50 protein-coding genes, 1 other RNA gene and 1 pseudogene (2 of these 52 running past the window's edge) are annotated in these 57671 nt (G+C 53.6%); 22 read left to right on the forward strand and 30 right to left on the reverse strand.

Features of this window, described 5'->3' with window-relative positions:
• The 6 genes from JFU37_RS21355 to JFU37_RS21380 all read left to right on the forward strand — a co-directional run.
• Window positions 1–2038: the 3' portion of a heavy metal translocating P-type ATPase gene (locus tag JFU37_RS21355; protein ID WP_201118342.1), read on the forward strand. The gene continues 413 nt to the left of window position 1, outside the view; only the last 2038 of its 2451 coding nucleotides appear in the window; its start codon lies beyond the left edge, outside the window; the stop codon is at window positions 2036–2038.
• 22 nt (window positions 2039–2060) lie between these two features.
• Window positions 2061–2279, forward strand: coding sequence for a cbb3-type cytochrome oxidase assembly protein CcoS (ccoS, locus tag JFU37_RS21360; RefSeq protein WP_201118352.1), 219 nt, complete (start codon window positions 2061–2063; stop codon window positions 2277–2279).
• On the forward strand, window positions 2272–2955 hold the full coding sequence (locus tag JFU37_RS21365; protein ID WP_201118354.1) for a sulfite exporter TauE/SafE family protein: 684 nt from the start codon (window positions 2272–2274) through the stop codon (window positions 2953–2955). Before ccoS ends, JFU37_RS21365 begins: the two co-directional genes overlap by 8 nt.
• Before the next feature lie 180 nt (window positions 2956–3135).
• Window positions 3136–4518, forward strand: coding sequence for an oxygen-independent coproporphyrinogen III oxidase (hemN, locus tag JFU37_RS21370; protein WP_201119495.1), 1383 nt, complete (start codon window positions 3136–3138; stop codon window positions 4516–4518).
• Between the two features lie 92 nt (window positions 4519–4610).
• Window positions 4611–5345 carry a fumarate/nitrate reduction transcriptional regulator Fnr gene (fnr, locus tag JFU37_RS21375; protein ID WP_201118357.1) on the forward strand — a complete coding sequence of 245 codons (735 nt, stop codon included), beginning with the start codon at window positions 4611–4613 and terminating at the stop codon, window positions 5343–5345.
• 79 nt (window positions 5346–5424) lie between these two features.
• Window positions 5425–5973, forward strand: a complete 549-nt coding sequence (locus JFU37_RS21380) for an adenine phosphoribosyltransferase (protein WP_201118359.1) — start codon at window positions 5425–5427, stop codon at window positions 5971–5973.
• A 137-nt stretch (window positions 5974–6110) separates the two neighbouring features.
• Here JFU37_RS21380 and JFU37_RS21385 read toward each other — a convergent pair whose 3' ends face one another.
• The 5 genes from JFU37_RS21385 to dnaX all read right to left on the reverse strand — a co-directional run bounded on the left by JFU37_RS21385 (window position 6111) and on the right by dnaX (window position 12145).
• Window positions 6111–7259, reverse strand: coding sequence for an acyl-CoA dehydrogenase family protein (locus JFU37_RS21385; protein ID WP_201118361.1), 1149 nt, complete (start codon window positions 7257–7259; stop codon window positions 6111–6113).
• 182 nt (window positions 7260–7441) lie between these two features.
• On the reverse strand, window positions 7442–8044 hold the full coding sequence (gene recR / locus JFU37_RS21390) for a recombination mediator RecR (protein ID WP_149417183.1): 603 nt from the start codon (window positions 8042–8044) through the stop codon (window positions 7442–7444).
• A 65-nt stretch (window positions 8045–8109) separates the two neighbouring features.
• Window positions 8110–9144 carry an NADP-dependent oxidoreductase gene (locus JFU37_RS21395; protein WP_201118363.1) on the reverse strand — a complete coding sequence of 345 codons (1035 nt, stop codon included), beginning with the start codon at window positions 9142–9144 and terminating at the stop codon, window positions 8110–8112.
• Between the two features lie 504 nt (window positions 9145–9648).
• Entirely contained in the window at window positions 9649–9987 is a 339-nt protein-coding gene (locus JFU37_RS21400) for a YbaB/EbfC family nucleoid-associated protein (protein ID WP_007905413.1), read from the reverse strand.
• Window positions 9988–10054: 67 nt separating this feature from the next.
• A complete protein-coding gene (dnaX, locus tag JFU37_RS21405) occupies window positions 10055–12145 on the reverse strand; it encodes a DNA polymerase III subunit gamma/tau (RefSeq protein ID WP_201118365.1) in 2091 nt (696 codons plus the stop codon).
• Window positions 12146–12289: 144 nt separating this feature from the next.
• Between dnaX and JFU37_RS21410 the strand changes: the two genes are divergently transcribed.
• Entirely contained in the window at window positions 12290–13039 is a 750-nt protein-coding gene (locus JFU37_RS21410) for a substrate-binding periplasmic protein (protein ID WP_201118367.1), read from the forward strand.
• Window positions 13040–13528: 489 nt separating this feature from the next.
• Complete coding sequence (locus tag JFU37_RS21415; RefSeq protein ID WP_201118369.1) at window positions 13529–14854, forward strand: site-specific integrase; 1326 nt, start codon at window positions 13529–13531, stop codon at window positions 14852–14854.
• A gap of 26 nt (window positions 14855–14880) precedes the next feature.
• On the opposite strand, the gene JFU37_RS21420 is transcribed toward JFU37_RS21415, so the two are convergent.
• On the reverse strand, window positions 14881–15612 hold the full coding sequence (locus tag JFU37_RS21420) for a hypothetical protein (protein WP_201118372.1): 732 nt from the start codon (window positions 15610–15612) through the stop codon (window positions 14881–14883).
• A 417-nt stretch (window positions 15613–16029) separates the two neighbouring features.
• Here JFU37_RS21420 and JFU37_RS21425 point away from each other — a divergent pair, with 417 nt between their 5' ends.
• From JFU37_RS21425 to JFU37_RS21445, 5 genes are all read left to right on the forward strand, one after another.
• A complete protein-coding gene (locus tag JFU37_RS21425) occupies window positions 16030–16593 on the forward strand; it encodes a recombinase family protein (protein WP_201118374.1) in 564 nt (187 codons plus the stop codon).
• A gap of 217 nt (window positions 16594–16810) precedes the next feature.
• Entirely contained in the window at window positions 16811–17911 is a 1101-nt protein-coding gene (locus JFU37_RS30765; protein WP_242485791.1) for an N-acetylmuramoyl-L-alanine amidase, read from the forward strand.
• A gap of 32 nt (window positions 17912–17943) precedes the next feature.
• Complete coding sequence (locus JFU37_RS21435; protein WP_201118376.1) at window positions 17944–18384, forward strand: KilA-N domain-containing protein; 441 nt, start codon at window positions 17944–17946, stop codon at window positions 18382–18384.
• Window positions 18385–18738: 354 nt separating this feature from the next.
• On the forward strand, window positions 18739–20121 hold the full coding sequence (locus JFU37_RS21440) for an ATP-binding protein (RefSeq protein ID WP_201118378.1): 1383 nt from the start codon (window positions 18739–18741) through the stop codon (window positions 20119–20121).
• A gap of 686 nt (window positions 20122–20807) precedes the next feature.
• Window positions 20808–21263, forward strand: coding sequence for a hypothetical protein (locus JFU37_RS21445; protein WP_201118380.1), 456 nt, complete (start codon window positions 20808–20810; stop codon window positions 21261–21263).
• A gap of 141 nt (window positions 21264–21404) precedes the next feature.
• Here JFU37_RS21445 and JFU37_RS21450 read toward each other — a convergent pair whose 3' ends face one another.
• From JFU37_RS21450 to JFU37_RS21460, 3 genes are all read right to left on the reverse strand, one after another.
• A complete protein-coding gene (locus JFU37_RS21450) occupies window positions 21405–21614 on the reverse strand; it encodes a hypothetical protein (RefSeq protein ID WP_201118383.1) in 210 nt (69 codons plus the stop codon).
• 131 nt (window positions 21615–21745) lie between these two features.
• Window positions 21746–23155 (reverse strand): AAA family ATPase, encoded by a 1410-nt coding sequence (locus tag JFU37_RS30770; RefSeq protein ID WP_201118384.1) that lies wholly within the window; start codon window positions 23153–23155, stop codon window positions 21746–21748.
• Window positions 23152–24327, reverse strand: coding sequence for a DUF262 domain-containing protein (locus tag JFU37_RS21460; protein ID WP_201118386.1), 1176 nt, complete (start codon window positions 24325–24327; stop codon window positions 23152–23154). The genes JFU37_RS30770 and JFU37_RS21460 overlap by 4 nt, the downstream gene beginning before the upstream one ends.
• A gap of 635 nt (window positions 24328–24962) precedes the next feature.
• On the opposite strand from JFU37_RS21460, the gene JFU37_RS21465 reads away from it, so the two are divergent.
• From JFU37_RS21465 to JFU37_RS21495, 7 genes are all read left to right on the forward strand, one after another.
• Complete coding sequence (locus JFU37_RS21465) at window positions 24963–25253, forward strand: hypothetical protein (RefSeq protein ID WP_201118388.1); 291 nt, start codon at window positions 24963–24965, stop codon at window positions 25251–25253.
• A gap of 501 nt (window positions 25254–25754) precedes the next feature.
• Window positions 25755–26195 (forward strand): hypothetical protein, encoded by a 441-nt coding sequence (locus JFU37_RS21470; RefSeq protein WP_201118389.1) that lies wholly within the window; start codon window positions 25755–25757, stop codon window positions 26193–26195.
• 49 nt (window positions 26196–26244) lie between these two features.
• The gene (locus JFU37_RS21475) at window positions 26245–26565 is read left to right on the forward strand and encodes a hypothetical protein (RefSeq protein WP_201118391.1); all 321 of its coding nucleotides are present in this window, start codon (window positions 26245–26247) and stop codon (window positions 26563–26565) included.
• A gap of 15 nt (window positions 26566–26580) precedes the next feature.
• Window positions 26581–27213: a virion core protein, T7 gp14 family gene (locus JFU37_RS21480; protein ID WP_201118393.1), complete on the forward strand. Its 633-nt coding sequence runs from the start codon at window positions 26581–26583 to the stop codon at window positions 27211–27213.
• Between the two features lie 162 nt (window positions 27214–27375).
• Window positions 27376–31218 (forward strand): transglycosylase SLT domain-containing protein, encoded by a 3843-nt coding sequence (locus JFU37_RS21485; RefSeq protein WP_201118411.1) that lies wholly within the window; start codon window positions 27376–27378, stop codon window positions 31216–31218.
• A 28-nt stretch (window positions 31219–31246) separates the two neighbouring features.
• Entirely contained in the window at window positions 31247–31843 is a 597-nt protein-coding gene (locus tag JFU37_RS21490; protein WP_201118413.1) for an HNH endonuclease signature motif containing protein, read from the forward strand.
• 397 nt (window positions 31844–32240) lie between these two features.
• Window positions 32241–32891 (forward strand): hypothetical protein, encoded by a 651-nt coding sequence (locus tag JFU37_RS21495; protein ID WP_201118415.1) that lies wholly within the window; start codon window positions 32241–32243, stop codon window positions 32889–32891.
• Between the two features lie 162 nt (window positions 32892–33053).
• On the opposite strand, the gene ffs is transcribed toward JFU37_RS21495, so the two are convergent.
• The 3 genes from ffs to JFU37_RS21510 form a co-directional block, all read right to left on the reverse strand.
• Window positions 33054–33150, reverse strand: an RNA gene (gene ffs / locus JFU37_RS21500) — signal recognition particle sRNA small type.
• A gap of 200 nt (window positions 33151–33350) precedes the next feature.
• Window positions 33351–34202 (reverse strand): urea carboxylase-associated family protein, encoded by an 852-nt coding sequence (locus JFU37_RS21505; protein ID WP_201118417.1) that lies wholly within the window; start codon window positions 34200–34202, stop codon window positions 33351–33353.
• A gap of 15 nt (window positions 34203–34217) precedes the next feature.
• On the reverse strand, window positions 34218–34871 hold the full coding sequence (locus JFU37_RS21510) for a GntR family transcriptional regulator (RefSeq protein ID WP_201118419.1): 654 nt from the start codon (window positions 34869–34871) through the stop codon (window positions 34218–34220).
• Between the two features lie 176 nt (window positions 34872–35047).
• Here JFU37_RS21510 and JFU37_RS21515 point away from each other — a divergent pair, with 176 nt between their 5' ends.
• Window positions 35048–35605: a TetR/AcrR family transcriptional regulator gene (locus JFU37_RS21515; protein ID WP_201118420.1), complete on the forward strand. Its 558-nt coding sequence runs from the start codon at window positions 35048–35050 to the stop codon at window positions 35603–35605.
• On the opposite strand, the gene fabF is transcribed toward JFU37_RS21515, so the two are convergent.
• The 4 genes from fabF to JFU37_RS21535 form a co-directional block, all read right to left on the reverse strand.
• Window positions 35602–36876 carry a beta-ketoacyl-ACP synthase II gene (fabF, locus tag JFU37_RS21520; RefSeq protein WP_201118425.1) on the reverse strand — a complete coding sequence of 425 codons (1275 nt, stop codon included), beginning with the start codon at window positions 36874–36876 and terminating at the stop codon, window positions 35602–35604. The genes JFU37_RS21515 and fabF overlap by 4 nt on opposite strands.
• 32 nt (window positions 36877–36908) lie before the next feature.
• Complete coding sequence (locus JFU37_RS21525; RefSeq protein ID WP_201118428.1) at window positions 36909–37703, reverse strand: SDR family NAD(P)-dependent oxidoreductase; 795 nt, start codon at window positions 37701–37703, stop codon at window positions 36909–36911.
• A 265-nt stretch (window positions 37704–37968) separates the two neighbouring features.
• Window positions 37969–38304 (reverse strand): ComEA family DNA-binding protein, encoded by a 336-nt coding sequence (locus tag JFU37_RS21530; RefSeq protein WP_201118431.1) that lies wholly within the window; start codon window positions 38302–38304, stop codon window positions 37969–37971.
• A gap of 112 nt (window positions 38305–38416) precedes the next feature.
• Window positions 38417–40411: a polysaccharide biosynthesis protein gene (locus tag JFU37_RS21535; protein WP_201118434.1), complete on the reverse strand. Its 1995-nt coding sequence runs from the start codon at window positions 40409–40411 to the stop codon at window positions 38417–38419.
• A gap of 112 nt (window positions 40412–40523) precedes the next feature.
• Here JFU37_RS21535 and tnpC point away from each other — a divergent pair.
• A pseudogene (gene tnpC / locus JFU37_RS21540) lies at window positions 40524–41267 on the forward strand (IS66 family transposase); the annotation flags it as partial.
• Window positions 41268–42222: 955 nt separating this feature from the next.
• Here the strand turns inward: tnpC and JFU37_RS21545 are convergent.
• From JFU37_RS21545 to rfbA, 14 genes are all read right to left on the reverse strand, one after another.
• The gene (locus JFU37_RS21545; protein ID WP_201118437.1) at window positions 42223–44229 is read right to left on the reverse strand and encodes a polysaccharide biosynthesis protein; all 2007 of its coding nucleotides are present in this window, start codon (window positions 44227–44229) and stop codon (window positions 42223–42225) included.
• Between the two features lie 179 nt (window positions 44230–44408).
• Entirely contained in the window at window positions 44409–45002 is a 594-nt protein-coding gene (locus JFU37_RS21550) for a sugar transferase (RefSeq protein ID WP_201118439.1), read from the reverse strand.
• Window positions 44995–46158 (reverse strand): DegT/DnrJ/EryC1/StrS family aminotransferase, encoded by a 1164-nt coding sequence (locus JFU37_RS21555; protein ID WP_201118441.1) that lies wholly within the window; start codon window positions 46156–46158, stop codon window positions 44995–44997. The genes JFU37_RS21550 and JFU37_RS21555 overlap by 8 nt, the downstream gene beginning before the upstream one ends.
• Complete coding sequence (locus tag JFU37_RS21560; RefSeq protein ID WP_201118443.1) at window positions 46151–46792, reverse strand: GNAT family N-acetyltransferase; 642 nt, start codon at window positions 46790–46792, stop codon at window positions 46151–46153. Before JFU37_RS21560 ends, JFU37_RS21555 begins: the two co-directional genes overlap by 8 nt.
• The gene (locus JFU37_RS21565) at window positions 46789–48021 is read right to left on the reverse strand and encodes a glycosyltransferase family 4 protein (protein WP_201118444.1); all 1233 of its coding nucleotides are present in this window, start codon (window positions 48019–48021) and stop codon (window positions 46789–46791) included. The genes JFU37_RS21560 and JFU37_RS21565 overlap by 4 nt, the downstream gene beginning before the upstream one ends.
• A 14-nt stretch (window positions 48022–48035) precedes the next feature.
• Entirely contained in the window at window positions 48036–49442 is a 1407-nt protein-coding gene (locus JFU37_RS21570; protein WP_201118446.1) for a mannose-1-phosphate guanylyltransferase/mannose-6-phosphate isomerase, read from the reverse strand.
• A complete protein-coding gene (locus JFU37_RS21575) occupies window positions 49439–50491 on the reverse strand; it encodes an EpsG family protein (RefSeq protein WP_201118447.1) in 1053 nt (350 codons plus the stop codon). Before JFU37_RS21575 ends, JFU37_RS21570 begins: the two co-directional genes overlap by 4 nt.
• Window positions 50492–50632: 141 nt before the next feature.
• Window positions 50633–51607: a GDP-L-fucose synthase gene (fcl, locus tag JFU37_RS21580; RefSeq protein ID WP_274609951.1), complete on the reverse strand. Its 975-nt coding sequence runs from the start codon at window positions 51605–51607 to the stop codon at window positions 50633–50635.
• Window position 51608: 1 nt separating this feature from the next.
• The gene (gene gmd / locus JFU37_RS21585; RefSeq protein ID WP_201118449.1) at window positions 51609–52730 is read right to left on the reverse strand and encodes a GDP-mannose 4,6-dehydratase; all 1122 of its coding nucleotides are present in this window, start codon (window positions 52728–52730) and stop codon (window positions 51609–51611) included.
• Window positions 52731–52748: 18 nt separating this feature from the next.
• Complete coding sequence (locus JFU37_RS21590; protein ID WP_201118451.1) at window positions 52749–54026, reverse strand: glycosyltransferase; 1278 nt, start codon at window positions 54024–54026, stop codon at window positions 52749–52751.
• 53 nt (window positions 54027–54079) lie between these two features.
• A complete protein-coding gene (locus JFU37_RS21595) occupies window positions 54080–55330 on the reverse strand; it encodes an O-antigen translocase (RefSeq protein ID WP_201118454.1) in 1251 nt (416 codons plus the stop codon).
• Window positions 55327–56466: a dTDP-4-amino-4,6-dideoxygalactose transaminase gene (gene rffA / locus JFU37_RS21600; RefSeq protein ID WP_201118456.1), complete on the reverse strand. Its 1140-nt coding sequence runs from the start codon at window positions 56464–56466 to the stop codon at window positions 55327–55329. The genes JFU37_RS21595 and rffA overlap by 4 nt, the downstream gene beginning before the upstream one ends.
• Window positions 56453–57025 (reverse strand): acyltransferase, encoded by a 573-nt coding sequence (locus JFU37_RS21605; RefSeq protein WP_201118458.1) that lies wholly within the window; start codon window positions 57023–57025, stop codon window positions 56453–56455. Before JFU37_RS21605 ends, rffA begins: the two co-directional genes overlap by 14 nt.
• A 65-nt stretch (window positions 57026–57090) precedes the next feature.
• Window positions 57091–57671, reverse strand: partial view of a glucose-1-phosphate thymidylyltransferase RfbA gene (gene rfbA / locus JFU37_RS21610; protein WP_201118473.1) — the 3' portion only. It continues 301 nt past the right edge of the window; 581 of the gene's 882 nt are visible here — the last part of the coding sequence; the start codon falls outside the window, past its right edge — the gene reads right to left on this strand; it ends in the stop codon at window positions 57091–57093.

Below are 57671 nucleotides of genomic sequence, written 5' to 3' on the forward strand. Positions count from 1 at the left end.
TGACGCGCAATTGCCGTTGAGCCAGGTCCTCAGCGAATTGCGCCACATCGGTTACGCCGCCCACCCGTACCACGCTGACCGCGCCAGTGAACAACTGGCCAGCGAAAACCGCCTGGCCCTGCGCCAACTCGGCGTGGCCGGGCTGCTGTGGTTCCAGGCGATGATGGCAACCATGGCCACCTGGCCGGAATTCAACATCGACCTCAGCCCCGAACTGCATACCATCCTGCGCTGGGTTGCGCTGTTCCTGACCACGCCGATTGTGTTCTACAGCTGCGCGCCATTCTTCAAGGGCGCCATGCGCGACCTGCGCACCCGGCACCTGACCATGGACGTTTCGGTATCGTTGGCCATCGGCAGTGCCTACCTTGCCGGGATCTGGACGTCGATCACCGGCGCAGGCGAACTGTATTTCGATGCTGTCGGCATGTTCGCGCTGTTCCTGCTGGCCGGGCGTTATCTCGAACGCCGCGCCCGGGAGCGTACCGCTGCGGCCACCGCCCAGCTTGTCAATCTATTGCCCGCCTCGTGCCTGCGACTGAGCAATGACGGCCAGAGCGAGCGGATCCTGCTCAGCGAACTGCGCGTGGGCGATCAAGTGCTGGTGCATCCCGGTGCGATCCTCCCGGCTGACGGCAAGATCCTCGACGGTCAGTCGAGTGTCGACGAGTCCCTGCTGACCGGCGAATACCTGCCGCAACCACGAACCCGGGGCGATGCGGTGACGGCCGGCACACTCAACGTCGAAGGCGCGCTGACCGTGGAAGTCCTGGCGCTGGGACAGGACACCCGACTGTCCGCGATCGTCCGCCTGCTGGATCGTGCCCAGGCCGAGAAGCCGCGACTGGCAGAAATCGCCGACCGTGCCGCGCAGTGGTTTCTGCTGCTGTCGCTGATCGCCGCTGCCGTCATTGGCCTGGTCTGGTGGGAACTGGATTCGTCGCGCGCCTTTTGGATTGTCCTGGCGATGTTGGTTGCGACGTGCCCTTGTGCGTTGTCCCTCGCCACGCCAACCGCCCTCACCGCCGCCACTGGCACCCTGCACAAACTGGGGCTTTTGCTGACTCGCGGTCATGTGCTGGAGGGCTTGAACCAGATTGATACAGTGATTTTCGACAAGACCGGCACGCTGACCGAAGGTCGCCTGGCGCTGCGATCGATCCGTCCTCTCGGCGCACTCGATAGCGATCAATGCCTGAGCCTGGCCGCCGCCCTGGAAAACCGTTCCGAACACCCAATCGCCCGTGCCTTTGGCCGTGCGCCGCTGGCCGCTGAAGAAGTCCACAGCACGCCGGGCCTGGGCCTCGAAGGGTTGGTCGGCGAGCAACGCCTGCGCATCGGCCAGCCGGGGTTTGTCTGCGAACTCAGTGGCGCGGCGATGCCATCTGTGCCGGACGAAGCCGGCCAATGGCTGCTGCTCGGCGACAGCCAGGGGCCACTGGCGTGGTTTGTCCTTGACGACCGTTTGCGCGCTGACGCCCCCGCGCTATTGGAGGCATGCAAGGCTCGCGGCTGGCGCACGCTGTTGCTGTCGGGCGACAGCTCGCCGATGGTAGCCAGTGTCGCCGCGGAGCTGGGCATCGACGAGGCCCGGGGCGGCTTGCGTCCGGACGATAAATTGCAGGTCCTGCAACAGCTGCACAAGGAAGGTCGTAAAGTGTTGATGCTCGGTGACGGGGTCAACGACGTGCCGGTACTGGCCGCCGCCGACATCAGCGTCGCCATGGGCTCGGCCACCGATCTGGCGAAAACCAGTGCCGATGCGGTGCTGCTGTCGAACCGTCTCGACGCGCTGGTGCAAGCCTTCAGCCTCGCACGGCGCACCCGTCGGGTAATCATCGAGAACCTGCTGTGGGCCGGGCTGTACAATGGCCTCATGCTGCCGTTCGCCGCCCTCGGCTGGATCACCCCGGTGTGGGCTGCGGTCGGCATGTCCATCAGTTCGTTGACCGTGGTGCTGAACGCCTTGCGCCTGACTCGCCTGCCGAGCGCGCCTGCCGCCAGCACCACGCCCGTAACCCGTCCGCTGCCGGCTTGAGCCGCGCGGGCATGGAGTCCAGATGCCAGCTCTCTACGTGATGATCCCGGCCGCGCTGCTGATCGTGGCCATCGCCGTCTACATTTTCTTCTGGGCAGTCGACAGCGGTCAGTACGACGACCTCGACGGCCCGGCCCACAGCATTCTGTTCGACGACCAGGACCCGAACCACACAGCCGCCGTCGACGAAGCCAGCGGCCATCCGGTCAAACCGGACGACAAGGCCCCACCCCATGCTTGAGTTGGCGCCACTGCTGGTGTCTGCGGTGATCCTTGGCCTGCTCGGTGGCGGTCATTGCCTGGGCATGTGCGGCGGATTGATGGGCGCGCTGACCCTGGCGATTCCCAAGGAACAACGCAGCCGACGCTTTCGATTGCTGCTGGCCTACAACCTCGGGCGAATTCTCAGCTATGCGACCGCGGGCCTGCTGATCGGGCTGGCCGGTTGGGCCGTGGCGAACAGCCCGGCGGCGATGTTCATGCGGGTCATCGCCGGGTTGCTGTTGATGACCATGGGCCTGTACCTGGCCGGCTGGTGGAGCGGACTGACCCGCATCGAAAGCCTCGGTCGCGGCCTGTGGCGGCATATCCAGCCGGTAGCCAACAAACTGCTGCCCGTGTCGAGCCTGCCTCGCGCGTTACTGCTGGGCGCGCTCTGGGGCTGGCTGCCCTGCGGATTGGTCTACAGCACGCTGCTGTGGTCGGCCAGTCAGGGCAACGCGCTGGACAGTGCATTGTTGATGCTCGCGTTCGGGCTGGGCACCTGGCCGGTGTTGCTCGCCACGGGACTGGCGGCCGAGCGGGTCACGGCCCTGCTGCGTAAGCGCAGCGTGCGCATGACTGGTGGCTTGCTGGTGATGCTGTTTGGCCTCTGGACCTTGCCGGGGCCGCATCAGCATTGGTTGATGGGGCATTAAAGCAAAGATCAAAAGATCGCAGCCTTCGGCAGCTCCTACAGGGGCGCGCGATGTTCTGTAGGAGCTGCCGAAGGCTGCGATCTTTTGATTTTGACACCATTGATGCAAATCAAGATGCCCCAACGCCGCACCCCCTAGACTCGCTGACACTGCCAGCCTATCCGGGGGAATGCCCGCATGATGCTCGACGCCATTCGTTGGGACACCGATCTGATCCGCCGCTATGACCTGGCGGGACCGCGCTACACCTCGTACCCGACCGCCGTGCAGTTCGACGGTCATGTCGGCACCTTCGACCTGTTCCACGCGCTGCGCGAAAGCCGCAAGGCCGTGCGCCCGTTGTCGCTGTATGTGCATGTGCCGTTCTGCGCGAACATTTGCTACTACTGCGCCTGCAACAAAGTCATCACCAAGGACCGCGGCCGGGCCTTGCCCTACTTGCAGCGCCTTGAGCAGGAAATCCAGTTGATCGCCTGCCACCTCGACCCGGCGCAAAAAGTCGAGCAACTGCATTTCGGTGGCGGTACGCCAACCTTTCTCAGCCACGACGAACTACGCCAGGTAATGGCCCGGTTGCGCAAACACTTCAATTTGCTGGACGACGACTCCGGCGACTACAGCATCGAGATCGACCCTCGCGAGGCCGATTGGTCGACCATGGGCCTGCTCCGTGAGCTGGGCTTCAATCGGGTCAGTATCGGCCTGCAAGACCTCGACCCGGCGGTACAGCGCGCGGTCAATCGCCTGCAAAGCCTGGAAGAAACCCGCGCGGTGATCGACGCTGCCAGGACCCTGCAATTCCGTTCGATCAACATTGATCTGATCTACGGCTTGCCAAGGCAGACGCCCGAAAGCTTCGCCCGCACCGTCGATGAAGTCATCAACCTGCAACCGGACCGCCTCTCGGTGTTCAACTACGCGCACTTGCCGGAACGCTTCATGCCGCAGCGGCGAATCAACGGCAACGAGCTGCCGACGCCGGCGCAGAAACTGGAGATGCTCCAGCGCACCATCGAGCAACTGACCGCCGCCGGTTACCGTTACATCGGCATGGACCACTTCGCCCTGCCCGACGATGAACTGGCGATTGCTCAGGAAGAATCGACCCTGCAACGCAATTTCCAGGGCTACACCACCCACGGTCATTGCGACTTGATCGGCCTGGGCGTGTCAGCCATCAGCCAGATAGGCGACCTGTACTGCCAGAACTACAGCGATTTGAACCAGTATCAGAACAGCCTGGCCTCCGCCCAACTGGCCACCAGCCGTGGCCTGCTGTGTAACGCCGATGACCGATTGCGGCGCGCCGTCATTCAGCAACTGATTTGCAATTTCAGCCTGGAATTCGCTCAGATCGAACACGCCTTCAATATTGATTTTCAGGGCTACTTCGGCGAGCTCTGGCCACAATTACAGGGCATGGCCGAGGACGGGTTGATTGAACTGGATAGCGAAAAAATCAATGTATTGCCCGCCGGACGATTGTTGGTGCGTTCGGTGTGCATGGTGTTCGATGCGTACCTGGAACAGCAAAATCGCCAGCGGTTTTCACGGGTGATCTAGGCCCAATGGCAAAATCGCCGTGCGCTGGCCTGAATGTCCTCCCGTGGGTTACCCTTACGTCTTATGTGTGTTTTCCCACAAGGATTGAAGAAATGTCTGAGCCAGTAAAGTTGCGCGCTCATAACCAGACCCATTGCAAGGATTGCAGCCTGGCCCCCCTCTGCTTGCCACTTTCTCTGAATCTGGAAGACATGGATGCGCTGGACGAAATTGTCAAACGTGGCCGCCCGTTGAAAAAAGGCGAATTCCTGTTCCGCCAGGGCGACACCTTTGACTCCGTCTACGCCGTTCGCTCCGGCGCCCTCAAGACTTTCGGCCTGAGCGATGGCGGCGAAGAACAGCTCACCGGTTTCCACCTGCCGAGCGAACTGGTTGGCTTATCGGGCATGGACACTGAAAAACACCCTGTGTCGGCGCAAGCCCTGGAAACCACCTCGGTGTGTGAAATCCCTTTCGAACGCCTCGACGAACTCGCCCTGCAGCTGCCACAACTGCGCCGTCAGCTGATGCGCGTGATGAGCCGGGAAATTCGTGACGATCAACAAATGATGTTGCTGCTGTCGAAGAAAACCGCTGACGAGCGCATCGCCACGTTCCTGGTCAACCTGTCGGCCCGTTTCCGTGCTCGGGGCTTCTCGGCCAACCAGTTCCGCCTGAGCATGTCGCGCAACGAAATCGGCAATTACCTGGGCCTGGCGGTGGAAACCGTGTCCCGGGTATTCACCCGTTTCCAGCAGAACGAACTGATTGCCGCCGAAGGCAAGGAAATTCATATCCTCGACCCGATTCAGCTGTGCGCCCTCGCCGGCGGTTCTATCGAAGGCTGATTCCGATGACTGCGGCTGAGCGAAACGGTTCAGCCGCCGTTATACTGCGACGTTTGCAGCCTGCCAGGATTCTTCGACTATGGCCTTCGACTCCTTCGACATCAAATCCCTGATCCGCCCTGTGATCGACTTTCCCAAGCCGGGCGTGATCTTTCGCGACATCACCCCATTGTTCCAGTCGCCCACGGCCCTGCGTCAGGTAATGGACAGCTTCGCCCACCGTTACGTCGAGGCTGATTTCACTCATATCGGCGCGATGGACGCTCGTGGCTTCCTGATCGGCTCAATATTGGCCTATCAGCTGAACAAGCCGCTGGTGCTGTTCCGCAAGCAAGGCAAACTGCCGGCCGACGTACTCGCCGAAGGCTATGCAACCGAATACGGCGAAGCCTTCCTCGAAGTGCACGCCGACAGCCTGTGCGAGGGCGATTCGGTGGTGATGTTCGATGACTTGATCGCAACGGGCGGCACCCTGATTGCGGCAGCGAACCTGATTCGGCGCATGGGCGCGCGGGTGCATGAAGCGGCGGCGATTATTGATTTGCCAGAGCTGGGTGGTTCGCAACGGTTGCAGGATATGGGGATTCCGACTTTCTGTTTGACGCAGTTTTCGTTGAGCGAGAAGTAAGGCGGCGGCCTTAAGGGCCTCTTCGCGAGCAAGCCCGCTCCCACATTTGACCGAGTTGCCCGAACGGACGCGGTTTAATGTGGGAGCGGGCTTGCTCGCGAAGAGGCCAGTGGCAACACACTCAATGTAAATGCCTGCTAAAGCCCCATCTGCTTGCTGATGATCTCGTTCATCACTTCCCGCGTACCACCACCGATCGACAATATCCGGTTATCCCGATACAACCGCTCCACCAAACTTTCACGCATGTAACCCAAACCGCCGAGCATCTGCACCGCGTCGGTGGTGATGCGATCCGCCGTGTCCGTCGCGAAATTCTTCGCCATGGAAATCTCCTTGATCACACTCTGCCCCGCCGCCATTTTCGCCGCCTGGCGGTAGGTGAATTCCCGTGACACCTCCAAGGCCGTGGCCATTTCGGCGAGGCGGTGTTTGAGCACCTGAAACTTGCCGATCGGTTTGCCGAACGCTTCACGCTGATGCGCCCATTTCAGGCTTTCTTCCAAGGCCAGCTGCGCGGTCATGTTGGCCATCAACGCCAGCGCCAGGCGTTCGCTCTGGAAGTTGCCCATGATGCAGGCGAAGCCCATGTTCTCGGCGCCGATCAAATGACCTACAGGCACCCGACAATCGTCGAAGAACAATTCGGCGGTGTCCGACGCCCACCAGCCCATTTTCTTCAACTGACGGCCGACGGTGAAACCGGGGGTGCCCTTTTCGATCAACAGCAGGCTGATGCCGCCAAAACCCGGCTCGCCAGTGCGCACCGCAACGGTGTAGAAATCCGCACGGATGCCACTGGTGATAAAGGTTTTGCTGCCACTGACACGGTAGAAATCGCCGTCACGCACGGAGCGGGTTTGCAGGTTGGCCACATCGGAACCGCCGCTGGGTTCAGTGATCGCCAGGGCGCTGATTTTTTCGCCGGCCAGCACCTGCGGCACCACGCGGTCGCGCACTCCAGGCCTGGCCCACTTGAGGATCGGCGGCAGGCCGATGTCCAGCGAACCGAGACTCGCCACCAGACCGCCGGAGCCGCAGCGCATCAACTCTTCGCTGGCGGCTATTTTGGCGAACAGATCACCTTCGTGACTGCCACCCAGTGCCTCGGGATAACCGATCCCCAGAATCCCCGCCGCACCGGCCTTGAGGTAAAGCTCACGGGGGAAGCCTTCCGCTTCTTCCCACTGGTCGATGTCCGGGAGAATCTCGCGCTCGACGAAACGTCTGACGCTGTCGCGGACCAATTGGTGGCTGGGATCGAAGTATTCCTGAAAGGCAGGCATCGGCGAACTCCACTGAAGGTTCAGCGACGTTAACCGAGCGCTTGCTTGGTTTTCAAGAGGGTTGGGGGAATCAGGTTAACCGAGGCGCGCCCTTCGCGAGCAAGCCCGCTCCCACACAGGGTTGTCTGCGGCGCAAATCTAATGTGGGAGCGGGCTTGCTCGCGAAGGGGCCAGCTCAGGCACTACAAAACGATCGGCTTACGCCCGGCAAACGAATGCGCCAACGTCCCGCCATCCACCAACTCCAGCTCCCCGCCCAACGGCACGCCGTGTGCGATGCGCGAGGCGATCAGGCCTTTGTTGCTGAGCAGTTGGGCGATGTAATGCGCCGTGGCTTCACCTTCCACCGTCGGGTTGGTCGCCAGAATGACTTCAGTAAAGGTGCCAGCCTCTTCGATCCGCGCCAGCAATTGCGGAATACCGATGGCTTCCGGCCCCAGTCCATCAAGCGGTGACAGGTGCCCCTTGAGTACGAAGTAGCGCCCGCGAAAACCGGTCTGCTCTACCGCGTAGACGTCCATCGGCCCCTCCACCACACAGAGCAAGGTGTCGTCGCGGCGGGTATCGGCGCATTGCGGGCAGAGGTCATCTTCGGTCAGCGTGCGGCATAACCGGCAATGGCCCACGCCTTCCATGGCCTGGCTCAACGCCAGGGCCAGACGCGAGCCGCCACTGCGATCACGTTCGAGCAACTGCAGCGCCATGCGCTGGGCAGTTTTCTGACCCACCCCTGGCAACGTTCGCAGGGCATCGATCAGTTGGCGAATCAAAGGGCTGAAGCTCATGGGGAAACGTCCGACAAAACAACGAGACGCGGTTTATACCCGCGCCTCTCTTTAGCGTCAAATACTCAGTCTTGCGCGACCCGCACCACCAGTTTGCCGAAGTTGCGTCCCTCCAGCAGGCCAATGAACGCCTCGGGCGCCTGTTCCAGGCCATCGACCACGTCTTCGCGAAACTTCACCTTGCCGTCACGCACCCACGGAGCCATCGCACTGACGAACTCTGGCTGACGATCACCGTAGTCGTCGAACACGATGAAGCCCTGGATTCGCACGCGCTTGGTCAGCAAAGTGCGCTGCAATTGCGGCAGGCGATCGGGGCCGGTCGGCGCTTCATGAGCGTTATAGCCCGCGATGAGGCCGCACAGCGGAATCCGCGCCTTGGGATTGAGCAGCGGCAGTACGGCGTCGAACACCTTGCCGCCGACGTTTTCGAAATAGATATCAACTCCTTTGCCGCACGCCTGCGCCAGCTCATCGGCAAAGTTCGGGCTCTTGTGGTCGATGCAGGCATCGAAGCCCAGCGTTTCCACCACATAACGGCATTTGTCCGCACCACCGGCTACGCCGACGACGCGCAAGCCTTTGAGCTTCGCCACCTGTCCGACCACCGAACCCACCGCGCCGGAGGCCGCCGCGACCACCAGGGTTTCGCCCACCTTCGGCTGCCCGATGTCCATCAACCCCATGTAGGCAGTCATCCCTGGCATGCCGAGCACCCCCAGCGCCATCGACGGACTCGGCAACCCCGGCGGCACCGGAATGATATTGCGCCCGTCGCTGATGCTGTGGCTTTGCCACCCCGTGGAGCCGACCACCAGATCACCTTCCTGGAACTTCGGATGCTGCGAGCGCTCGACGCGACTGACAGCCCCACCGGTCATCACCTCGCCGATTTCCACCGGTGCGGCGTAGGACGGCGCGTCACTCATGCGCCCGCGCATGTAAGGGTCCAGCGACAGAAACAGGGTCTTGAGCAGCACCTGACCGTCGGCCAGCTCCGGCAGCGTTTCGCGCTCCAGGCGAAAATTCTCCGGTGTCGGCGCGCCTACCGGGCGAGACGCCAGGACGATACGTTGGTTGAGGATCAATGCTTGTGGCATTTGGGCTTCTCCTTTGATCGGTGAATTCGGCGGTATAGGGGAGCAGACCGTTGTGCAGGTTTCGCGTTCGATGTTTCTTCAGTGGGACCGAGTCGACTTCTTCGCGAGCAGGCTCGCTCCCACAATGGATCTCGGGTGTTCACAAAATCCCTGTGGGAGCGGGCTTGCTCGCGAAGGCGGCCTCACAGACACCCAACTTCCAATGGCTGGATACAAAAATGCCAAGCACGATGCCTGGCATTTTTTTGTAGCTCATTCGACGCGCTTTAGCGAATCAGAATGGCAGTTTCATGCCCGGTGGCAGTTGCATGCCAGCGGTCACGCCAGGTCCGAGTTGACCTCTTCGCGAGCAGGCTCGCTCCCACATTTGAGCGCGGTCCCCTGTGGGAGCGAGCCTGCTCGCGAAAGCAACTTCACAGGCGCCACTGTCCAACAGCCGGAAACAAAAATGCCAGGCGCGATGCCTGGCATTTTTTTGTAGCTCATTCGACGCGCTTTAGCGAATCAGAATGGCAGTTTCATGCCCGGTGGCAGTTGCATGCCAGCGGTTACGCCAGACATTTTGTCCTGGCTGTTGGCTTCGATCTTGCGCACGGCGTCGTTGACGGCGGCGGCGAATACAGCCTCCAGCATCTCTTTGTCGTCTTCGCTCAGGCCTTCAACCAGGCTTGGGTCGATGGTCACACGCTTGACGTCGTGACGACCGGTCATCACCACGGTGACCATATCGCCGCCGGCTTTACCGGTGACTTCGGCGTTGGCCAGTTCTTCCTGCATCTTGGCCATTTTTTCCTGCATCTGCTGCGCCTGCTTCATCAGGCCGGCCATGCCACCTTTCATCATGGGAATCACCTCAAACGTACTTGGATAAAAACAGCGCCCGGCCCTTTCGGCCGAACGCCTTCAGTTATTAGCCCTGGCTGACCAAAGCTTCGACAGGTTCAATAGTATCGTTACGGATCACCGCACCGAACTGTTGCATCATTTGCTGGATGAACGGATCACCGTGAATAGAAGCCTCGGCCTCGCGCTGACGGTCGACGCGACGGCGGGACGCTGCCTGGGCCGGAGTTTCCTGCTCGGGCTTGATCAGCTCCATGCTCAGGGTCAGCGTACGCCCGTGATACTGGTTCAACGCATCGTTGAGACGACGTTGCTGGGTCGCGTTGAACAAGGCGCTGTGAGCCGGGTCCAGGTGCAACAGCCAGCTGTCGCCATCGACCGCGATCAGCGTGCAGTTGGCGGCGATACTGCCGGTCATGCCGGAGATCGGCAATTTCGGGAACAGCTCCAGCCATTGCAGCGCCAGCCCTGTGGCCGGCATCGCGGCGGGCTCAGGCTCGGGCTCCGGCGCAGGTTCTGCCGTGTGTTCGTGGGCCAGTTCGTCGAGATAGCTGTAGGCCGAGTCCATGTCCGGCTCGATGTAGTCCTCGTCCAGCGGTGGCTCGTCGTCCATGTCCACGCCTGGCGTGGCGGCATCGACGTCGGCCACGGACGGTTCCGGGATGGGCGCAGCAGCCCACTCCGGTGCGTCCGGCACCACGCTGTCTGGCGTCGGCAACGGCATGGGCGGCAAGTCGGGTTGTTCACCGGCGGTTTCCAGCACCGGCTCGATGGCAGGTTGCTGGACAACTTCGGGCTCAACCGGATCATTCCACGGCAGGTCGACAACGGCTTCGACTGCTACGGGCTCAGCGACAGGCTCAGGCACAACGATCGGCGTAATCGGTTCAGGCTCAGGTGCTGGAGCAACCACTGCCGCGACCGGCACAGGCGTAACGGGGGCAACGGCCGGCGCAGCTGCCGCAACGACCACCGGCGCAACACGGGGCGCGGCAGCCACTGACTGGGCGGAATCAACTGTGGCCTGGCTGATCCCCACTGGCTTTAGCGGTTGCCTCGGGGCGTCCGCGGTGTCTGCCGGTCGGAACGCGAGCATTCGCAGCAGGACCATTTCGAACCCACCACGCGGGTCCGGCGCCAACGGCAAATCGCGGCGGCCAATCAGGCCCATTTGATAGTAGAACTGCACATCTTCGGCCGGCAGTGCCTGGGCCAGCGCCAGCACCCGATCACGGTCGCCGTGGCCGTTGTCGACGCCTTCAGGCAAGGCCTGCGCGATGGCGACACGGTGCAGCACGTTAAGAATTTCCGAGAGTACGCCGTTCCAGTCCGGGCCTTGTTCGGCCAGATGACGGACCGCTTCCAACAACGCCTTGGCGTCGCCTTCGATCAACGCATGCAGAACGTCGTAGACCTGGCCGTGATCGAGCGTGCCGAGCATTGCCCGCACGTCGGCGGCCATGACTTTACCTTCACCGAAGGCAATGGCCTGGTCAGTCAGGCTCATGGCGTCACGCATCGAACCGTCGGCCGCGCGGCCGAGCAACCACAGTGCGTCGTCTTCGAACGGCACGTTCTCGACGCCCAGAACATGGGTCAAATGCTCGACCACCCGTTCAGGTGTCATGTTTTTCAGGGAGAACTGCAGGCACCGCGACAGAATCGTTGCAGGAAGTTTCTGCGGGTCGGTGGTGGCCAGGATGAACTTGACGTAGGGCGGCGGCTCTTCGAGGGTTTTCAACAGCGCATTGAAGGAATGGCTGGAGAGCATGTGCACTTCGTCGATCAGGTAGACCTTGAAGCGCCCGCGGCTCGGCGCGTACTGCACGTTGTCGAGCAGCTCGCGGGTGTCCTCGACCTTGGTCCGGCTCGCGGCATCGATCTCGATCAGGTCGACGAAGCGGCCTTCATCGATCTCGCGGCACACCGAGCATTCGCCGCACGGCGTCGAAGTGATACCTGTTTCACAGTTCAGGCATTTGGCAATAATCCGCGCGATTGTGGTCTTGCCCACCCCGCGGGTGCCGGTAAACAGATAGGCGTGGTGCAGCCGCTGGCTGTCCAAGGCGTTGATCAGAGCCTTGAGCACATGGGTCTGGCCGACCATTTCGCGGAACGAGCGCGGACGCCATTTACGTGCAAGAACCTGATAACTCATCGAAAACCGTCGCAACGAAGGAACACAAGCGGCTAATGCTAGCGGAGCAAGCCCGAAATTGCATCCGGCGCGCTCGTCTAATCTGGCTAAGATGCATTTTGGGGGCTTTTATCAGCTCAGGCGTTTATCGGTACCGGAGCGTTTATGCGGCTGGCCTTGGGGGCACTGCTGTTGACTAGCCTGAACGTCGAGGCCGCTGGCGCGCCGTTGCGCTTCGTTGTGCCCGACAGTTGGGCGATGCCGATGGTGCAACTGGAACGTGGGCGCCCGACACAGGGCATCCTGTATGACGTGATGCTCAGCCTCGCGACGCAGGTTGGCATGCCGGCCGAATTTCACGTGTTGCCTCGGGCGCGCGTGCAAAGCGCCATGGAGCACGGTGAGGTCGATGTGCGCTGCTACGCCGCACAATCCTGGTTGCCCAATCAGTCTGGAGACTACCTCTGGAGCATTCCGCTCTGGACTCAGCCCGACTTGTTGATCAGTCGCCAAGACCCGCTGACCTCGGTAACGGCGGCAGACTTGCCCCGACAATCCATCGGCACGGTACTGAGTTACAGCTACCCGACCCTGCAACCGCTGTTCGACACCGGCCAGTTGCACCGTGACGACGCCCGCAATCAGGAACAAGTGCTGGAAAAACTCCAGGCCGGCCGCTATCGCTATGCCGTGAGCAACCAATGGACGCTGGAATGGTTCAATCAACGCCTCATGCCCGGCCGACAACTACAAGCCGTGGCGGTGCTGCAGGAACAGCGTGTCGGCTGCTACGTACGCAACGACCCGAAAGTGCCCGTGCAGCGCATTTTGCGCACGTTACTGCGGATGAAAATGTCCGGGGAGATTGATGACATTATCCGGCTCTATATCGGTGGTGAGCCTGGAAAACCCTGAACCTGTGGGAGCGGGCTTGCTCGCGAAAGCGGTGGGTCAGCCAACATCAATGTTGAATGATGGACCGCATTCGCGAGCAAGCCCGCTCCCACAAAGGATGCGTGGTGTGCAGGCTATTTCGGGACGACAAAAAACCACCCTGGACAGCGTCCTTGGCAGTGCAATAACAGGTATTTGATTAATCAGATAACGCGAGAGAGGACTCGCGGTGCGTTATGGAGGCAACCCCACCAGCCACACCCCGGCACACAATGTTCCCGCTGCAAGTATTGGCTAGCGCCAATGGCTGCTCTTCTCTTCCAGATACTCGACCGGAAACCGGCTGAGGTCTGCGGGCCTTGCCGGGCTTGGCTTCCAGGGTTACCCCTCCTAGAGAAACCCCTTAGAAATTCCCCAATGGATTCTTGCTGAGAGACCTCGAAGACCTCCAGTGAGCCTTGGGGTGTGGCCCGATTTGTTCCACTTCTTGGACCACTCTGGGGACCACTCATGGCCTACATAGTCCGCCGCAAAGCCACGTATTACCTGAACCTGAGGCTACCAAAGCACCTTGACCCCAAACGGTCCACTTTCCGCTTTTGCCTGCATGTAACTGACCGCAAGCAAGCTCTCTGCCTAGCGAGCACCCTGACCCTAAAGATTACGGATCACCTCGCACAGAGCCCGCTTGAATACGCCTGTACGCACCTGAAGAGTCTCTGCCGCACTTGGCTTCAAAAGGATGAGAGCGGCTCTTCGGAACAACCAGTCACTACCCCAACTAGGGCGCTCAATGAGTTTGCGAATGAACAGCCGCTATCTGAGCTTGCGGAGGCTTATATAAAGGAAGGCAAACGCGGAGGCTCTTGGCGAGAGGGAAACATCCAAGAGGTTGAACGCTGCCTCAGGGACTTCTTTGAGCTGATGGGAGACCACAAGCCTTCAGCGTTTACCTCGACCGAGGCTAGAGCTTTCAAGGCATTACTGAGCCGATGCCCACAGTACTTCGGATTACGGCCCGAGTTCGCAGGGAAAAGCCTGCGGCAGGTAATAGCCTCGGGAATTGAATACGCCCCTATATCAACAGTGACAGTGAACAATCGACTCAGGAAGGTCTCCGCGTTCTTCAACTGGTGCCTTCAAAATCAGTACATCGCCCAGAACCCACTGAAGGGAATGAAAGCCATGGTAGCCACCTCAGCTAAAGAGGCGCGATTGTCCTTCAGCTCCTCCGACATAACTGCCCTTCTTGACGTCGAGTCGCTCCGCAAGGAATCCATCAAGCATCCGTGGAGACTCTGGCTGGTAATTCTCGGGAGAGCTACAGGGGCACGTATAGAGGAGCTCTGTCAGCTCTACACAGACGACATCGTGACGGTCCAAGGGGTTGCCTGCATTCGGATCGCGGCAACTCACCAAGAACAAAAACTGAAAAACCTAAGCAGCCAGAGACTTGTCCCCATCCACCCCGAAGTGATCCACCTGGGATTCCTTGAGTACGTCCAGAGGATGAACATTAACGGCCCTTCAAGGGTTTTCCCAGAACTTACAGCGCGGCGAGGTCAGTTGGGACACGCTCCTAGTAAATGGTTCGGCAAGTACCGTCACAAGCGCGGAGTGATAGACCCTCGCAAGGTCTTCCACAGCTTCCGACATACCTTCATTGACGAACTTAGGGAAGCCGGAATCCAGGACTCACTGGTTAAACGGCTGGTGGGGCACGAAGCAGGCTCTGTGACCTTCGGTATCTACGGTAGTCGAGAACCTATTAAAGCAATGGTCCAAGCTGTCTCCACCCTGACAGTAGGCATTCAAATCAAGGAAGATTCATTATGAAATTACCGTCAAGAGAGGTTGCGTTCTTATGCTTTCGCCTTGCCTTTCTCATAACCTGCCTCTTGACATTTAGTTGATAGCCGCTCAACCGCGCCGCCAAACAACTTATTTTCGACCTCTATATCGGCGCGGACCCTATTGGCACTTTCAAGATATGTTCTTTGATAACTGCCAAGAATATTTCTATCACTAGCCAGCCCCTCCAGCTCCATCAGCTTACGCTGCATAGAAGAAACTCTTTCATCGTGCGACTTGCCCAACAAGGGAACACCATCAACTTTGCATTCAACATTAACTGGCTGAGAGGATGAAGTTGCTGCGATAGGTTGGCTCTCAAATTTTAGTAAGAACTCCCTAAATCCAACCCCCAATAAAAAACTTGCAAAAATCAAACTACAACAAAAAATCAGAGGATGATTTTCAAACCGCTCCTTCAGCGACTCCGACTTGCCCTCCACACGATCCTCCCCCGGACTACCTGCTTCACCCTTGGAAGACTCAAGTCTTGCCAATGTAATAGCTTGATTCAAGATACCGACTGCACGATTCATATTCGTAGCACTATCGATAGGACTACCCATACGATAAGTTACCGAAGCGCTGGTTACCGCTTGGGAAAAAGCTCTTGAGTAGCTTTCACTAAAAGATAAAAGCGGGCGAACCGCATCAGCCCACTGTTCAAATTCAAGTAGAGTGTCAAAGGGTGCATCCTCCCCCCTAACTCGAATTAGCTTTTCCAACTCATCTACAATATCCATTTTTGCCTTACGCGACTACAAGTAGTCTACATAGCTGGTGAAACCTTCAGCCAATTCTACCTGATAAATTTTCCAATTGACCATATCATTACAACTGCACCTACTTAATTTTCGAGAAATTTTGTGAGACCCCTTATTAAGTCTCGCGTGTCCACGCATACCCCCGTGGGGGTGCCCGCCTGGGTGCGCTCCCGGTTGTTTATTCGTGCGTACCTATGCGCGCCACTGTAAGAAGACCAAGGGCAACCATGACCTCCTGCTGGAAGTCCCTGGAACCATCGTTGCAATAGACCTTGCCCTAATACAGCGTTGCAGCCGATGAAGAAAAGTGTTGCATTAGAGTTGACTTCAGATATTTGCAACACTACCGTGAGGACATCTAAGACTTCATTGCAACACTCCCAAGGAGATTCACTCATGCGCATCGGATACGCTCGGACTTCCACCCTTGAACAGGTTGCAGGCTTTGAGGCCCAAGAACGGGAGCTCATCGCTGCTGGTGTTGAGAAGCTCTACAAGGAGCAAGTCTCCTCGGTTGCTGATCGACCAGAGCTAGAGAGGATGCTTCAAGACCTTCGCCAGGGGGACCTTCTGGTGGTCACCAAGCTGGACCGTCTGGCCCGTAGTGTTCACCACCTTGGGGAGATCCTGAAGAGACTCGATGAGATAGGAGCCGGGCTGAACATCTTGGGCATGGGCATAGACTCCACGACTGCTGGTGGTCGACTGATGTTGAACGTATTGGGCTCCGTGGCTCAGTTTGAACGGGAGATGATGCTGGAGCGGCAACGGGAAGGCATTGCGAAGGCCAAGGCTGATGGTAAGTACAAGGGCAGGAAGCCCAAAGGAGAGCCCCTGCTTGAGCGCATCCTGGCTCTCAAGGCGGAAGGTCTGGGTGATACCGCGATAGGTAAGGAGCTGGGCCTAGACAGAACAACAGTCTTCAGGGTCCGCAAAGCAGCTCAGGTGGTAGAGGAGTAACAGGAGGGTCCTCAGGGATCCTTAAGCGCACGACTAGATAGCATACTAATAATTACAAATGGATCAAAGTGTACCTATCTGTTTCGGCTTCCTTTGGAGCCCTCCTCGGGAATTCCTTGAAAGCCCAACAGATCGCCCAATACCCTCCTTTGGAATTGACCACAGGGGTTTCTCCGGGCTTCATTAAGGACTTCTCAGATGCTGCAAGGAAGCACTCATGGTGGACAACTATTCGGTAGAAGCGATCTCGCCCACTGGTGAACTCATCTGGCCTTGCCTGCTGAAACCGGACACCAAGTTTGATGAAGCTGGAGTCTACAAGACCAAGTTGAAGGTCCGTGCTGACGATCCTCTGGCTGTGAAATTCCAGGAGCTCCTGGAGAAGGTCCAGCAGGAAGAGCACGACCGACAAGTCCAGGAAGCAGAGTCGAAGAAGAAAGGCTCTGGCAAGAAGGTGAGGCTTTCTGACATGCCTAGGGAGGAAACCGAAGAGGATGGTGTGGGTTATCTGGTCTTCAACTTCAAATCTAAGGCTAGTTACACCGACCGCAAGACTGGTCAAACTGTGGAGCGAAAGACCGCTCTGTTCGATGACAACGGTAAAGCTCTGACCCATGACCTGGTAATCGGTACTGGCACCGTTGCATGCATCTCCGTCTTCGTTTCCCCGTTCTATACCGCCCTCCTAGGCGCGGGTGTCACCCTGCGTATGCGCGCCGTGAAGATCCTGAAGCTGATGGAGCCCCCCGCTCTGCAAGCTAAGGATTTCGGCTTTTCAGATGATGAAGAAACGTTAAGTTCAAATGGCTATGGCTTTGGATCGAATTTCCTTAATGACAACGTGAGGCCGTATCTCAAGGACCGAGACCGTACAGACCTGATCGTCGTTCATTGCTCAGCCACTGACCCCAAGGAAGACATTGGCAAGCGTGAGATCACCCAGTGGCACCTCAAACGCGGCCTGGTGAGCATCGGTTATCACTATGTGATTCGCCGGGATGGTTCTACCGAAGTTGGCCGACGAGAAAACGAGATCGGCGCCCACGTATCAGGCCATAACAGCAACTCCATTGGAGTCTGCATGGTCGGTGGCGTCGATGCCCAGGGGAAACCCTCGGACAACTTCACGGAAGGTCAATACAACTCCTTGCGGGTTCTCCTAGGACATCTCACCACCCGGTATGCAGAGGCCAAGGTCATAGGGCATCGGGACCTCTCCCCGGATCATGACGAGGGTCTCCCAGGTTGGCACCGTAGGAGCTGCCCAGGCTTTGACGCCCCAGCGTGGTTTTACAATGAGCACGATTCGGCGCGCTAGGGCCTCATGAAGAGCGCCCTAGGAGCAATCTCATGTCCACGAAAAGCCTCGCTGTATGCAAGCCCACACTGATCACCAAGGACTGGCAAGGAAAGACGTTCACCTTCAGGGAGGACGGCTACTTCAACATGACGAAGGCCGCGAGGGAGTTCGGGAAGAACCTCTCCAACTTCAAAGCCGCCGCTGAAACAATTGCGTTCTGTCATGAGCTTTCTAAAGCGATGGATTTCATCTCTTTACTTGAAGTCACCAAGGGTCGCTATGGGGCCACCTGGGGCCACCCTAAGCTGGCGGTGAAGTTTGCTTGCTGGCTGGATGTACGTTTCGAAGTCGCCTGCATGCTCATGATCGAGGACATCCTTAAAGGTGTCGCTGTGGTCACAATGGAGAAGCCGGAAGAGTCGGCTTCAGTCGCCTATGCGAAAGCCCTCGCAGGAGCCCTTGAGCAGGAGCCCTTGAGCAGCAATCCGTGATCAGTCAGAACCTCCTGGGGTTGATTGCTCAACAATCGGAAGCCATGACCTCGTTGACTGAACAGGTACGTCACCTGACCTTAGTGGTCTCCAACCCAGCACCTCAACTGATCACCACCCCCTAGGTGTCAACCTTCATCGGGGCGAACAGCAGGGGCTCTTCGGTAAACCTGAATGGCTGAGTGTTTTTGATCGCTAAGAGCCCAGCCAAGAGAAGATCATGGTGATTAGTCCACTAGAAAACCTCAGAGCCGCTACCGACTGAGGCCTGTGCCACCATTTTGCAACCTGTTAACCTATCCGACATTGCTCGCCCAAACGAACTACTTACCCGCTGTGCTTAATAGGGATTTTATGTCGATAGCAGGATTTGAAAATAAAACTGAATTCACAAAAAAACTGAATGAGCACATGTCCGCTTCGGGCCCTGTGAAGAGCATACAACAGCTTTTTGGGCGTGAAAAAGAGTTATCTCTGATCGAGGAGGCACTTTACGCCAACGGGCGCCATGTTTTTATTTACGGTGACAGGGGAGTAGGTAAGTCATCTCTAGCGGCAGCGGCGGCTGCACAGTATCAATCATCAGACAACTCACCTATACAAATTGGTTGCGGCCCCGACACCAAATTTTATGAAACCATAGAAAACCTAGTTGATCGCGTCATGAAATCACTAGCTGGCGGCTACGACCACACAATTACACAAACTCTAAATGTAAAGATCTACTCCATAAGCTGGAAAAACTCGACCAAAAAAGTAGAAGTTTTTAAAGTAGACTCAATGTACTCGGCCGTTAATGCCACAGAGGAAATCGCAAAATATCATTCTGAACAACCCGTAATAATAATTGACGAGTTTGACCAGATAGAGTCTGAGACTGAAAGAAAGTTATTTGCTACCTTCCTCAAGGACCTAGGAGATCGCGGAGTAAATGTTAAGTTCATCTTCACAGGTGTCGCCACATCACTGGACAAGCTCTTGGGGTCGCACGAATCAAGCTTCCGGCAGCTCCACACTATTGGCTTAGAGCGCCTTGGCTGGTCTGCCCGCGAGGATATCGTTCGCGACGGAGCCGCTGCGTTTTCCCTAACAGTGGGAAATGATGTCTGTTTCACAATAGCGAAAATCTCCAATGGCTTTCCATCCTACGCACATTTAATTATGGAGAAATTACTCTGGATAGCATTCAATGAAGACCATCCAGTTAGCCATCTAGATATGAAGCTTTTTGAGCAAGCCTTAAGAGATGCCATTTCTAGTATCGGCGCCCATCTCAAGCGGCCTTACGAACAAGCGACGGCCCATAGGTCTCCTGACTATACGGAAATACTATGGGCAACAAGCGACTCAGAGGACACCATCAGATACAGCGAGAGCATTTTTCTGTCGTACATACGCATCCATGAAAAAATTCATGGCAAAAATCCTCCTCCTGAATACCTACCATTGCCACAGCCAAACTTCCTAGTAAAACTTAGGGACCTGAAGAAGAAACCGTATGGGGAGATTATCGAGAATGCAATGGACAGGAAAGGACTTTATACTTACAGAGAAAACATCCTGAGAGGCTTCATCGCAATGAAAGCTCTTGAAGGGGGAGTAGAACTCCAAGGAAACATACCGGATGCCCCAAAGATCCCAACAGCATTAGCAAAAGCCAAGCGAATTAACTCTGCAGGCAAAGACAATTCTCCGCAAGTAAGATTCAGAGGAGAAGAGCTATCTGGAGAGGATTGAATCGACCCAGACACCAAGGAGACCATGGATGAATTTTTTAAAACATGGAATCAAGGTAATTTACCATTGCCACCCTTGGACGCTATAACAGCGGCAACTGGAGTCACCTAAGATTGCTATCTTCTAGGCATGGCGGAGCCGCTATGCTCACTAATGATCAATGACATCCTCCGGGGGGCGGGGGGGAGTCTCCACCGTCACCATCGAAAAGCCCGAGGCATCATCCGAAGTGGCAGCTCAGAAAGTCGCCCCAATGGAAGCTCCACAGGTCCTCCAGCAAGTCACCGAGCAGTACACCACCCAAAAGATCGCGGGTCTCGTCTTTGAGATGTTCGGGGGGTCTTTAAAGAGGAGCTCCGCAAGAAGATTGTTCAGGACTTGAAACCTGTTGCTGTGGAGAAAAAGGCGACTCTCCGGCTCAACAGGTCTTGTATGGCCTGGTGTCTCACCCGTTCTCTAGAGTGAAACGTATAGAGCAATCGGACTAATCCACGATCTTTCTCGACAACCCCTTATCCATCACCGAGAGCCCCTTAAAACAGGTACTGGCGGAGACCTGTGCCACCATTTTGCAATCTGTTAACCTGTCCAAAGATCTCCCCCCAAACGAGTCACCAATACGCCCTCCAAAGCTTGACAAAAAGGCGGGCATCAGCTTATCGCAACCCATAATCTCAGGAGTCTCTATGGACGAAGCCCTTAAAGCATTTTCAAATCCATCATGGTGGGTACTTTCTGTCTTTATTGGCCTGCTATTAAACATCGGAGCCCCGTTTATAAACAAAAGTATTGACGCTTTCTGGGCCTCTCACTCAAAGCGCAAGACAGACGAACTCGCCCTCAAAAAAGCGGCCACCCAGAGAAGTATCGAAAGGTTAGCAAAAAGGGAAACTGGATTGCTTGAAGCGAAAATGGACTCTTTGTATTGGGCTATCCGAATAGTCCTAGTGCTATCCCTCTATCTTCTGCTTATTCAAGCGGCCTTCTCTTTCCCGTTTGTCGATTTTTCAGCAGCGCCAATAGCTGTTCTAGGTTTTCTGAGTGTTACGAAGCTCTGGAAGCGATGGACAAGGAGTCGGTACATACATCAAATGCTGTCAAAACAACTCGGTTTAATGGACGAAGGCGAGGAGGAAGATTGATCCTCCACACACTAAATGGATCAATATTTTGAAGGAGTCTGGATGCTCATGATCGAAGATCATCCTCAAGGGTGTCGCGCCGCGCGCCCTCATCCAATTTGGATAAAGCACCTTAGGACCTCCGCTAGAGCCTCCTCCTGGTCACTCTCCCATTCTCCTCTTGAGCCCTTCCCTGTAGAGAATGGCTCCGACCTCCAGGAGAACCGCTAGATCATCCTCGGGCAAATCCTCCTGCCTCAGCTCAATCCATCCCGCGAGATTCGCTAGGGCATCGTTTAGGCCCAGAGTGCTCCCCTGGATGTCTAACAGTTCTGCCCTCGCCTGCATTGCCTGAATGATTGGATTGATCATTGCTGCCCTCCGATCTCCTCAATGATAGCCTCAAAGCAATGTAGACCATCATTTCGACGTCAAGGCTCAACCCGAAAAATCTCAGGTTTGATACATGTAAGAGCTCACCATTAGCGCACGTTTCGTCGGAACTAATAATACCTTTCTAACTCTTTCAAAAAAATGTTGACTAGTGCCTCATTGCTTTTTGCCCAGTGTGAGCACACTAAAGTGAAAATATCTTGAAAACCACGCTGGACCTCTTTCGAAAACTCGACAAAGAAATCATGATGATCCCTTCCTGCTGCACGTTCCAGCCCTTCAATCACGCGATCAGGTAACATCCCAAGCACACCAGCCAATTCCACCACTTTGAGACTCTGAATATATTCCATCAGAAGCTTTTCGGGTGCTATTACCCCCGGAAGAAAACAATATGCTGTATTGGCGTATTCTTTACCAGAGACAGCATCACGCATATCCCCATCAAAAATCCCAACAACCCTAAAACCATCTATTGCATCCGGAAAGCATTTAACTTGCTTTCGAATATCTCCTTCAGACCCCGACTTAACATAATAGAAAGAATCTGCCGAGTGGGTGCGCGAAAGATTTATCAGTATTTTTAAAAATATTTCCGCCGCCGAATCCTCGACCAGCAGAATTCCTCTCTTGACTGCACTTAACCCAAGAACCCTTAACGGTTCATTAGCAGTAACAACTTCAGAACACCTGACACCATCAATAGTATTTTTAATTACCCTAACATGACTTCTGGGAACCAGCCCCAAAATTCGTTCCGAATGAGTTGTCAATAAAATAGGAATACCTTGCTCATCGCCAACTTTAAAAAGAAACCCGAGAACCCTATCCAACGCTGCAGGAGGCAAAAAACTCTCAGGTTCCTCAACAAATAGGACCCTCGCCCCATCGCATTTGGACATATACGTTATCAACCAATAAAAATAAAAAAGAGATAATTCACCCAGCCCCATCCCTCTACTATCATACTCACGATCAGAAATCACAACCTTAAAATAAGGAACGACGGGGAATTTTTCGAACCCTTCTTCAATAGACGCAACAGACACACTACTATAATTTGCACCTACTATAAAATTAATAACTCTAAGCTCTTCCTCCGAAAGCTCTACAAGCCCCGAACTCTCGACCAACTCCTCAATATTTTCCTGACTAAGGAAAAGTTCCTGAACAGATGGAATAAGGCCACACGGATCGAATAAAAATCCAGAGGCATCTAGCACAACATTATTCTTAAATCTAACGGACACCTTACAATCCACGTCCTTGACCAACGGCAATGTAAATTTCGATCTATTACTACTATCAGTGACAAATTTATTATAGACAGACCTAATTATATTACTTTTTCCAATACCATTCCTACCGACTAAAACTGATAAACCCGGTGTCAACTTTACTTCTAACCCCGGAAATATCTCGGTTCCCCTATACACAATTCGACTTAGAAATATATCGTAATTACGTTTTAGGGCGCGCCGCCGGTGATCTTCAAATCGGGCAACACGAAGATTACTCACAGCGCCTTCCCCCAATTCAATTGTCGTACTATGCGAGAAATTTGTTCCTCGTTTACGCTTCCACCTTGCGAACTTCCAGCAATCATTAATCTGTAGACAGATTGCAGCTCAAAGTTCTCCTCTCTAAATTTCGCCCCCCAAATAGCCAAAACCATCCATATAATAATATCCCTCAGTATTACCGAAGAGGTATCAGCAACACGAGAGCTTGCACGGTCCTGATAAACCTCAAACATTTTCTCAACAAACTCAGGGGACACCCAAGCCGGCAACTCAATAAACCCCGAAGCCACATTAGATCGCAGAGACTCAAAGTATGAAAAAAACTCCACAACAAAAGTTTCATCACCATAACTTCTGGTAGACACGTAAATAAACACCAACCAACTATACACGGTCGCTTTGTTAAGCTTCCCAGGAAAACTACCTTCAGCCAATGCCTTATGAAGAATGCTCAAGCACCGCTTGGACTCGCTGACCAACTCCTCACCAAAACCAGTCTGCTCGCGATATCTAGCTGTTACTGCACCAGCGGTTACTTTCTTTTGAAGCGAACCAATTTCAAGCGCAATAAGAAACTTAGCAACAACATCATCATATGCCATTCTAGAGTTAGAAAACCCTAGATTCTCTCTAGAGAAGCCAAGCTCGACCATATAGTTTGATATATCTTTAACTTGCTGCCTAGCCTCTCCAAAGTAAGCATTCCGCTGCTCAGCCGAGGTAAGATTTGTCGGTTGATTCAACCTAAAAAATAACTCCCCTGGCTCTTCTGGACTATAGTCGGAAATCGTCAAAACCCTGATCGTAAAATTTTCAAATCTAGATATATATTTTGCAGGAAGCTCAGAAAAAAGCTTCCCCTCCAGCTCAACTAAAAAATCTTCTACTGGTTCTTGATAGCCGTTAACAGGGAACTGACCCTCCATAAAATCCCTAATAGCAGCCAGTCTTTGTTGACCATCAAGAACTTCCTGCTTATCAGTATCCGCAATCTCAATCACATGAACTGGAGGAACATGCCATTCCCTCAAAATACTATCAATCAATCTTTGTTTTTTGGGCTTCCCCCAAACCTCTCCACGTTGAAAGTCGGGCTGCAAATCCAATCGCCCATTTTGTATTTTACGATATACAGTCGCAATATCAGGATCAGATGGAGAGAGACGCATAATATTTTCCCTAAATAATCAAAAAAAACATCCAAACAAAAGGCTACAAACCAGCGACAATCTACTTAAGTAGCACTGCCAGCATTGCAAAACTTTAGTGCGCCGCGCCTCGGCACCTAACCTCACAACAAATTACCGCCAATACAGAAGAGCATTTAGTACTCTCTACGGCAAACGCTCAATGTAAGATGGCTAGGTGCCATACTCAAGCGTCAATCTCAACCACTTCCCCTGAATCCTGCGGAGTGGTCTGCAAAATAGAGCACGAGGCCGATCCAGTCAGTAACCATTGCTGGTAGCCAGGAAACATCCTGGATAGCGTTTCCAGCTCCTCGGCTCCAAGTCGTGCCCTCCCCTGCCCTATGTTTTTCCACCGTGAAACTGGCGTATCCCCGTTTTCCGCCAACACCTTAGGGCCCGCCATGCGCATCAGAAGAAGCGCCCTTCCTAATAGTTTTGTTAGATCAAAATCACTTTTCATATAGTTAATAGGCATAGGGTTTACTATTGACTCCGATGACAATTGGTTTACTATTTACTCCGACACATTATCACTCTCCCAAACACTTCGCATAGCCAAGGCTCCCCAGGAACGCCCCAAGGGATCCCTTCATGCCCAGAAAAGGAGTCATCAGATGATCAAGAAGACGACAGCCAACGAATGGACCCAAGCAGCCAAGACACCAGGAAGCCTCCTCAAGCATCGCAAGCGGGGTAGCACCTACAGCTTCACCATTATTGATGCCCTAAGCGGTCAGGTCCTCGCGGTGGCTCTTTGTGACGGTCAGTCGGGACGGGAGGACTATCTGGTGGAGGCTCGGGGAGAGGCTATTGAGGACGGCCATGAGATCACCACGGGAGAGCTCCTCAGCGCAGTAGAGAGAGCCACCTGGATACAAGGTATTCACGTTACCGCATCCGCCTAAACGACGACCTAATTGGACCGAACCATGACCGACTTCATTAAGCAGCTACCGCAGAATGCCCCTAAAGAAGCACTTCCGTTCCTTGCGGATCTCTTTCATTCAGCCTGGGCCGACTCTGGAGACCTGAATGAGGACACCCTGGCATTACTCACCTGGGCCGAAACGCAAACCACCCGAGCTCAGCTTAAGGCGCTCGAATCGGCGCTCGAATCGGACCACCACCCTAGGTCAATGAACTTCGTTTACTTGGACTCCTGGAGGTTCACCTATGGAGCCTTTAACGCCACTACGGGGTGTCAGTGGGCGCGGCATAGCTTCCAAGAATGGTTGGTGGTCGGCGCGTTTAATGAACCTGCGTGGACTTGGCGAGCATTGAAAGGACTCCAGTTCGGGACTAATCCGATCCCGCTCCAGTCACTCCTCCCGCCAGCCCTTCGGGACCTCTTGAAGGTCTCCCCTACTAGAGAACTGCCCAGGCGTAAATCCTGAAGGAATCCCAGGGTGCTGCTCCGTGAAATCTGTAATGGCCTAGGTCAGATCATCCACCAGATTTCACGCAGGAACTCCCTTCTCAAATTCAATCAACCAGCAGGCCCAACTATGTCAGTCCAATCGCTCAGTGATCTTCTCCAACGGTTCGATCTAGTGGATGAAGGAGAAATCTCTATAGAAGTTCCAGCAGTCCTACAAAGCGCTTTCACCATTCTTCAGACCCTTATGGCAATCATTCAAACGGAAGGTCCTAGCGCCCAAGTGCGTTTACCGATTCCCGGCGAATGGAGGCGCCTTCAAGAACTGGCAGACGACTACTCGACTCAACTCAGTCTGAAGGTCAGCCCAAGAGCCTATGGAGAAATCACAGTCAAAGGCTATAGCACCACAGCCCTGCGCTATGCCTACGATCAGATTTTGACTAATCCCAAGGGTGTCACGCTTCACTAATTTCAGTTCCTCCCCACCTTAGATCCATAAACCCACCGAGAGAACGGAAATGGTCGACACCCTCGAAGAAACAGCTGTAACCCACAAGATGCTCTCCGCACGAATGCTTCACTGCGCCCACGATTTGGAAGGTGTTGTCGGTGCCGTTGTGTTTGAACACTTATTCACTGACGGGCGCTGCTACTCGGTCCACTCCTCACCTGTGAACGGCTCACATGCACACCTCACGACTGAGCAGGTTTTCTCCGATTATGCAGAAGCGAACGCCGCCTATGAGGAACTGCTAACGCTACTAAGCAACCAGGTTGGCCCCATGGAACGCCAGGAGGTCCCCGAGAGCTTCAACCAAACAATTCACGCAACCAACTAACCAAGGACAGAACATATGTCAGCAGCAAGCGGAGCACTTGCAGGCGCTCAAGCAGGATCAGCGGCGGGTCCTTGGGGCGCGGCTATAGGCGCTGTCATCGGGCTTTTTCTCGGTGGCAAGGTAGATAAGGAAAACCGAAAGCGGATCGAGGAGGACTACAAGGCCCAGGTCTCGGCAATGGTCCAGACCTACAACTATGCAGGCCAAACAACTGACCTGGAGGTTCAAGCAGCCTCCGAGCAAGCCGCCGCTGACCTCTCCAACATGCAGTCGAACTCCCTAATGAACATCGCTGCTCTTCGGGCGGCATCTTCAGAGACGGGCATGGAGGGGAATTCCATGGATCGTGTCATGCGGATAGCCAAGGGTTCCGACCTGAGGGCCGAAGACAGCGTGAAAGACAACTTCAGTCGCACTGTGGCTCAGTCCCTATTGATTAAACAGACCAACCAGATCAGCGCTCAGTCCAATCTCAATGAGCTACGCCGTTCGGTAGTGAACTCCCAGCCTTCCAAGTGGACTCAGCTCCTTTCTCTAGGCCAGCAAGCCGCAAATACCTATAGCGCGTACAAGGCTAACAACCCGTCTAAGGGCGCTAACCAGACAGGTGCTAACACAGGCCAAGAAGGCAATATCACAGGAAAATAGGCGCCTGATCACCCTTTCAACTAGCTGTTTCCCTACAGCCATTCTTCAAATATCCAGCCCGTTTATTCCTGTCGTCTGAGTCTGTCTGAGTGCCCTTGTGGGGGCGCTGGAGTCTCAGGCGGAAGGGAACCAGACGGCAGCAACAAAAAAGGAAACCACACAATGCGCAATGACGCCGACGCTACCTCTTTGCCTACAGAATCCCCCTACCGAGCTCTCTATGCAGCCGCTGGGGAAGCACATGGCGTAAGTCCTGACCTCCTTGAGCGTCAAGGCTTCGCGGAATCCAGTTGGAATCCTCAGGCAGTAGGCCCAATGACCAAGTACGGTCAGGCAAAGGGTCTCTCTCAGTTCATCCCAGGGACCGGCAAGGCCTACGGGTTGGAGACCGATGAGGACTTCCATAACCCAGAGAAGTCGATTCCTGCACAAGCACGCTACATGGCTGACCTGAAGAAACGCTTCGGGGGCTCCGATGAGCTGGCTCTTGCGGCCTACAACATGGGCCCCACAGCTCTCCAACGGAAGATCGACAAGGCCGGTGGGATCATCGAAAACGTGGACCTCCCAGAGGAAACCCGTGGGTATCTCCAGAAGATCCTTGAGGGAAAGCAATCAGGCTGGGCAGCAGATGGCACACGAGCGCCTAGCCGTATCAACTTCGGGACCACTCAGGCTCCCACTGAAAGTGCCATCGACCAGATCGCTTCCGCTACTCCTGAAGAACTCGGAACGGACTCCGAGAGATCCAAGTGGGATGCCTTCACTGAAGGTCTTCAGCGCTCCTCCATCGGCTCTGATATTCGCTCTGGCCGAGTAACCATTCCGGTAACTGAGCGGGACATCGACTGGGTTCCCAATGAGGACGATCTCCAGAAGGTCACAGCAGCGGGGATCGGTGAAGCCGGGGCCTCGTTCGTATTCAACCACGCATATTCAGGAGAGGACCTTGATGGACTCATTGAGATCGCCAAAGAAAACCGAGCCAGTGCGGCTGCTGATGGGCGTCAGGGAGTCCTTACGTCTTTGTCAAGCGGACTTGGGGAGATGCTCGGTGACCCAGTTACATACAGCGCCCTCTTCATCCCTGGAGGAGCTCAAGTTGGTCGCCTCTTCAATCCAGGAACAGCTCGAATCCTTGCCGGATCACTTGGAGCAGCTACAGAAGGGGCCGCTTACGGAGCCCTCACAGAGTCCCTGCGAGAAACCTCTACAGGCGTCGATGCGGACTACAAATCAGCAATCCTCGCTGGAGCAGTTGGTGGGGCGGCGCTTCATGGTGTCGCAGTAGGGATCAAGAAAGCTCTCGGCAAGACGGACAGCATGGATAGCTTCCGATATGTCGAGGATGCGGAAACCTCCAAGACCCTTGAGGACGCCGGGATCATTCCCGAGCAAGGTTATCAGCCTGGGCCACTCACCTCGAAGGTCCTCAAGGAAGACACCTTCAACCCTGTGGCGAGGTTCTCAACGATTGGCGAACGGATGAGCTCCAGTCAAAACGAGGACATCCGCACAGCCGCTATGGGCCTATTCCGAAACGACAAGGGCTATAAGGACGGAACCACTGGCCTTGGGCGGATGACTGGTGAAGAGGTCAAGCGGAACCTGGACAACGAGTGGTTCGATGTCGATTCCACTTATGCTCGCCATGCCAACGGCTACATCACCTCGAAGCGCTCCTCGGGACTCTCCAAGGCAGAACTTGAGGAAGAGTTTGGCTACCTCGTAACGATGGCTCGTGAAAGTGGTAATCGTCAGGGGCTTCCTAAAGGGGTCTCTGAAGCGGCTGACCTGATGGGTAACTTCTATGATCGCCGAATAGGTGACGTGCTGACCCCAGCGAGACGCTACGGAACTGGCGCTGACATCATCGACAATCCCAAGGAATGGGCAGGTGTCGCCAACTACTCCCCTGTGATCATGGATACCGCCAAGATTGCCCGAGCATCGGCTAAGGCTGGTGGCGATGATCGTCTCCTGGAGATCGCTGGGAGGGCTCTCTATGCCTCCCTCGGGAATCCACAGGTTCGCGCCAAGGCTATCCAGGCGTATGAGGAAGAGTTCGCCAAGTTGGCTGAGAAGGCCTTGAAGAATGCGGAGACTCCTGAAGGTGCGGCAGGTGCTCAAGAGATGGCCCGAAAGGCTCTCGATGAGATCGGCAAGCTGACCTCGGACTTCCGCCGCTGGGCATTCCAGAAAGCGAAGAACCAGGCTCTCGGTTACGTGGACCAGGACATGAGCCGCATCAAGGCCCACCTGTACAAGACCATGGATCCGGCTGAGCTGCCTGACTTCATGCGCTCCCGTGGGATCTTTAGCACGGACGCTAATATCACCCTGGCGGATGGCTCCCAATTCAGCATCAACAAAGACCTCCGTAGTGGTGATGTGCGGGCAATCATGCACAGCTACCACAAGCGCACTGCTGGGGATCTGGCAATGTCCGTGGGGCTTGGTGACAAGGGGTTCGCAGGATTCTCCGAGAGGCTCTCAAGGATTGAGCAGCAGATCGCCAAAGCTACTCGGGACGATAATCCCAAGCTGAAGCGGCAACTCCAGGGCGACCTCAATGCCATGAAGATTGCAGCCAAGAAGATGTACGGCATGAGCCTCAATCAGGATGGTAGAGGTGCTGCTGATATGCTGGCCGGGTCACTGACTAACCTCTCTTTCGTGGCGAAGTCGGCCTACATGGGCCCAATGAACTACACCGAGATATCCTCAGGGCTTGCCAACTACGGCATGGGGTTCTTCTTCAAGGCTCTCCCTGGGGTCGGTGAGATGTTCCAGCGGGTAGCCAAAGGAAAGTCCACGGCTGATGACCTGATGCTCCTGCAAAACCGTCTTTGGGGTGAGGAGCTTCACGATGTGGTCTACCCGTCTCACCTGCATACGGCGTACACGGTAGCGAAAGAAAGTGCCCCAGCTCCCATCGCGGCTGTTTTCGCAGGGACCTCCCGACTGGCCCAAGTGGCACCCTCAGCGAAACTCTTGGGGGCAACCACTAACCGGATCGTCAAGGCAGCTCAGGAAGAGTTCCTTGCGACTCTCGTTCGGCATGCCCACGGGAGCTCCTCGAAGGTCTTCTCGCCGGCCAAGCTGAAGCACATGAACGTGGATCCTACCTTGTTCTCGAAGGTCCTGGCGCACGTCAAGAAGAGCTCCAAGGTGGGCTCAAAAGGTCAGCTCTCGCTGAACGCTTCGAGGCTCCTCAAGGGTTCCGGTAAGGATGCCCTGGAAGCACGTCAGGTTGTCGCTGAGATCCGCCGTATGGGCGATATGGCAGCAACCGATGTGATCCAGCGCCCTTCCCTCGGTGACACCTTCATATGGGCTGATTCCAAGAACCCCTTCATCCGCTTTCTGACCCAGTTCCAGACTTTCTCAATGAGGTCCCTGGAGAAGAAGTTCCTAAAGGGGGCCAACCGGATCCGCAATGGGGACATCGATGAAGCACTCCAGATGAGTCTCTCCCTGGGACTCTCCGCGATGGGCACCACAGGCTTTGCCATTGTTCGTGCTCAGACAATCCGTGATGAGGATAAACGCCGGGAGTTCTACAAGAACGCCTTGGGCTATGACTCGGATCTAGACAAGTGGGACCCGACAACACTGGCTGTAGCTGCCCTGAAGCGTTCTTCGTACCTCGCTGCACCTTCCATGGCATACGACACCATTGGGACCCCTTTGGGGCTTCCTTATGCAGGTCTTGCGAGGACCACGAGGGACACTGAGGACTTCAATGGTGACAAACCCGCGAAGGCCTGGAGAGGGCCTGACCTGGGGAACATCGCTGGGAACTTCCCCGCAGTGAAGTATGGGACACAGTTGGGGCAATCCGTGGTTGCAAGTGCGAACCTCCTGCGACCTGACCTGGATCCTGAGCAGGTAGAGCGTCAGAAGAAACTCATCTTGAACAACCTCAAGGGGATCCTTCCGAACGACCCGGCGACTCAGACAGCCCTCGGATGGCTGATGGAACACGGAATGTACGAGCCATAACGGATTAGCGGCCACTGAAGGACACGAGATGAAGCAACGTAAGGGCACCTGCGCGGAAAGGCGCACAGGAGAGTTTCTCTATGAAGGAGTTAGGGCCAAACCCATCAAGGGTTTCCCAGGGTATGCAGTGACCATCGACGGGCGGGTTCTTAGCTTCAAAGGGCGGAAGCCTCGCGAGCTGCGCCCTGCGGATAACAAAGGCTATCTACTTGCATGCCTCAGCATGAACGCTAAGACCTACGGGCGGCTTGTCCATAGATTGGTCGCTCAGGCATTTATCCCAAACCCGGATGGGAAACCCGAGGTAAATCACAAGGACAGCAACCGGAAAAACAACAGAGCAGAGAATCTCGAATGGATGACACCCAAAGAAAATACCGCGCACTCGAAGTCAGGACCAGCGATGCAGGAAAAAGGAGGCATTAGGCTTCTTCTTGCCAACCTTAAGTTTGAAGCTCAATTCCGCGTCGATACAGAACCTCGTGCTCTGTACATCCTGCGTGAAGGTGGGACGATCTATGACGTGGTGAAACACATTGCCGGTGTCAAGCTGAAACCGGAGTTCGTGAAGGGCCTGGATATCAAAACGAGGCGATTTTTACGGCAGCAAGGAGTCCTCTTCTGAGGGCTCTGTCCGTTGACATTTCTAAGGTCAAAAGCCCTTCTCCCCACCTATAAGAGCGTTCGTTTCTCCCCACCTTGGATCCCCCCCAGAGCACATATAGAGGAGACACAGCTCTCAGGGAGTGCTCAGTTGTAACTCTCAGGAGTTCCCAAGGTGAAGAGCCTCGGGAGTTCCTGAGCCCTGCCTACTGAGTGCTTGCTTGGGATGTGATCAATCAATGATTAACCATCCACACACTGACTGCTGAGATCACTGCACTCAGACTGCACTGAAATTCCCCTCCAGCCCAAGTATCACGCCCCCCCATCGCCCCCTTTCTAGAGATTAGGGATTCCCTTCTTGTGGAGTCCTAACGGACGGGCTCATCACATTGATAGTCATCAAATCAGGATGCTGTATGACAGAACCTCAAGGACGCCTAGAGGACTCCATCACTCCCAAACTCAAACACTCTATGGTCGGAGAGCGAACCGCTGAAGGTCTCTTCATCGTAGATGCCCTGACAGGAGAGATTGTTGACCAAGCTTTGAACAAGTCAACTGAACCAGCGAAGATCGCAACGAACGCAGTGGACAAGTATGTGGGGATTGATACCCGACTCCCTTCAGAGGCAAGGAACGCTGCTGAGTTGATTGAAGCAACTGAGGTCCATGACCCATTCCTGAAGAACCTCACGGTGGACTATCAGAAGCTCTTTGAGCTCATGGACCACGGGAAGCCTGTAACTGAGACGATGGTCTTCCGCTACCTGTGCGAACACCTGACGGCCTGGAACTGCTGGGTTGGCAGTATGGATGAACTGGCTAAAGCCTTCCCTCAGCTTTCCCAGAGGTCTCTCTTCAGCATCCTGAAGAACCTTGAAGATGGACTCATCAGGAGAACCTCAAAGGGATCTCGTGGGCCATCAATCATCAGGATCCATCCTTGGTATGCCTTCAGGCGAGCCACTTACGTTAGGGACGAGCTGTTAGCCCGCTGGTGCCAGCCAGCTTCAGGACTGCTGCAACGGCCAACAGAACAAACGAGCAGGCAGCAGGATACGCCCTGAGGAGCTCTCAGAGGGTAAAACAGATAGGGATGCTGACAGATGAGAATGAGGCCGTTAGGATGGTCTGAGGTGGCCCACTTGGGCGCCCACACATTGGTCCACTCTAAGGATTTCTCTAGAAATAACTCGTTGTACATCAACAAGTTGGCGTTATGGAGGCAACCCCACCAGCCACACCCCGGCACACAATGTTCCCGCTGTGGCTGCTTCCTTCCGGATCTGACCAGGTTCACGGGTAATCGTTGCGGGGGGACCGATGGGGTCACCATAACGACGCTCACCTGACGGCGAGCCGCGCCATTGTACCTATCTGAGACGAAGTTACAACCGTTCGGGTGGATTAAAAAATATGAGCAGCGTCAAGGACATGCAGCAGCCTTGAAAAGCGCCGGCTCCTACAACGGCAGGCGAGAAACAGCACCGGTGCAGGAACCGTCGAAGGCCGCGATCTTTTTGCCCCTACTTTTCCCACGCCGCCTTGGCAATGTGCAACCCGTGCAGCCCTTTGTAGGCGGCACGCTCAGGCTGACTCCAGCCCGCAAGCAACGAATCGTCCAAACAATAAATCTCCACACCCAGCGGGCGGCACACACTCAGCGGATCTTGCGCATCCGGCCCCCACATGGCCAGCGACAAATCGCCTCCTGGGCAGGTCGACAGTGCGCACAGCAAATCGATTTCGGCAAAGAACTCCAGGTAGTCCCCCTTCTGCGCCGGACAGGCCTTCATGAAGTACATGTCGTCGTGGTTCAGGCCGGTGCACTGGAAAATGTTCAGCACATCGTGCACGTCGAACTCGGTCAGGCCATGAGGTAACACCGCGCGGGTCAGGTTCGAGTGGCAGTGATGATGGAAATCTTCGCCAGTGAGCATTTTGTTCACATAGGGATCGCAGCGAGTGCCGAGCAAATCGTGCAGACGACCGCCATGTTCGTCGATGCCGTAACCCGCCAGGCTATCGTCGGTGATGGTCACCAGTGGCCGCAGAAAGGGCAGGTTGGACCAGAGCCGATCATGGGTGCTGACGTGGGCGCCCTGCAACTGCCGGGTCCGCGCGGCCCATAAACGTTCGCGCGGATCGTTGGCATTCCAGACGTTGAAGTCCCCGACCTGCGGCCCGACCGGTGTGGTCACGCGAAACACATGCCCGGCCGGCACCTTCCAGGCGCGCCCCGTGCGGATCGGCACCTCGAACGACTCGATCAGTGTGCGCCCCTCCTTCGTGTCGCGAATTCGCTCATAAAAGGGTTTGTCCACCTGCAACGCCGAGCCTTTGCTGACTTGATAGGCCGCCGGATAGTCTTTGTACATGGCAAGAATCCTCGATCAGTGATGGGAAGAAGGCGCAAGCAGTTGCACCAGAAGGTGTTCTGAATCGTCGAGATAAAGGCTCATGGCATCCTCGGCCGCGCGCTTGTTGCCCTCGGCCAGCCATTCATGAATCTGTCGGTCGCGCGCCAGCCAGGGCGCCTGAAAACGTGATTCATCAGGCGCACTGCAGAACACCAGACGCAATTGCGCGACGACATTGGTGAAGAACTCATCGAATAATGGGCTGCGCAGCAACCCGACGATATGTTGATGAAACGCCAGGCTGTGGGTGCCAACGGCGCGCCAGTCCTCGCGCTCGCGGGCCAGTTCGGTGGCCTCCAGGGCTTCGAGCATCCGGTCGGACTGATACTCGCGCAGCGGTTGACTGGCGCTGATGGCTTGCAGCTCCAGGGTCCGGCGGACGTTGAACAGATCCCGCACGTCCTCGACGCCGAGCCTGCGCACCATCACGCCCTTGTTGCGTACATACCGGGTCAGGCCTTCCTGCCCCAAGCGATGCAACGCTTCGCGGATAGTGTTGCGAGAGGCGTTGTAGGCAGACACCAGATCGCTCTCCACCAGCGCCATGCCAGGCAGCAAGCGACCACCAATAATGTCGGCGCGCAATTCCAATGTGATGTGGTCGGCCAGGGACAGTCCGCTGCTCATGCTCATCGCCTCATGATTGTTCAACAATCGTCAGCTAATGTGTAATCACTATTCGTGCCATCTATAAAACTGGCTTTCGACCAAGATCGACGCATCTGCATGCTTTTTAGGAGTAGAAGTACAGTCACCATCCCATTTTCATTGGTTAATATGGCGCACTGTTGCGGAGATTCGAGATGCGTTACTCGCAAGACCATAAAGCCCAGACCCACCAACGCATCATCAAGGAAGCTTCAGTACGCTTTCGCCGTGACGGTATCGGTGCGACCGGCCTGCAACCGCTGATGAAAGCGCTGGGGTTGACTCACGGTGGCTTTTACTCGCATTTCAAGTCCAAAGACGAGTTGGTGGAAAAGGCCTTGCAGGCCGCTGGCGACGAGGTTGATGTTGTTTGCGCCGAACTGTTCGCCCAGGAGCGCCCGCTCGAGGCCTTCATCAACGCCTATTTGTCCGAGTGGCACCAGACTTCGCCCCATGAAGGCTGCCCGCTGCCCACCATGTCATCGGAACTCGGCATGCGCGGTCAGCCGAGCCCAACCTCTGACGTGGTGCTCAATGCACGCCTTCGCCAAATCCAGGGCACGCTTGAGGGCGAGAATACAGAGGACCGCAGCATTTTTTTCATGTCCGCACTGGTAGGGGCGTTGCTGCTTTCGCGCAGTGTCGAGAATCCCGAACTGGCCCGGCAGATTCTCGACGTCACGCGTACCTTCCTTAACCAAGCCCAGATCTAATCTTTCCAGCGCTTGAACAACACGCTGGCATTCACCCCACCAAACCCGAAACCGTTGGACAGCGCGTACTCGATCGCCATCGGCCGTGCTTGCCCGTGAACGATGTCGACGCCTTGGGCGGCGGGATCCGGGTTATCGAAGTTGAGGGTGGCCGGCACGATCTGGTCGCGAATCGCCAACAGCGTGAAGATCGCCTCGATTCCGCCTGCCGCGCCCAGCAAATGCCCGGTCGCCGACTTTGTCGATGTCACCGCAATCTTGTTATCCGCACCGAACAACGCCTTGATGGCCGCCAGCTCGCCCAGATCCCCAACCGGGGTCGACGTCGCATGAGCATTCAGATGCTGAACCTGCGCAGGGGAAATGCCCGCCTGGGCCAGCGCCAGCGACATCGCCCGCCGCGCACCGCTGCCATCCTCAGGGCCTGCCGTCAGATGATAGGCATCGGCGCTGGTGCCGTAACCGACCAGCTCAGCCAACGGTTGAGCACCACGCGCCAACGCATGCTCCAGAGACTCGATCACCAGAAGGCCCGAGCCCTCGCCCATCACAAAACCATCGCGACCACTGTCGAAGGGGCGTGAAGCCCGCTCGGGGGTTTCGTTGTAACCACTGGACAAGGCACGCGCCGCAGCAAACCCGGCAAGACTGACGCGATCGATCGCTGCTTCCGCGCCGCCGCACACGGCAATATCCGCCTCGCCACAACGAATCAGCCGCGCGGCATCGCCAATCGCCTGAACACCGGCGGCGCACGCCGTTACCGGAGCACCCAAGGGGCCTTTGAAACCATGCTGGATCGATACATGACCCGCGGCGAGGTTCACCAGGAACGAAGGGATGGTAAACGGCGACAAGCGTCGCGGGCCACGGCTGTCCGTGGTGCGCACCGCATCGGCAATCGCGCCGAAACCACCGACACCTGAACCGATAATGGTTGCAGTGCGCTCCTGCGCATTCGCGTCCTGTGCCTGCCAACCGGCTTGCTCCAAGGCCTGGCGCGCCGCTTCCATCGCGAAAAGAATGAAGCGATCCATCTTCTTCTGCTCTTTGGGCGGCGTCGCCCGGTCCGGATCAAAACCCACCTCGGCATCTTCTGCCAAGGTCGGCACCGCGCCACCGACCTTGGTCGACAGATCAGCAACCACCTCGTCCGGCAGTTTCCGCAACCCGGAGCGCCCAGCCAACAGACGTTCCCAGACCGCTTCGACACCGCTACCCAGCGGAGACACCAGACCCATGCCTGTTACAACCACTCGACGATCGCTCATACCGCAAATACCTCAGGCCGGTTCATGACGCCTCACTTATAACGCGCGGCGGCAGAACTTTTGGACAAATTTGGCGCCATCACGTAACGCGCCGCAACGAAGGCCTCCCACTCGCTCGCATCCGGCAACGAAGGAATGGTGATCAACTCGCCCTGGTCCAGACCCGCCAACGCCGCATCGACCATCTCCCCCGCTTCCATGACCATCTCCGCCGGAATCTGGGAAGCGTCGATACCGGAACGTTCCCAGATTTCAGTCCGTGTTGCCCCTGGCAACACCGCCTGAATCCTGACTCCAGTGCCTTCCAGTTCAGCATTCAACGACTGCGTCAGACTTAACACATAGGCCTTACTCGCGCTGTAAGTCGCGTTGAAGCGCTCGGGAAACAATGCCACCACCGAGGCGATATTAATGATCGAACCCCGACCGGCCTTGGTGAAGCTGGCAGCCGCCGCCGACGCCAACCGCGTGACCGTCGTGACATTCAGTTGGATCAAGCGCTCCAGCTGATCCATGTCGGCATTGGCCAACAAACCATCGGCCGCGACCCCGGCATTATTTAGCAACAGGCTGATGCTCGAATCGCTGCGAAGACGTTGCTCCAGCTTCAACACATCCTCCTTTTGCGTGAGATCGGCCTTGAGCACCTCGACCTGAACACCATGCTCGGCGCGCAACTTGCTCGCCGCCGCCTCCAACCGTTGTTCATCGCGAGCGACCAACAACAAATCGAAACCACGCGCCGCCAACCGCTCAGCGTAAATCGCACCGATACCGGAAGAAGCACCGGTGACGAGGGCCGTACCTTGGGACTGGATGGAAGTCATGACTGTGCTCCTGGGGGATGCTTGAGGGAGTGCAAGCGTCTGAGGTTCAGAACGCTTAGGCGGGAAACGGATTTTATTATAGGCATAATTTCAGCCGTATATGATAGCCGTAATTTTTCCCATACCGACAGAAGGTCCGCCCCTGTAGGAGCTGCCGAAGGCTGCGATCTTTTGATCTTTTGATCTTTTGAGATTATCCCCCTCTCCACAAGCCAGAGGGCAAAAAGGCCGGTCAATGACCGGCCCCTGGCGCTGACTTACCCGCTTAGTTCACCTCGAGCTTCTCGCGATTCTTATCCAGAATGGCTTTGCCAATCCCCTTCACTTCGAGCAATTCGTCCACCGACGCAAACGGCCCATTACTCTCACGATAGGCAACAATCGCTTTAGCCTTGGCCTCACCCACACCGGACAACTCACGTTGCAGGGTCGGCGCATCGGCCCCGTTCAGGTCGACCTTGCCGGACTGTGCCTTGGGAGAAACCTCCAGGACCACGGGTGCATTGCCAGCCTCGAGCTTGACCGTCGGCGCAGCAACTGCAGCAATAGAGGTGCTGGTGAGCAAGGCAAAAACCAGAGAGTAGAAATAGCCAGTACGCATAAATGACGCTCCATGACATCAATTGAGAAAGCAGCTTTTCCGAAGCTGCCTTCCAAACTTAGGCGATGTCTGGAGCCTGTCAAAAATGTGTCCGTTACAGGATGTGAAACAATCAGGGCTCGAGTCGACGTTGCTGGTAGATCCAGTCCACGATATCGCCATCGGGGGTGTAGCCACTGACGGTTTCGCGCAGGATCTGTCGGACGCGGGCGTAATCGTCCTGTTCGACGGCAATCAGCAACTCGGTCAATCGGGTCTTGAGCACATCCCAAGGCAAATGATCTTCGTTGGCGCTCATGATCATCGGGTGCTGCGTCGCTACCACGTTGTCGCCGATCAGCAACTCTTCGTAAAGCTTTTCGCCGGGACGGAGGCCAGTGAATTCGATGGAAATATCACCTTGCAGATTCTTCTCCGAGCGAACGCTCAAACCGGAGAGGTGAATCATCTTCTCTGCAAGCTCGACAATCTTCACCGGCTCGCCCATGTCCAGAACAAAAACATCGCCGCCCTGCCCCATGGAACCCGCCTGGATAACCAGTTGAGCCGCTTCGGGAATGGTCATGAAATAGCGGGTGATTTTCGGGTGCGTGACCGTCAACGGTCCACCGGACTTGATCTGACTGTGGAACAGGGGAATCACTGAACCGGAAGACCCCAGCACATTGCCAAAGCGCACCATGGTGAAACGCGTCTTGTTGACCCGGGACACATTGGCTTTGTCGCCGAACAACACCGGGGCGATCTCTCGACTGAGGGCTTGCAGTGTCAACTCCGCCAAGCGCTTGGTGCTGCCCATGATATTGGTCGGGCGCACGGCCTTATCGGTGGAAATCAGCACAAAATTGGACACACCCGACTGCACGGCAGCCTGAGCAGTGTTGAGCGTGCCAATCACGTTGTTGAGCACGCCTTCAGCGATGTTGTGCTCAACCATGGGCACGTGCTTATACGCAGCGGCATGATAGACCGTGTCCACGCTCCAGGTCTTCATGACATCCAGAAGTTTGTCCTGATGACGAATGGAACCCAGGATTGGGCGTAGACGCACAGACACCGACTTGCGACTTGCGCGCTGCTCCAGTTCCGACAAAATGCTGTAGAGGTTGAATTCGCTGTGTTCAAACAGCAAAAGCGTCATCGGACCGAGCGCGAAAATCTGCCGGCAAAGTTCCGCACCGATCGATCCGCCTGCGCCTGTGACCATGACTGTCTTGCCTTTAATACAGCGTTCGAGCAGGTCTGGTTGCGCGGGCACCGAATCACGTCCCAGCAAGTCGGCGATATCCACTTCCTGGATGTCTTCGACCTTTACCCGGCCGCTGGCCAGGTCGGAGAAGTTGGGTACGCTTCGAACGTGGAGAGGATAGTCCTCAAGAAAATTGAGAATTTCCCTACGGCGTGCGCGGGTTGATGATGGCAGCGCAAGTAGAATCTCCTGGGCACCTGTTTCATCGATCATTTGTTGAATGTGTTTTGGTTTGTAGACTTGCAGGCCGGCGATGGAGCGATTGGCGATGCTTGAATCGTCGTCGATAAAGGCTACGGGGCGCATAACGCGCCCCATGCGAAGTGCCGCGACAAGCTGATTGCCAGCCATCCCTGCACCATAAATCGCAACCCTGGTGAGGCCATTGTCACGATTCGTGAAAGGTACATGCTGGGAAACGGTGAACCAGTCGCCCATGAAGTATTGACGCATACACAATCGCAAGCCGCCGATGATGACGAGGCTAAGCCACCAGTAGTTGAAAACAATAGAGCGAGGTACCACGGCTTCGTAGTTGCTATACCAAAATACCACGAGTGCCAGGATCAGCGATGAGAGACTGACGGCTTTTATGATGGCGATAAGCGCGTCATTGCCGAAATAGCGCATCACTGCGCGGTACAGACCAAAGCGAATAAAGAGCGGTATGGCTATAAGCGGAGCGCAAATGAATAGCCATAGATGAGCCCTTAACGGATTGATCATTTCATCAATGCCCAATCGCACCATAAATGCCATCCACAGTGCCACCCACACGAGAACGATATCCGTGAGGACCTGAATCAATCGCTTTTGTCGCCGGGGTAACGCCAACAAAAACGTTCGAATCCTATCCAAATCGCCGCTTACCAATCTGGCCTACTCCCTTTTGGTTGAATCGGTACTACTCATTGTACCGGCGTTTTTCAAGGTGGTTTTGGCGTCAAGCGTCTAACTATGCCGCTTTTTGATGTGGGTGCAAACCCGCGGGCCACCAAATCAGCCTGTGATCCTTTTTGACTACTCGACCAGCCGGGCGCAGGAGGTTCCGTCGCGCCTGCTCAAAGGTTATCACGGCTACCTGATAACCGATGATTGCGCTGGTTATAACGCCTTGGGTGCGCAGTCCGGTGTCGAACGTTTAGGCTGTTGGGCACATGTGCGACGCAAGTTTATCGAGGCGCAAAAGGTGCAGCCTAAAGGTAAAACCGGGCGTGCCGATATGACCCTGAATCTGATCAACAAGCTGTACGGTATCGAGCGAGATTTAAAAGAAGTCGGCGATGAACATCGCCACGAAAGCCGACAGCAAAACAGCCTGCCGGTGTTGGTGCAGTTGTAAACATGGTTGGAGAAAACCCAGCCACAAGTGACGGCGCAAAATGCACTGGGCAAAGCCATCAGCTACCTGGCCAGCAACTGGATCAAGTTGGTGCGCAACACCGAAGCCGGTTACTTGCCGATCGACAACAATGCGGCAGAGCGTGCGATCAGGCCCTTCGTTATCGGGCGCAAGAATTGGCTGTTCAGCGACACGCCCAAAGGCGCGATGGCCAGCGATCCACTTTACAGTTTGGTCGAGACGGCTAAAGCCAACGGCCAAGAGCCCTATGCGTGGTTGCGCCACGCACTTGAACGCCTGCCACAGGCAACCTCGGTTGAAGATTACGAAGCCTTGCTGCCTTGGAACTGCTCGCTCGCATCGCCTCGCTAAGCGCACCGCCTATTTTTGAATAGGTGGGGTTCATGGGCGAACCGTTGTTCGATAGGCACCTCGTCGCCATTTTCATCCGCCCAGGGGAGGATGATCTCGACCACAATGCCCTGGTCGATCCGTGCGTAGCTTTTCATCATGCGTACCCTCAAATGATAACAATACCGGCTTTACCGGCGCCTCCGGGCTGGTTTGCCCCACCGGACCCAGCCACTACCCCCGATCCGCCTGCACCGTAGTTCGGAGCGGCCACGCCACTTGAGTTGATATAACCGGCGAAATGCCACCACCGTCGAACATGGAAGCGCCGCCAGCACACTTTTTCAACTTTGGCATCGGGACGCATCATGGCCGCTGGCTTCTGAAAGAGATCGGGAGCACAGCATCAGGCATCAAATCGCGGCTTTGAATGTGGGGTTCGTGGAGCGGTTACATTTCAACAAGTGGGTGCATAACCCGGACGGGCTTTACGATATTGATCCCGCGACGGGTAACGCCTCCAACTGCGCAGCCCGAGTCACTTCCCACTACCGGCACTTCCATGTGGATCTGCAGGACGCCGGTGAGGTCAAGTGCTGCACGCCCAACATCGATTGCCGCGCTTGCCGGCTCTATGCTCAGTCCCTGGGAAGCGCGTTACAAAGACAAACCGGCCGCTCACGCAGAGGGGCTGACTTCGAGACCTAGATGAAGTTATGGCGGCTCTGGCATCTGTTGTTCTGGGGAGAACTGCCAGATGAATTTGCTCAAGATGATAGTCAGCATCGCCCAATAGTCGTTGCTGACAGCGCCCCACGATTAATAAATATAATATCAAGCACTTTTTAACAGACGCATGTACAAGCAGCCCCCTATCGACATCATCAAGGCGGAAACGGCTTCCCCAAGCCGTCTCCCAAACCTATCGATGTCGATAGCCGATCAAAAAATGACAGCGTTGCTAGTTGTGCAACCGTCAGGGCTCCCTGCGATGCTGCTGGTAAAGCCAGTCGACAATTTCACCATCCGGAGCATAACCACTGACGGTATTTCGTAGCAGCTGACGAACCCTTGCATAGTCGTCATTCTCGATAGCTTGTAGCAATTCGGACAACCTCACGCTGAGCACATCCCACGGAAGCAGATCTTCATTCGCACTCATGATCATCGGGTGCTGAGTGGCGACCACGTTGTCTCCAATCAGCAGCTCTTCGTAAAGCTTTTCACCTGGGCGAAGCCCAGTAAACTCGATCGCAATATCACCGTGGGGATTTTTATCCGAGCGGACACTGAGGCCCGAAAGATGAATCATCTTTTCCGCCAATTTGACGATCTTTACGGGATCCCCCATATCCAACACAAAAACATCCCCTCCCAGTCCCATCGAGCCCGCCTGGATAACTAATTGGGCAGCCTCAGGAATAGTCATAAAATAACGGGTAATTTTCGGGTGTGTCACCGTCAATGGACCGCCAGACTTGATCTGCTTATGGAAAAGCGGAATAACGGACCCGGAGGAGCCCAGCACATTACCAAAACGCACCATGGTAAAACGGGTTCTATTCACTCGAGAGACATTCGATCTGTCACCGAAGAGAACGGGAGCCTGTTCTTTACTGAGCGCTTGCAAAATCATTTCAGCCAGACGCTTGGTACTGCCCATCACATTCGTTGGCCGTACAGCCTTGTCAGTGGAAATCAACACGAAGTTTGTCACGCCCGCTTGCAATGCTGCCTGAGCGGTATTGAGTGTACCTAGCACATTATTATGCACGCCCTCGGCAATATTATGTTCGACAATAGGAACATGTTTATAGGCAGCTGCGTGATAAACCGTATCGATGTGCCAGGCACTCATCACACTCAGTAATTTTTCCTGATTTCGCACCGACCCCAAAATGGGTAACACACGAACAGACAGGGCTTCACGAGAAACACGCTGTTCAAGCTCAGACAAGATACTGTAGAGGTTGAACTCACTATGCTCGAACAACAAAAGCGTCTTAGGGCCCAAGGTCAGAATTTGCCGACAAAGCTCTGAACCAATAGACCCCCCAGCCCCCGTGACCAGCACCGAACGCCCCTTGATACAATGCTCAAGCAGTTCCGCTTGAGCCGTAACAGCATCACGCCCCAACAAATCGGCGATATCCACTTCCTGAATATCATCGACTTTCACTCGCCCACTGGCCAAGTCCATAAAGCCGGGAACACTACGAACGTGCAGAGGATAGGTTTCCAATAGGCTCAGAATTTCACGACGGCGACCTCGTGAAGAAGACGGTACTGCCAATAAAATTTCTTGGGCGCCCGTGGAGTCGATCATCTGTTGGATATGTTTAGGTTTGTAGACCTGTAGCCCCGAAATGATCCTGTCGGCGATGCTGCTGTCATCATCGATGAAGGCAACGGGACGCATCACACGCCCCATCCGCAACGCCGCGACCAGTTGATTGCCCGCAGCACCGGCCCCGTAAATAGCTACTCTGGGCAAACCATTGTCACGACTGGCAAATGGCACATGCTGAGCCGCTGCAAACCAGTCGCCGAGAAAATACTGGCGCATGGCCAAACGCAGGCCACCAATCATGATCAGACTTAGCCACCAGTAGTTGAAAATGATCGAACGAGGAACAACATTTTGATGATTGCTGTACCAATAAACGATAACACCAAGAATCAGGGACGACAGACTGACCGCTTTGACGATTGTAATAAGAGCATCATTGCCGAAATAGCGCATGACGGCACGATACATACCAAAACGAATAAATAACGGTATGCTAACAACTGGCGCACTGAGAAAGAGCCAAAGTTGAGTTCTAAAAGGGTTGATCATCTCATCAACCCCTAACCGCACAATAAAAGCCATCCACAAAGCCAACCAAACCAGCCCCACATCCACGCAGACCTGAATAATACGTTTGTGGCGACGCGGGCGCGTAACCAACCAGTTACGCAGCCTATCGACATTTCGTTGCACAGTGACACCTCTTATTGCAGAGCACTCGTCAAACCTAACAGAAAATGATTGCCTGAAACAAAGCCGATCAGCCAGATTGCACTGAAAGAATACAGGAGAAATCGACACCGCACACCGGCTTTCCCCCCAGCCCGCCCCCGATGCCGAACAGGCTCGGCAACGGCCTAAGCGGCTAACTCTCAGCGGATTACAATTTTCAGCAATGTGGCAAAAATGATCCGAATATCCACACACACACCATGATTTTTTACATATTCCAAATAATAAGCTTGCTTGATTGGCAATATCACATCTATGTAGGCCTGCCGAGGATCCGGGTACTTGGCCAGCAACTGATTTTCATCCACCATTTCAATAGATGCACGATCGGTAATGCCCGGTCGCACCGACAACACACGCTCCCTTACAATCGGGTCATAGCAATCCATGAACTCCTGCACCTCGGGTCGAGGCCCGACAAGGCTCATTTTCCCAAGCAGCACGTCTATCAACTGAGGGAGCTCGTCGATCTTGAATCGTCTCAGAAAATAGCCCGAGCGAGTAATCCGGTTATCCTCACCTACCGTCAGACGACCACCGGACTCCGAGTCTGTGCGCATTGTTCTGAATTTATGAATTCGAAACGACTCACCGAAGCGTCCTACTCTGACCTGCCTGAAAAAGGCGGGTCCCGGGGAATCATATTTTATCCATAAAAAAATCAACAAAAAAAGTGGGCTCAATACGAGCAGCCCTAACAACGAAAACAGTATATCGAAAAATCGTTTAAGCATTGTTCAGCACCGAGCGGATGCTGTTAACCACACGAAGCAGATCTTCCTCAGTCATCTTGGTATAGAGGGGAATGGAAACTTCTTGCTCAAACAGCCTTTGTGCGACAGGAAACATTTCGGGCGTCACTGCGCAGCTCTCCTTCCAATAAGGGTGGAGATGCAATGGAATAAAATGAACCGAGCAACCGATACCACGTTTTGCCATTTCCTCAATAAACGTGTCTCTGCTGACCCCGCACTCCGGAAGCAAACGAATCGGGTACAAATGTCGAGCATGCAAATCTCCGGCTGCTGCATCAGGTGGCAAGCAGATAGGCAAACCCGCCAGTGCGGAATTATAAGCCTGCGCCATCAACTCTCTCTTGACCTGAAAGCCTGGGAGTCTGTGCAGTTGATGAATCCCCATCGCCGCTGCGATGTCACTCATGTTGTATTTGAACCCCGGCGCGACGATTTCGTAAAACCAAGCCGGTGTTTTGGAAACATAACGATCAAATGCGTCTTTGCTAATCCCGTGCAAACGCATGATTTTGCAGCGTTTGGCAAGCTCGGCATCCGCCGTAACGACCATCCCGCCTTCACCGGTCGTCATTGTTTTATTTGCATAAAAACTGAAGACGGTGAAATCCGATGCCAACTTGCCGATTTTGCACCCGCGCCACGTCGTAGGTAACGCATGAGCGGCATCTTCCACGACTCGCAGACCATGCTGCTTCGCGATGGACAGGATCGCGTCCATGTCACAGCTAAGACCGGCAAAGTGAACAGGCATGATTGCTTTTGTTTTCGGCGTAATGGCCGCAACAATAGCCTGCGGGTCAATATTGAAAGTGCTTTCAAGTACGTCAACGAAAACGGGAGTGCCGCCAAGATATCGAACCACCTCGGCGGTGGCGGTGAAGGTATAGGTGGGCAGTATCACCTCATCACCAGGACCAATCCCGATGGCCTCCAGGGCAAGGTGCAGGCCAGCGGTGGCCGAGTTCACAGCGATACTCTCGACCCCCCCGCCAAGGAATTCAGAGAAATTCTGCTCAAACTGACGAGTTTTTGGTCCCGTGGTGACCCAACCCGAACGGATCGCATCCACGACTTCAGCAATTTCCTCTTCCCCAATCTCGGGAAGCGCAAAAGGCAAAAACTTTTCATCAGACATGCTGCACCCCTAGCTGTTTCATATAACGATTCATGTGTCTTCCCCCGCCCTTCAACACCGTTGATTCGAGCCGGTAACCATTGTTCAAATAAAAAGAATTAACAGCCGAGTTTTCATCCTGATCCGTCATCAAATAGACAAAATCAAATCGAGACTCATTCGCAAAAGACTCTACATTTTCCAGCAGCTTTTTCCCGACACCCTGTCCCTGAGCCTCAGGTGATACAGATATGGTACTCAATAAGACAGCGTTTGCCGTATTAAATTCGCTGCTCGCATCCCCTCTGTAAAAAATGGCGGAGACCAATTTACGTGCGACCAAGCCTGGTTTTTTTAACAAACTCGGGATGGCCCGAATGGAAAATTTCAACCACTGCTTTTTCAACAGTTCTTTATAAAACAGAGAAGGATTCCCAATTGCAACAGCAGAACCAATTGGCTTTTTTCCTTGTCCATCGGTGTCGAACGCCACCAGACAGGCACAGTTCGGAGAGGACAAATAATTACTATAGAGCACGCTCAAAAAACCCTCCCCCAATGAACTCAGAAAAAAATCAGGGAAGGCGGCGATGTGAAGATCCACCAAACTCCTGACGAGATCAGGATCAGGAGTACTTATCTTTTTGACATTCATACCAGACTCCCAAAAATCTTATTGATTTTTGCCAAGGCCACGTCAGATGAGTAGAAATTTTCAGCATATTCCCGACCTGATGTGCCCATGCTCAGACGCTCCTGAGGGGATAGCTCCATGAGTGAGTCCAGACAGGAAAAAATGGCCTGATCGGTTCTATCCTCAACACAAAACCCCGCTCCTGATTTCTCGAGTTCGATTGCCGATTCACTCCGCTTGTTCGTCAACAACATGATCGGACGAGAAGAAAGCATGTAGGTAATCAGTTTTGAAGGTACCGATGCCCACTCTTGACCTGCAGCAATAGGAAGCAACAGCACGTCGGCAGCACCAAAGACAAGGGAGGTCATCTCTGAGGGCCATGGGACAATAAACTTAACCTTTGACTCGCATCCGCTCTTACTCACAAGCTCACGCAAACCGGGTACCAGAGAACCGTCCCCAGCCAGAACGAATAGCACATCTTTCTTAAAGAGAACGACGTGTTGCATCAACTCATCCAGTCCGGAAGCAACCCCCATATTGCCACCGTAAACACAGACAAATGTCTCATCCCTAAGCGTTATAGAGAGGTGCCTCGCCAATTCCGTCCGAGCCTCAGTCCTGTCGCACACTTCAACCTGGTTACTTTTCACCCAATTTCGAATCACGGTGACTTTACTTTCCTTCACGCCTCGCCGCTCAACGAAAGCGGACTTGAAACCTTCGGAAATAACCACGATATGGTCACATTTTTTTGCGATCCATGAGTCTAAAAAAAACAGCGTCTTGAATATAGCACTGGTCTCTTTCAAGCGCTTTTGTGCTGACAACGATTCAGGGTAAAGGTCCTGAATACTCGCAACGACCTTTATGCCCTTTATTCGGCACGCCAACACCAATAAGCCCAAGGAAAAAACCGGCCAGACATTCGCGTAAACCAAATCCACCTTGCGTTGTTTCAGGATAAAAATGAATACCGATAAACCGAATGAAATATTTTCAATAAATCGGGAAAAAAAACCAGATTTTTTCGACGCCAGCGCAGACAACCTCGCCACCTTGAACGGCTGCGGCATCTCTGAAATTTTTCTCTCGACATCGGCCTTTGCAATATTCCTACTGGGTGTAGGGCATGCGACCACGACCTCATGACCTTCACCGTGAAGGTACCGAGCCACGTCCATACTTGTCTTTGCACTGACAACAGGCTCGGGAGGGAAAACGCAGCTCGCAACAATTACTTTCAAGTCACACACCTCAATTAACTACGTCCATAACGATCTTCAAAGCGAACAATATCGTCCTCTCCCAAATACGAACCCGACTGAACCTCAATCAACTCAAGAGGTAATTTCCCCGGGTTTTCCAGCGCGTGGACCTGGCCAATTGGAATGTAGGTGGATTGATTTTCAGTCACCAAATAGCTTTCTTTACCATTGGTCACCTTTGCCGTTCCGCTGACCACAACCCAATGTTCAGCTCGATGATGATGCATCTGCACAGACAGCTTTGCGCCCGGTCTTACTGAAATACGCTTGACCTGATAACGGTTGCCCTTATCAATAGAGTCGTAGCTTCCCCAGGGTCGGTATACTTCACGATGACAAAGAAACTCCGACCTGTTTTTCGACTTTAATTTGTCGACAATAACCTTGACATCCTGAACGCTGTCTTTATGCGCGATCAATATTGAGTCTTTTGTTTCGACAATGACCAAGTCATCCACCCCTACCGCCGTGACAAGGCGACTTTCAGAGTGCACGTATGTATTACGTGTGTTATGGACCAGAACATCGCCTTTCAGTATATTCCCTTCCTCATTTTTTGAGCCAACATCCCATAACGCTGACCAAGACCCAATATCGCTCCAGCCGGCGCCCATAGGAACCACTACTGAGTTAGCCGTTTTTTCCATAACCGCGTAATCGACTGACAAATCGGGACATGCGGAAAAAATCTTTGCATTGATACGCGTAAAGTGAAGATCTTCTTCTCCTTCGCTAAGCGCCTCACGGCAAATATCAAAAATTTCAGGTTGAAAAAACTTCAGTTCTTTCAGGAAACTGCTCGCACGAAACAAAAACATGCCGCTGTTCCACAAGAAACCGCCTTGCTTCAGGTAACCCTCCGCCACGGAAAGTTTAGGTTTCTCGACAAACTTCTTTACCTCGTAGCCCCCACCGTCAAGAGACATGCCCTGTTCGATGTAACCGTAGCCGGTCTCCGGGGAAGTTGGATTAATGCCGAATACGACCAGACGCCCCGACTCTGCAAAAGGTAATGCCGTCAACACGCTGGCGTGGAAGGCGGATACGTCCTGGATATAGTGATCTGCTGCCAGGACCAAGATAACGGGGTCCTTACCATCCTGCATGACCCTCATTGCGGCCAGAGCAATGGCCGGGGCCGTGTTGCGACCTTCAGGCTCCAAGAGAATATTCGCATCCTCAAGCCCTATTTGACGTAACTGCTCAGCCGCCAAAAACCGATGTTGCTCATTACAGATCAGCTGAGGAGGAACGGAAGTGAGCCCCTCCAAACGTCGAATCGTCGTCTGCAGCATAGAAGAGTCATCGATCAGGGGCAGGAACTGCTTGGGATGCTGCTGGCGTGAGATGGGCCAGAGCCTGGAACCAAATCCACCCGCCATAATCACCGGAACGATCATAAATCACCTAATACAGAAGTGTATGGATTAACAAACTCAAGGACGAGCAATATATAGACCAACTGAAATACCGCCACACCGAGCACCAACGCACCACCCAGACGACGTCCGAATACGACAATGTAGGAAATCAAAGAAAATATCATAAAACCATTAAATATATCGGATATCCTGTAAGCAAACACCTGCAGATCATGAAGCGACAACAGGATAATCAATCCACACAAGTGAATTATTATCGAATAACTTAAAAAAGCAGACTCCCTCTTAATCCTATCAAATAGAAACACCAACGGCGTTAACATTATAAAATGAAACAACGCACGCATCGGATTAATACTTCCACCTTGACCGGAGAGCGCATTCTCAAGATAAAAACTTAAACGATCTATCTGCAGGATAGAGAAAAAATCAACCAATCCCTGCGACAAACTCAGATCAAGCATATAAAAAACAAACAAAAAACAGCATAACAAATAAAGCATCAACACTGTTCTAATGCTATTAAAATAAAAAAATACAAAAAACGGCAAAAAAATGGCTGTTGAGTAATGAAAAAGAACTGCGATAAAAAAAAACAGCAGTGCTCTCAAACGCTGCCCGATATAAAACGAGAAGGAAGATAAAAAAATAAACGCCACCGCGGCGCCTATTCTGATCTGGGTAAAGTCCTGCAAAAAGAAAAAATACGAAATATACAAAGCAACACTAAACCAATAATACCCGCTGACCCGCTTTGATACTAAAAACTTTATGCCCACACCTAATACTGCGTAGACCAAAAAAAGCAATTCCGAACTGCCACTCAAAAAAATAGAAACCTGAGACAAAAAATAAAATGTCGGCTCTATAAAAAACGCATCCAATGAACCACTGGCAACACCCGAAAAATAATCGATATAGTTAGAATGATCCTCAGACACACCCGGTGCTTGTAGTGCACACATGGCGGTCAACATGCACGCTAGTAAAAAATAGGCTGTTCCACTCTTTCTACCTAATGCAGAAAACAAGCAGGCCAATGAGAAAGGAATATAATATAAAAACATGAACCGTAACTCTGAATGTACAGATGGCAATCAAAGCATCGCCAGAACGAAATTTTTAGTTTTCTACACCTCGAACAATAACAGACAAAAGTGAGAATTTTCAAGCAGGATCCACCCGGGGCCCTGCTTGAAGCTATTGAGCTATCGCCTCACAAGGTTTTCATTTTTGACGAACCAGCCATACGTATCCTCCAACCCCTTTTCCAAAGATATGGAGGATTCCCAGCCCATGGCCCGTAGTCTAGAGACATCCATGAGTTTTCTGGGCGTCCCGTCTGGCTTACTTGTATCAAAGATAAGCCGGCCTTGATAACCGGTGATCGTGGCGATTGTCTCGGCGAGCTCACGGATGTTGCAATCTATCCCTGTGCCAACGTTAACATGAGAGAGCATTGGCTGCGCATGTGAAAAGTACTCCTCCTTCGACAGCCCCATGACATGAACAGAGGCTGCCGCCATGTCATCGACATGCAAAAACTCTCTCAGCGGCTTCCCACTCCCCCAGATGACGATCTCCTCCCTCTTCGATTGAGCGGCCTCGTGAAAGCGTCGTACCAAAGCAGGAATAACATGGCTGTTATCCGGATGAAAATTGTCATTCGGCCCGTAGAGGTTTGTAGGCATGACACTCCGGAAATCGCACCCATACTGGCGATTATAGCTTTCACAGAGTTTAATCCCCGCGATTTTGGCTATGGCATAAGGCTCGTTTGTTTCCTCCAGGGTTCCTGTCAACAATGCACTTTCTTTTATCGGCTGCTCAGCATACTTTGGATAGATACACGAAGACCCCAAAAACAGCAGCTTTTTCACCCCCCCCTTATAAGCTGAATGGATGAGGTTTGATTCAATCATTAAGTTTTCATAAATGAAATCCGCTGGATAGGTATTATTTGCATGAATACCCCCTACCTTCGCCGCCGCCAGGTAAACCTGATCGATTTCATGCTCTTCGAAAAACGCGCCAACTTCATGCTGATTGAGAAGGTCGAGCTCTTTCCGACCTCGCGTCAAAATGTTATTGAAGCCCAGCGCTTGCAAGCGGCGCACAATGGCAGATCCCACCATCCCCAAGTGCCCGGCGACAAATATTTTTTTACTCAAATTAGCATTCATGTCAGTGCTCCAAAGACACATGCACATCGTGTCCGTGGGACATTAACAGGGCGTGACGACGAGCGATCTTCAGGTCCTCTACGACCATCTCGGCACACATCTCCTGAGCCGTGATCTCAGGTACCCAGCCCAACACTTTTTTGGCTTTACTTGGATCGCCTAGCAGGGTTTCTACCTCCGCAGGTCGGAAGTATCGTGGATCCACCTGAACAATAACGTCTCCGGCTTTCAACGCGGGAGCTTTATCACCTTCCACTTTCTCTACGACGGCCTTTTCCGCTACGCCAGTACCTTCAAATCGCAGAGTGATGCCCAACTCATTAGCGGACCACACCACAAATTGGCGAACGGAATATTGGACACCCGTGGCGATAACAAAGTCATCTGGATTGTCCTGCTGCAACATCATCCACTGCATGCGGACATAATCTTTAGCATGCCCCCAGTCCCGAAGGGCGTCCATATTACCGAGGTAAAGGCACTTTTCCAGCCCCTGGCCTATGTTTGCGAGTGCCCGGGTAATTTTCCGGGTGACGAATGTTTCACCTCGACGAGGGGACTCGTGGTTAAACAAAATGCCGTTGCAGGCATACATCCCATAAGACTCACGATAGTTGACTGTAATCCAATACGCATACATCTTGGCTACCGCATAGGGCGAACGCGGATAAAACGGAGTGGTCTCTTTCTGCGGAGTTTCCTGGACCAAACCATACAGTTCAGATGTAGAAGCCTGATAGAAACGCGTTTTCTTTTCGAGCCCCAGTAGGCGGATAGCCTCAAGTAAACGCAGCGTGCCCATCGCGTCGACGTCTGCGGTATATTCTGGCGACTCGAAGCTTACTGCAACGTGCGATTGCGCCCCGAGGTTGTAGACTTCATCAGGTTGCACTTCTTGAATAATACGAGTGAGATTCGAGGAATCGGTAAGGTCTCCATAATGCAGGACAAAGTTTTTGTTCTCTACATGCGGGTCTTGATAAATATGATCAACCCGCTGGGTATTGAACGACGATGCACGCCGCTTGATCCCATGGACCTCATACCCTTTTTCGAGCAAGAACTCGGCCAGGTAAGAGCCGTCTTGTCCTGTCACACCGGTTATAAGAGCCTTCTTTTTCATGATGATGCCTCAATCCTATTAAAGTCTAACCAAACTGGAAACTTTATCTTTCCACTTTTCAACGCTGAAAACCTGAGCAACCTCTTGATGAATATCGACGGGTTGATCGAGTTCATTGATTCCTGACGTATAAAGCTTGAATATTTTCAATGCCACCGCCCTGGCATCGAAGCCGGAAATTAAAAAGCCATTTCTGCCCTCACGAATCAGCTCCTGCGCCATTCCCACCTCAAATGAAATAACGGGTATGCCACACATCAAGGCTTCCGCCAGCATCATGGGCCCAGCATCTTCGGTCGAGGTGTTGACAAAAACACTGACTGACTTGTAGAGGTCAGACAACTCCTCATCCCCCCTACGATAATTGAATTTCTCAAACACCACCCGCTGAAGCTCCAGCGGTGCAAAGCGCCCGGGATCGACGCACATGATCGAAATTCGCATGGCCCCGGTGAGTAGATGATCCAAATGAATCAAGGACTCCAGCAGGTAATTAAAACCTTTACGAGGGTCACTCGCGTCATTCGCATTTGTCAGGATCTTGAATACACTTTCCGAAGCCGACCGCAGGCGAGGCGTATAGCAGCTTTCATTGATAGGAATCGGCAGTCTGATATAGTCATCGTAAGGGATTGCCGATTTTTTTGCTTCTTCCAGTATTTTTTCACTGGCGCACAAAATCGAAGCTTTCATCTGAGCGATATTAATGGACTTTGCACGAAGTTGTTCGACTGCATAATTACGACTCTTGTAGTCCAGCGCAGGACAATCCGAGCAGTCCGAGGTAAACCCTCGACACTTCCAATAGTAATGACAGCCCCCCGTCAGGTGAGCCATATCCATGGTCACGAAATAAACTTTACATCCGGTTTTTTTATGAATTTCCAGAACATCATGCGTACTGGAAAACCCTGCCACCCAATGCACGAACAAAAAGTCTGCCTGCTCGATAGCCGACACCAACCTGGGGTTGAGCCCCTGCTCGATGGACTCACCCGTTGTAAAAAACAAATATTTCCTTTTCGGAGAAAACCTTTCTTTTTCCGCCAGGAACTGCCTTAACTTTGAGAACAGTTTTGGCGAGAAAAACTTTCTCGCCGCCGCCTTCAGCTTCATATAAAGACTGGATCCAGCGATCAGCTTTATTCTTCCATCCTGGACAGAACTCTTAGACTCGGCAACGTACATTTCAGAGTCATAACCCAGCGCCAGAAACGCCTCATGGTAGCGAAGAGCAGCGCTGCCAGCACCGCCGAAATCATTCGTAGAGAGATGGACGATCTTTGCCAACTTCATTTATCTACCTGCATTTGATTTTTATCATCCTTAACAATACCCAGCCCCACGGTTCATTTCCGCCGAAGATAAAAAATCACGCTCCCGGCGCTGACAAAAAAGTACAACATATAAGTCAACATATACGCTTGCATTACACTTTCAACCCCGTGGGCAGTGAAGCTCATTAGCGAGGCCAAGCCCAGGAAAACGCCTCCCTGAATGATTTCGGAAGCGATATACAGCTTGGTCGCGGCCTTGGCGACGGCGACAAAACCAAATACATATGAGCTGATCTTGAAAAAGTCTCCAACCAACTGATAAACGATCAAATTATTGAGTGTCGAAAAATCTTCAGAGAACAGCAGCGAAATAAAAAATCCGCGCCCCAAATATAAAGTCAAGGCCCCCAGCAAGAATGCCGCCTGAACGAAAATCAGATAACGGAGCACCAGCGTAGATAACACGCGTTTATCCGCTTGTTGTGACACTCGGGGCATGAAGTAGAAGCCCAGAAATACCGTAAAAAAACCTAAATAAGCGGCTGAAAGCCTTATCGACGCTTGCCAAATACCGGCATCATGAAAACCCACCTGGCGGATTAGCATTTGACGAATCAAAATTTCCACAAGCGGAAAAGAGATCGTGCTGAACACCAGCATGATTGTGTAAGAGGATAGCCTCAAAAAGTTATTGCGGTATCGTGTCGATAACCGGACATGCCCCCAGATCCTCGACTTTTTAAAGTAATAGAATGCCGGAATCGCGCAAAGGCAGGAAGCAAAAACGAGCGATAGCGCCGCCCCCGGAACGGCGTAGTAGTAAATGGCTGCCCACAGCAAGGGAATAGACAGCACACTACCGAAAATCTGGCTGACGGCAAAAACCTTGGTGTCGCCCAGTCCGTTCGAAACACCAAAAACGACATTAACAAATGCAAACAGCATCTGCATAACTGCCAAAAAAATGATGATGCCGTACATCTCGCTATTATTGAATACCAACTTCGCAATCGCACCGGAAAATACAACCCCCAGTACCATCACCAAAACAGAAAAGGCCAACGCATAGCTGGCCGAAGCGGAAATAAAGCGGAATAACACGACCGATCGGAGTTTATACTCCGAAGTATATTTGACCAGGCCATTGATTACCCCGCCTCCCGAGAGGATCGTCAAAATGCTTACCACACTCATCATGTGACCGAGCTTTCCGACGCCCTCGGGCCCGAGGTACATTGCCATTATTTTGATTAATGCAAATCCCGCGAGTATCTTCGAGCCATGGGCAAGGGAAGTAAGCACTAAAGACGATGTCATGCTCATCCAATAATACTCATGACCTCTGCAACCGCGGCGATGACGGTATCAAGCTCCTCCTGCGTCATATTAAAATAAATAGGAAGGCGCACTAAACGCTCACTTTCAACGGTGGTAAACCGATCCACGCCCGAAAAAATACCAAACTTTTCACCCGCTGGGCTTGAATGCAAAGGAATATAATGGAACGGCGTAAGAATGCCTCTTTCCTGCATATGCTTGATGAACTTTTCCCGTATTGAAAAATCTTTCAGCTTCAAATAGTACATATGAGCATTTTGTGTCACATGCCCCGGAATCGTTGGCCTTACCAATACACCGCTTTTTTCCAGCGCAGCAAAAGCCTGATGATAGCTATTCCAGATATGCATCCGGCGCGTATTGATTTCCTGCGCGTCTTCCAACTGTGCATATAGGTAAGCGGCCTGAAGCTCTCCGGGTAGGAAACTCGAACCGATATCTCGCCAGGTGTACTTATCGACTTGCCCACGGAAAAACTGCGACCTGTTTGTCCCTTTCTCCCGAATGATTTCAGCACGGAGGATAAAACTCTCATCATTGAGCAATAACAGCCCCCCTTCGCCGCCGCTGGTATAGTTTTTGGTTTCATGAAAACTATAGGCCGCCAAGTGGCCAATGGTTCCCAACGCTCTTCCTTTATACGTCGACATCATTGCCTGGGCTGCATCTTCAACCACGAAGAGCTTGTACTTTTCCGCCAATGCCATAATGCTATCCATTTCACATGCAACACCCGCATAGTGAACAGGAACAATAGCTCTGGTTTTTTCGGTGATGGCCGCTTCAATCTGCGTCTCATCTATATTCATGGTATCCGGGTGGACATCGACAAAAACTATTTTGGCCCCTCGGAGCACAAAAGCATTTGCCGTACTGACAAATGTATAACTCGGCATGATCACTTCATCACCGGGCTGAATATCTATAAGCAAGGCAGCCATTTCAAGCGCCTGGGTGCATGAAGGTGTCAACAGCGCTTTAGGACAGTTAAGTTTTTCCTCAAACCACGTCTGACAACGAATAGTAAAATCACCGTCACCCGACATTTTGCCACTGCGCATGGCGGCCATAACGTGGTGGTCTTCGTTTCCGGTATACGGTGGTTTATTAAATGGAATCATTTTTCTGCTCTTCAAGAAATTCAAGCTCTAATGTTAGCAAATCCGTTTTTCTTTCCTTCACGCGCTTTGCGGGTACACCAGCGTAGATCCCCCAAGGCGAGGTACTTTTAGTCACGAGTGCCATGGCACCAATTGAGCAGCCCTCAGCCACGATAGTCCCAGGAAAAATGACGGCACCAGCACCAACGATGACATGGCGCTGCAGATGAACCGCAGCAAATTTTTCATTTTTAAATTTTTTAGGCACAAGGGAGTTAGTTAATGTCTCCCCACTGTAATCATCTGACTGGGAGAATACCTTTACACCATATGCCAGAGTACAAAAGTCATCAAAAACAATACCAGGAGTGCCACCAGCCACTAAGCACATAGGTGTAATGTGATTATATTTCCCAATAGAGACTCGCCCGGAAATAACACAAAAATCGTCTATTCGCGAGTAATCATCTATTTCAATTTGATCAGCATTATAAATACTTGCCTTGTCGCTAATTCTCACTTGTTTACCCAGCTTTTTAAAACCCGCATCTTTAAGTTGCATTTCTGTGAGGTAAGCCATATATCTTCACACCTGGAAACGTTGTGGATCACTGACGAGAATACTATCCTCGCCAATCGAATATCTTACTCGGCTTGGCTAGCCTCATTCACGATACTCAGTAAATATTGACCATAACTATTTTTTCTTAGGTCTGTCCCTAATCGCAGCAGCTCATCTACTGTCAACCAGCCTTTATTGAAAGCAATCTCCTCAAGGCAAGCAACTTTGTAACCTTGGCGCTTTTCAATGGTTTCAACAAAATGAGCAGCCTCCAGCAAGCTTTCATGCGTACCGGTGTCTAACCAGGCGAAACCTCGACGCAACAGCTGAACATGCAAATCACCACGTGCCATGTAAGCTTGGTTAATACTGGTTATTTCCAGTTCTCCCCGCTCAGATGGCTTGACCTTTTTGGCGATGTCAATGACGTCATTGTCGTAAAAATATAGGCCCGTGACAGCGTAATTCGACTTCGGCTTCTTCGGCTTTTCTTCGATAGAAATTGCACGCTGTTTTTGGTCGAACTCAACCACTCCAAATCTCTCCGGGTCTTTGACTTGATAGCCAAAAACGGTTGCGCCTTCGGTTCGGCCGACCGCAGCATGTAACATCGGCGTAAAGCCCTGCCCATAAAAAATATTATCGCCCAAGACCAGACACACTC

Origin of the sequence: Pseudomonas sp. TH41, from assembly GCF_016650695.1 — a bacterium.
In the GTDB taxonomy this organism is placed as follows: Bacteria; Pseudomonadota; Gammaproteobacteria; order Pseudomonadales; family Pseudomonadaceae; genus Aquipseudomonas.

What these genes read in the sequence shown, in the direction of transcription:
- hemN (WP_201119495.1), top strand. Translation starts at nt 3,136, where the DNA reads ATGCTCGACGCCATTCGTTGGGACACCGATCTGATCCGCCGCTATGAC.
- JFU37_RS21480 (WP_201118393.1), top strand. Translation starts at nt 26,581, where the DNA reads ATGTCAGCAGCAAGCGGAGCACTTGCAGGCGCTCAAGCAGGATCAGCG.
- recR (WP_149417183.1), bottom strand. Translation starts at nt 8,044, where the DNA reads ATGAGCTTCAGCCCTTTGATTCGCCAACTGATCGATGCCCTGCGAACG.
- JFU37_RS21560 (WP_201118443.1), bottom strand. Translation starts at nt 46,792, where the DNA reads ATGAATGTCAAAAAGATAAGTACTCCTGATCCTGATCTCGTCAGGAGT.
- JFU37_RS21400 (WP_007905413.1), bottom strand. Translation starts at nt 9,987, where the DNA reads ATGATGAAAGGTGGCATGGCCGGCCTGATGAAGCAGGCGCAGCAGATG.
- JFU37_RS21590 (WP_201118451.1), bottom strand. Translation starts at nt 54,026, where the DNA reads ATGAAGTTGGCAAAGATCGTCCATCTCTCTACGAATGATTTCGGCGGT.
- JFU37_RS21425 (WP_201118374.1), top strand. Translation starts at nt 16,030, where the DNA reads ATGCGCATCGGATACGCTCGGACTTCCACCCTTGAACAGGTTGCAGGC.
- JFU37_RS21385 (WP_201118361.1), bottom strand. Translation starts at nt 7,259, where the DNA reads ATGCCTGCCTTTCAGGAATACTTCGATCCCAGCCACCAATTGGTCCGC.
- dnaX (WP_201118365.1), bottom strand. Translation starts at nt 12,145, where the DNA reads ATGAGTTATCAGGTTCTTGCACGTAAATGGCGTCCGCGCTCGTTCCGC.
- JFU37_RS21550 (WP_201118439.1), bottom strand. Translation starts at nt 45,002, where the DNA reads ATGCTTAAACGATTTTTCGATATACTGTTTTCGTTGTTAGGGCTGCTC.
- JFU37_RS21605 (WP_201118458.1), bottom strand. Translation starts at nt 57,025, where the DNA reads ATGGCTTACCTCACAGAAATGCAACTTAAAGATGCGGGTTTTAAAAAG.
- JFU37_RS21420 (WP_201118372.1), bottom strand. Translation starts at nt 15,612, where the DNA reads ATGGATATTGTAGATGAGTTGGAAAAGCTAATTCGAGTTAGGGGGGAG.
- JFU37_RS21445 (WP_201118380.1), top strand. Translation starts at nt 20,808, where the DNA reads ATGGACGAAGCCCTTAAAGCATTTTCAAATCCATCATGGTGGGTACTT.
- JFU37_RS21435 (WP_201118376.1), top strand. Translation starts at nt 17,944, where the DNA reads ATGTCCACGAAAAGCCTCGCTGTATGCAAGCCCACACTGATCACCAAG.
- JFU37_RS21515 (WP_201118420.1), top strand. Translation starts at nt 35,048, where the DNA reads ATGCGTTACTCGCAAGACCATAAAGCCCAGACCCACCAACGCATCATC.
- fnr (WP_201118357.1), top strand. Translation starts at nt 4,611, where the DNA reads ATGTCTGAGCCAGTAAAGTTGCGCGCTCATAACCAGACCCATTGCAAG.
- JFU37_RS21555 (WP_201118441.1), bottom strand. Translation starts at nt 46,158, where the DNA reads ATGTCTGATGAAAAGTTTTTGCCTTTTGCGCTTCCCGAGATTGGGGAA.
- JFU37_RS21450 (WP_201118383.1), bottom strand. Translation starts at nt 21,614, where the DNA reads ATGATCAATCCAATCATTCAGGCAATGCAGGCGAGGGCAGAACTGTTA.
- JFU37_RS21415 (WP_201118369.1), top strand. Translation starts at nt 13,529, where the DNA reads ATGGCCTACATAGTCCGCCGCAAAGCCACGTATTACCTGAACCTGAGG.
- JFU37_RS21505 (WP_201118417.1), bottom strand. Translation starts at nt 34,202, where the DNA reads ATGTACAAAGACTATCCGGCGGCCTATCAAGTCAGCAAAGGCTCGGCG.
- JFU37_RS21485 (WP_201118411.1), top strand. Translation starts at nt 27,376, where the DNA reads ATGCGCAATGACGCCGACGCTACCTCTTTGCCTACAGAATCCCCCTAC.
- JFU37_RS21460 (WP_201118386.1), bottom strand. Translation starts at nt 24,327, where the DNA reads ATGCGTCTCTCTCCATCTGATCCTGATATTGCGACTGTATATCGTAAA.
- JFU37_RS21465 (WP_201118388.1), top strand. Translation starts at nt 24,963, where the DNA reads ATGATCAAGAAGACGACAGCCAACGAATGGACCCAAGCAGCCAAGACA.
- JFU37_RS21395 (WP_201118363.1), bottom strand. Translation starts at nt 9,144, where the DNA reads ATGCCACAAGCATTGATCCTCAACCAACGTATCGTCCTGGCGTCTCGC.
- JFU37_RS21490 (WP_201118413.1), top strand. Translation starts at nt 31,247, where the DNA reads ATGAAGCAACGTAAGGGCACCTGCGCGGAAAGGCGCACAGGAGAGTTT.
- fabF (WP_201118425.1), bottom strand. Translation starts at nt 36,876, where the DNA reads ATGAGCGATCGTCGAGTGGTTGTAACAGGCATGGGTCTGGTGTCTCCG.
- JFU37_RS21525 (WP_201118428.1), bottom strand. Translation starts at nt 37,703, where the DNA reads ATGACTTCCATCCAGTCCCAAGGTACGGCCCTCGTCACCGGTGCTTCT.
- JFU37_RS21475 (WP_201118391.1), top strand. Translation starts at nt 26,245, where the DNA reads ATGGTCGACACCCTCGAAGAAACAGCTGTAACCCACAAGATGCTCTCC.
- JFU37_RS21595 (WP_201118454.1), bottom strand. Translation starts at nt 55,330, where the DNA reads ATGAGCATGACATCGTCTTTAGTGCTTACTTCCCTTGCCCATGGCTCG.
- JFU37_RS21410 (WP_201118367.1), top strand. Translation starts at nt 12,290, where the DNA reads ATGCGGCTGGCCTTGGGGGCACTGCTGTTGACTAGCCTGAACGTCGAG.
- JFU37_RS21510 (WP_201118419.1), bottom strand. Translation starts at nt 34,871, where the DNA reads ATGAGCAGCGGACTGTCCCTGGCCGACCACATCACATTGGAATTGCGC.
- JFU37_RS21575 (WP_201118447.1), bottom strand. Translation starts at nt 50,491, where the DNA reads ATGTTTTTATATTATATTCCTTTCTCATTGGCCTGCTTGTTTTCTGCA.
- JFU37_RS30765 (WP_242485791.1), top strand. Translation starts at nt 16,811, where the DNA reads ATGGTGGACAACTATTCGGTAGAAGCGATCTCGCCCACTGGTGAACTC.
- JFU37_RS21570 (WP_201118446.1), bottom strand. Translation starts at nt 49,442, where the DNA reads ATGATCGTTCCGGTGATTATGGCGGGTGGATTTGGTTCCAGGCTCTGG.
- JFU37_RS21530 (WP_201118431.1), bottom strand. Translation starts at nt 38,304, where the DNA reads ATGCGTACTGGCTATTTCTACTCTCTGGTTTTTGCCTTGCTCACCAGC.
- gmd (WP_201118449.1), bottom strand. Translation starts at nt 52,730, where the DNA reads ATGAAAAAGAAGGCTCTTATAACCGGTGTGACAGGACAAGACGGCTCT.
- ccoS (WP_201118352.1), top strand. Translation starts at nt 2,061, where the DNA reads ATGCCAGCTCTCTACGTGATGATCCCGGCCGCGCTGCTGATCGTGGCC.
- JFU37_RS21380 (WP_201118359.1), top strand. Translation starts at nt 5,425, where the DNA reads ATGGCCTTCGACTCCTTCGACATCAAATCCCTGATCCGCCCTGTGATC.
- rffA (WP_201118456.1), bottom strand. Translation starts at nt 56,466, where the DNA reads ATGATTCCATTTAATAAACCACCGTATACCGGAAACGAAGACCACCAC.
- JFU37_RS21365 (WP_201118354.1), top strand. Translation starts at nt 2,272, where the DNA reads ATGCTTGAGTTGGCGCCACTGCTGGTGTCTGCGGTGATCCTTGGCCTG.
- JFU37_RS21440 (WP_201118378.1), top strand. Translation starts at nt 18,739, where the DNA reads ATGTCGATAGCAGGATTTGAAAATAAAACTGAATTCACAAAAAAACTG.
- JFU37_RS21495 (WP_201118415.1), top strand. Translation starts at nt 32,241, where the DNA reads ATGACAGAACCTCAAGGACGCCTAGAGGACTCCATCACTCCCAAACTC.
- fcl (WP_274609951.1), bottom strand. Translation starts at nt 51,607, where the DNA reads ATGAATGCTAATTTGAGTAAAAAAATATTTGTCGCCGGGCACTTGGGG.